General features: G+C 69.9%; 53 protein-coding genes and 1 tRNA gene (2 of these 54 only partly in view). 30 read left to right on the top strand and 24 right to left on the bottom strand.

The genetic code is table 11. The features are described 5' to 3' along the window. Together EXW95_RS13325 and pdxY are read left to right on the top strand one after the other, a co-directional pair. Positions 1 to 1,481, top strand: partial view of a Ppx/GppA phosphatase family protein gene (locus EXW95_RS13325; protein WP_174367850.1) — the 3' portion only. It extends 37 nt beyond the left edge of the window; 1,481 of the gene's 1,518 nt are visible here — the last part of the coding sequence; its start codon lies beyond the left edge, outside the window; the stop codon is at positions 1,479 to 1,481. 38 nt (positions 1,482 to 1,519) lie between these two features. Next, positions 1,520 to 2,440, top strand: a complete 921-nt coding sequence (gene pdxY / locus EXW95_RS13320) for a pyridoxal kinase PdxY (RefSeq protein WP_174367849.1) — start codon at positions 1,520 to 1,522, stop codon at positions 2,438 to 2,440. A gap of 12 nt (positions 2,441 to 2,452) precedes the next feature. Here pdxY and EXW95_RS13315 read toward each other — a convergent pair whose 3' ends face one another. Both EXW95_RS13315 and EXW95_RS13310 read right to left on the bottom strand, forming a co-directional pair. Then, the gene (locus tag EXW95_RS13315; protein ID WP_174367848.1) at positions 2,453 to 2,860 is read right to left on the bottom strand and encodes a DUF3995 domain-containing protein; all 408 of its coding nucleotides are present in this window, start codon (positions 2,858 to 2,860) and stop codon (positions 2,453 to 2,455) included. Beyond that, complete coding sequence (locus EXW95_RS13310; RefSeq protein WP_174367847.1) at positions 2,857 to 3,399, bottom strand: TetR/AcrR family transcriptional regulator; 543 nt, start codon at positions 3,397 to 3,399, stop codon at positions 2,857 to 2,859. The genes EXW95_RS13315 and EXW95_RS13310 overlap by 4 nt, the downstream gene beginning before the upstream one ends. 325 nt (positions 3,400 to 3,724) lie before the next feature. Here EXW95_RS13310 and EXW95_RS13305 point away from each other — a divergent pair, with 325 nt between their 5' ends. Continuing rightward, entirely contained in the window at positions 3,725 to 4,297 is a 573-nt protein-coding gene (locus tag EXW95_RS13305) for a hypothetical protein (RefSeq protein ID WP_174367846.1), read from the top strand. 136 nt (positions 4,298 to 4,433) lie between these two features. On the opposite strand, the gene EXW95_RS13300 is transcribed toward EXW95_RS13305, so the two are convergent. Next, entirely contained in the window at positions 4,434 to 4,874 is a 441-nt protein-coding gene (locus EXW95_RS13300) for a response regulator (RefSeq protein WP_174367845.1), read from the bottom strand. Beyond that, on the bottom strand, positions 4,871 to 6,448 hold the full coding sequence (locus EXW95_RS13295; RefSeq protein ID WP_174367844.1) for an ATP-binding protein: 1,578 nt from the start codon (positions 6,446 to 6,448) through the stop codon (positions 4,871 to 4,873). The genes EXW95_RS13300 and EXW95_RS13295 overlap by 4 nt, the downstream gene beginning before the upstream one ends. 112 nt (positions 6,449 to 6,560) lie before the next feature. Here EXW95_RS13295 and EXW95_RS13290 point away from each other — a divergent pair, with 112 nt between their 5' ends. The 4 genes from EXW95_RS13290 (at position 6,561) to EXW95_RS13275 (ending at position 9,427) form a co-directional block, all read left to right on the top strand. Continuing rightward, positions 6,561 to 7,298, top strand: a complete 738-nt coding sequence (locus EXW95_RS13290; RefSeq protein WP_174367843.1) for an enoyl-CoA hydratase-related protein — start codon at positions 6,561 to 6,563, stop codon at positions 7,296 to 7,298. A gap of 97 nt (positions 7,299 to 7,395) precedes the next feature. Then, entirely contained in the window at positions 7,396 to 8,256 is an 861-nt protein-coding gene (locus EXW95_RS13285; protein WP_174367842.1) for an SDR family oxidoreductase, read from the top strand. Between the two features lie 102 nt (positions 8,257 to 8,358). After that, a complete protein-coding gene (locus EXW95_RS13280) occupies positions 8,359 to 8,784 on the top strand; it encodes a leucine-rich repeat domain-containing protein (RefSeq protein WP_174367841.1) in 426 nt (141 codons plus the stop codon). A gap of 82 nt (positions 8,785 to 8,866) precedes the next feature. Then, complete coding sequence (locus tag EXW95_RS13275; RefSeq protein WP_174367840.1) at positions 8,867 to 9,427, top strand: leucine-rich repeat domain-containing protein; 561 nt, start codon at positions 8,867 to 8,869, stop codon at positions 9,425 to 9,427. A 186-nt stretch (positions 9,428 to 9,613) separates the two neighbouring features. Here the strand turns inward: EXW95_RS13275 and hisA are convergent, their stop codons facing one another. Further along, on the bottom strand, positions 9,614 to 10,327 hold the full coding sequence (gene hisA, locus EXW95_RS13270; protein ID WP_174367839.1) for a 1-(5-phosphoribosyl)-5-[(5-phosphoribosylamino)methylideneamino]imidazole-4-carboxamide isomerase: 714 nt from the start codon (positions 10,325 to 10,327) through the stop codon (positions 9,614 to 9,616). A 59-nt stretch (positions 10,328 to 10,386) separates the two neighbouring features. Here hisA and EXW95_RS13265 point away from each other — a divergent pair, with 59 nt between their 5' ends. Then, positions 10,387 to 11,532, top strand: coding sequence for a glycosyltransferase family 4 protein (locus EXW95_RS13265; protein WP_174367838.1), 1,146 nt, complete (start codon positions 10,387 to 10,389; stop codon positions 11,530 to 11,532). 105 nt (positions 11,533 to 11,637) lie between these two features. Here EXW95_RS13265 and EXW95_RS13260 read toward each other — a convergent pair. Both EXW95_RS13260 and EXW95_RS13255 read right to left on the bottom strand, forming a co-directional pair. Further along, a tRNA-Leu gene (locus tag EXW95_RS13260) sits at positions 11,638 to 11,722 on the bottom strand. 148 nt (positions 11,723 to 11,870) lie between these two features. Beyond that, on the bottom strand, positions 11,871 to 12,665 hold the full coding sequence (locus tag EXW95_RS13255; RefSeq protein ID WP_371810062.1) for a VC0807 family protein: 795 nt from the start codon (positions 12,663 to 12,665) through the stop codon (positions 11,871 to 11,873). A gap of 77 nt (positions 12,666 to 12,742) precedes the next feature. On the opposite strand from EXW95_RS13255, the gene chrA reads away from it, so the two are divergent. From chrA to EXW95_RS13240, 3 genes are all read left to right on the top strand, one after another. Next, entirely contained in the window at positions 12,743 to 13,924 is a 1,182-nt protein-coding gene (gene chrA, locus EXW95_RS13250; protein WP_174367836.1) for a chromate efflux transporter, read from the top strand. A gap of 94 nt (positions 13,925 to 14,018) precedes the next feature. Beyond that, a complete protein-coding gene (locus EXW95_RS13245) occupies positions 14,019 to 14,477 on the top strand; it encodes a (2Fe-2S)-binding protein (protein WP_174367835.1) in 459 nt (152 codons plus the stop codon). A 154-nt stretch (positions 14,478 to 14,631) separates the two neighbouring features. Beyond that, on the top strand, positions 14,632 to 16,788 hold the full coding sequence (locus EXW95_RS13240; protein ID WP_174367834.1) for a molybdopterin cofactor-binding domain-containing protein: 2,157 nt from the start codon (positions 14,632 to 14,634) through the stop codon (positions 16,786 to 16,788). Positions 16,789 to 16,945: 157 nt separating this feature from the next. Here EXW95_RS13240 and EXW95_RS13235 read toward each other — a convergent pair whose 3' ends face one another. The 5 genes from EXW95_RS13235 to gatC form a co-directional block, all read right to left on the bottom strand. Beyond that, the gene (locus EXW95_RS13235; protein WP_174367833.1) at positions 16,946 to 17,377 is read right to left on the bottom strand and encodes a hypothetical protein; all 432 of its coding nucleotides are present in this window, start codon (positions 17,375 to 17,377) and stop codon (positions 16,946 to 16,948) included. Next, on the bottom strand, positions 17,374 to 17,901 hold the full coding sequence (locus EXW95_RS13230) for a DinB family protein (protein WP_174367832.1): 528 nt from the start codon (positions 17,899 to 17,901) through the stop codon (positions 17,374 to 17,376). The genes EXW95_RS13235 and EXW95_RS13230 overlap by 4 nt, the downstream gene beginning before the upstream one ends. 167 nt (positions 17,902 to 18,068) lie before the next feature. Continuing rightward, on the bottom strand, positions 18,069 to 18,632 hold the full coding sequence (locus tag EXW95_RS13225) for a hypothetical protein (protein WP_174367831.1): 564 nt from the start codon (positions 18,630 to 18,632) through the stop codon (positions 18,069 to 18,071). 72 nt (positions 18,633 to 18,704) lie between these two features. Further along, the gene (gene serS, locus EXW95_RS13220) at positions 18,705 to 19,982 is read right to left on the bottom strand and encodes a serine--tRNA ligase (protein ID WP_174367830.1); all 1,278 of its coding nucleotides are present in this window, start codon (positions 19,980 to 19,982) and stop codon (positions 18,705 to 18,707) included. Further along, complete coding sequence (gene gatC, locus EXW95_RS13215) at positions 19,982 to 20,275, bottom strand: Asp-tRNA(Asn)/Glu-tRNA(Gln) amidotransferase subunit GatC (RefSeq protein ID WP_174367829.1); 294 nt, start codon at positions 20,273 to 20,275, stop codon at positions 19,982 to 19,984. Before gatC ends, serS begins: the two co-directional genes overlap by 1 nt. Positions 20,276 to 20,337: 62 nt before the next feature. Here gatC and EXW95_RS13210 point away from each other — a divergent pair, with 62 nt between their 5' ends. Then, entirely contained in the window at positions 20,338 to 21,807 is a 1,470-nt protein-coding gene (locus EXW95_RS13210) for a serine hydrolase (RefSeq protein WP_174367828.1), read from the top strand. Between the two features lie 80 nt (positions 21,808 to 21,887). Here EXW95_RS13210 and mscL read toward each other — a convergent pair whose 3' ends face one another. The 3 genes from mscL to EXW95_RS13195 form a co-directional block, all read right to left on the bottom strand. Next, a complete protein-coding gene (gene mscL / locus EXW95_RS13205) occupies positions 21,888 to 22,265 on the bottom strand; it encodes a large conductance mechanosensitive channel protein MscL (protein WP_174367827.1) in 378 nt (125 codons plus the stop codon). A 274-nt stretch (positions 22,266 to 22,539) separates the two neighbouring features. Then, positions 22,540 to 24,054: a DUF512 domain-containing protein gene (locus tag EXW95_RS13200; protein WP_174367826.1), complete on the bottom strand. Its 1,515-nt coding sequence runs from the start codon at positions 24,052 to 24,054 to the stop codon at positions 22,540 to 22,542. A 176-nt stretch (positions 24,055 to 24,230) separates the two neighbouring features. Beyond that, positions 24,231 to 25,325, bottom strand: a complete 1,095-nt coding sequence (locus EXW95_RS13195; RefSeq protein WP_217449197.1) for a glycosyltransferase family 4 protein — start codon at positions 25,323 to 25,325, stop codon at positions 24,231 to 24,233. A gap of 26 nt (positions 25,326 to 25,351) precedes the next feature. Between EXW95_RS13195 and EXW95_RS13190 the strand changes: the two genes are divergently transcribed. Further along, positions 25,352 to 26,341, top strand: coding sequence for an NUDIX domain-containing protein (locus tag EXW95_RS13190; RefSeq protein ID WP_174367825.1), 990 nt, complete (start codon positions 25,352 to 25,354; stop codon positions 26,339 to 26,341). A 104-nt stretch (positions 26,342 to 26,445) separates the two neighbouring features. Here the strand turns inward: EXW95_RS13190 and EXW95_RS13185 are convergent, their stop codons facing one another. Beyond that, positions 26,446 to 28,902 carry a phenylalanine--tRNA ligase subunit beta gene (locus tag EXW95_RS13185; RefSeq protein ID WP_174367824.1) on the bottom strand — a complete coding sequence of 819 codons (2,457 nt, stop codon included), beginning with the start codon at positions 28,900 to 28,902 and terminating at the stop codon, positions 26,446 to 26,448. An 81-nt stretch (positions 28,903 to 28,983) separates the two neighbouring features. Between EXW95_RS13185 and EXW95_RS13180 the strand changes: the two genes are divergently transcribed. Then, positions 28,984 to 29,340: an endonuclease domain-containing protein gene (locus tag EXW95_RS13180; RefSeq protein WP_371810061.1), complete on the top strand. Its 357-nt coding sequence runs from the start codon at positions 28,984 to 28,986 to the stop codon at positions 29,338 to 29,340. 161 nt (positions 29,341 to 29,501) lie between these two features. Here EXW95_RS13180 and EXW95_RS13175 read toward each other — a convergent pair whose 3' ends face one another. Then, on the bottom strand, positions 29,502 to 29,903 hold the full coding sequence (locus EXW95_RS13175; RefSeq protein ID WP_174367823.1) for an NUDIX domain-containing protein: 402 nt from the start codon (positions 29,901 to 29,903) through the stop codon (positions 29,502 to 29,504). Next, positions 29,900 to 30,919 (bottom strand): phenylalanine--tRNA ligase subunit alpha, encoded by a 1,020-nt coding sequence (gene pheS, locus EXW95_RS13170; RefSeq protein WP_174367822.1) that lies wholly within the window; start codon positions 30,917 to 30,919, stop codon positions 29,900 to 29,902. Before pheS ends, EXW95_RS13175 begins: the two co-directional genes overlap by 4 nt. Before the next feature lie 338 nt (positions 30,920 to 31,257). Between pheS and EXW95_RS13165 the strand changes: the two genes are divergently transcribed. From EXW95_RS13165 to EXW95_RS13130, 8 genes are all read left to right on the top strand, one after another. After that, the gene (locus EXW95_RS13165) at positions 31,258 to 32,517 is read left to right on the top strand and encodes a lamin tail domain-containing protein (RefSeq protein ID WP_254605616.1); all 1,260 of its coding nucleotides are present in this window, start codon (positions 31,258 to 31,260) and stop codon (positions 32,515 to 32,517) included. A gap of 108 nt (positions 32,518 to 32,625) precedes the next feature. Further along, the gene (locus tag EXW95_RS13160) at positions 32,626 to 34,095 is read left to right on the top strand and encodes a potassium/proton antiporter (protein WP_174367820.1); all 1,470 of its coding nucleotides are present in this window, start codon (positions 32,626 to 32,628) and stop codon (positions 34,093 to 34,095) included. 294 nt (positions 34,096 to 34,389) lie between these two features. After that, on the top strand, positions 34,390 to 35,166 hold the full coding sequence (locus EXW95_RS21180; protein ID WP_174367819.1) for an ABC transporter ATP-binding protein: 777 nt from the start codon (positions 34,390 to 34,392) through the stop codon (positions 35,164 to 35,166). 133 nt (positions 35,167 to 35,299) lie between these two features. After that, positions 35,300 to 35,998 carry an ABC transporter ATP-binding protein gene (locus EXW95_RS13150; protein WP_174367818.1) on the top strand — a complete coding sequence of 233 codons (699 nt, stop codon included), beginning with the start codon at positions 35,300 to 35,302 and terminating at the stop codon, positions 35,996 to 35,998. A gap of 55 nt (positions 35,999 to 36,053) precedes the next feature. Further along, the gene (locus tag EXW95_RS13145) at positions 36,054 to 37,268 is read left to right on the top strand and encodes an ABC transporter substrate-binding protein (RefSeq protein WP_174367817.1); all 1,215 of its coding nucleotides are present in this window, start codon (positions 36,054 to 36,056) and stop codon (positions 37,266 to 37,268) included. A gap of 266 nt (positions 37,269 to 37,534) precedes the next feature. Then, positions 37,535 to 38,425 (top strand): branched-chain amino acid ABC transporter permease, encoded by an 891-nt coding sequence (locus EXW95_RS13140; RefSeq protein WP_174367816.1) that lies wholly within the window; start codon positions 37,535 to 37,537, stop codon positions 38,423 to 38,425. Continuing rightward, positions 38,422 to 39,378 carry a branched-chain amino acid ABC transporter permease gene (locus EXW95_RS13135; RefSeq protein WP_174367815.1) on the top strand — a complete coding sequence of 319 codons (957 nt, stop codon included), beginning with the start codon at positions 38,422 to 38,424 and terminating at the stop codon, positions 39,376 to 39,378. Before EXW95_RS13140 ends, EXW95_RS13135 begins: the two co-directional genes overlap by 4 nt. A 296-nt stretch (positions 39,379 to 39,674) precedes the next feature. Next, the gene (locus tag EXW95_RS13130; protein WP_174366046.1) at positions 39,675 to 40,721 is read left to right on the top strand and encodes a transposase; all 1,047 of its coding nucleotides are present in this window, start codon (positions 39,675 to 39,677) and stop codon (positions 40,719 to 40,721) included. 86 nt (positions 40,722 to 40,807) lie between these two features. Here the strand turns inward: EXW95_RS13130 and nrdR are convergent, their stop codons facing one another. The 5 genes from nrdR to dnaB form a co-directional block, all read right to left on the bottom strand. After that, positions 40,808 to 41,254, bottom strand: a complete 447-nt coding sequence (nrdR, locus tag EXW95_RS13125) for a transcriptional regulator NrdR (protein WP_110828074.1) — start codon at positions 41,252 to 41,254, stop codon at positions 40,808 to 40,810. Continuing rightward, entirely contained in the window at positions 41,251 to 41,979 is a 729-nt protein-coding gene (locus EXW95_RS13120) for an SDR family NAD(P)-dependent oxidoreductase (protein ID WP_174367814.1), read from the bottom strand. Before EXW95_RS13120 ends, nrdR begins: the two co-directional genes overlap by 4 nt. Positions 41,980 to 42,010: 31 nt before the next feature. Next, on the bottom strand, positions 42,011 to 42,217 hold the full coding sequence (locus tag EXW95_RS13115; protein ID WP_174367813.1) for a hypothetical protein: 207 nt from the start codon (positions 42,215 to 42,217) through the stop codon (positions 42,011 to 42,013). Positions 42,218 to 42,302: 85 nt separating this feature from the next. Further along, a complete protein-coding gene (locus tag EXW95_RS13110) occupies positions 42,303 to 42,977 on the bottom strand; it encodes an NUDIX hydrolase (RefSeq protein ID WP_174367812.1) in 675 nt (224 codons plus the stop codon). Beyond that, positions 42,977 to 45,568, bottom strand: a complete 2,592-nt coding sequence (gene dnaB / locus EXW95_RS13105) for a replicative DNA helicase (RefSeq protein WP_174367811.1) — start codon at positions 45,566 to 45,568, stop codon at positions 42,977 to 42,979. Before dnaB ends, EXW95_RS13110 begins: the two co-directional genes overlap by 1 nt. A gap of 432 nt (positions 45,569 to 46,000) precedes the next feature. Between dnaB and EXW95_RS20690 the strand changes: the two genes are divergently transcribed. The 6 genes from EXW95_RS20690 (at position 46,001) to EXW95_RS13075 (ending at position 53,010) form a co-directional block, all read left to right on the top strand. After that, positions 46,001 to 46,384: a type IV pilin protein gene (locus EXW95_RS20690; protein WP_174367810.1), complete on the top strand. Its 384-nt coding sequence runs from the start codon at positions 46,001 to 46,003 to the stop codon at positions 46,382 to 46,384. Positions 46,385 to 46,447: 63 nt separating this feature from the next. Beyond that, positions 46,448 to 46,837: a type II secretion system protein gene (locus EXW95_RS13095; RefSeq protein ID WP_174367809.1), complete on the top strand. Its 390-nt coding sequence runs from the start codon at positions 46,448 to 46,450 to the stop codon at positions 46,835 to 46,837. A 147-nt stretch (positions 46,838 to 46,984) separates the two neighbouring features. Next, on the top strand, positions 46,985 to 47,734 hold the full coding sequence (locus EXW95_RS13090; protein WP_174367808.1) for a class I SAM-dependent methyltransferase: 750 nt from the start codon (positions 46,985 to 46,987) through the stop codon (positions 47,732 to 47,734). Continuing rightward, positions 47,731 to 48,693: an NAD(P)H-dependent glycerol-3-phosphate dehydrogenase gene (locus EXW95_RS13085; RefSeq protein ID WP_174367807.1), complete on the top strand. Its 963-nt coding sequence runs from the start codon at positions 47,731 to 47,733 to the stop codon at positions 48,691 to 48,693. Before EXW95_RS13090 ends, EXW95_RS13085 begins: the two co-directional genes overlap by 4 nt. A 289-nt stretch (positions 48,694 to 48,982) precedes the next feature. After that, on the top strand, positions 48,983 to 51,976 hold the full coding sequence (locus tag EXW95_RS13080) for an adenosylcobalamin-dependent ribonucleoside-diphosphate reductase (RefSeq protein ID WP_371810059.1): 2,994 nt from the start codon (positions 48,983 to 48,985) through the stop codon (positions 51,974 to 51,976). 755 nt (positions 51,977 to 52,731) lie between these two features. Continuing rightward, on the top strand, positions 52,732 to 53,010 hold the full coding sequence (locus EXW95_RS13075) for a hypothetical protein (protein ID WP_174367805.1): 279 nt from the start codon (positions 52,732 to 52,734) through the stop codon (positions 53,008 to 53,010). A 15-nt stretch (positions 53,011 to 53,025) separates the two neighbouring features. Here the strand turns inward: EXW95_RS13075 and EXW95_RS13070 are convergent, their stop codons facing one another. Next, a complete protein-coding gene (locus EXW95_RS13070) occupies positions 53,026 to 53,922 on the bottom strand; it encodes a diacylglycerol kinase family protein (protein ID WP_174367804.1) in 897 nt (298 codons plus the stop codon). A gap of 105 nt (positions 53,923 to 54,027) precedes the next feature. On the opposite strand from EXW95_RS13070, the gene EXW95_RS13065 reads away from it, so the two are divergent. Further along, the gene (locus EXW95_RS13065) at positions 54,028 to 55,008 is read left to right on the top strand and encodes a diacylglycerol kinase family protein (protein WP_174367803.1); all 981 of its coding nucleotides are present in this window, start codon (positions 54,028 to 54,030) and stop codon (positions 55,006 to 55,008) included. Between the two features lie 148 nt (positions 55,009 to 55,156). After that, positions 55,157 to 55,653: the 5' portion of a PHP domain-containing protein gene (locus EXW95_RS13060; RefSeq protein ID WP_254605961.1), read on the top strand. It continues 220 nt past the right edge of the window; the window shows 497 of its 717 coding nt (coding positions 1–497); the start codon lies at positions 55,157 to 55,159; its stop codon lies beyond the right edge, outside the window.

Below are 55,653 nucleotides of genomic sequence, written 5' to 3'. Positions count from 1 at the left end.
GTCACCTGCTGATCGCGGAGGCGGCACGTGGGGATGCGGGCGGGTTCCGGGTGCTGGACGCCCTGAAGGACCGCACACGACTGGGCGAGTGCCTGGACGGGGCGGGGAACCTGACGCCGGAGGGGGAGGACCGGCTGGCGTCGGCCCTGACGCGGTTCCGGGCGCTGGCGTCGGGGGCGGGCGTGGCGGAGATTCACGTGTGCGCGACGAGTGCGTTGCGGGAGGCGCCGAACGGGCCGGAGGTCGCGTCGCGGATGCTGGCGCGGACCGGGGTGTATCCGGTGATCATCAGTGGGGTGCGTGAGGGGGAACTCACGTACCTGGGTGCGGCGCACGCGGTGGAGCTGGGGGCGGACAGCGTGCTGCTGGATCTGGGTGGGGGGAGTCTGGAGTTCGCGCGGGGGGACGCGGCGCGGGCGCTGGACGTGCTGAGCCTGCCGCTGGGCGCGATCCGCATGCGGGACGCGTTCCTGCGGTCGGATCCGCCGGGGCGGCGGGAACTGGCGGCGCTGGACGCGGCGGTGCGGGAGGCGCTGGAGCCGCATGTGGGGCGTTTCCGGGTGCGGCCGGGGACGCGGGTGGTGCTGTCGAGCGGCACGGCGGAGGCGGCGGCCGAGGCGATCCTGGCGCGGCGGGGCGAGGAGGCGCGTGGCGTGAACGGCACGCGCCTGAGTGTCGCGGAGCTGGGTGAGCTGCTGGAGCAAGTGCGGGGCCTGAAGGGCGCGGCGCGGGCGCGGGTGCCGGGCCTGGAGCGGCGGGCGGACACGGTGGTGGCGGGGCTGGCGACGCTGCACGCGGCGCTGGTGGTGCTGGGCGCGCAGGAGTTCACGGTCAGTGAGGGTGCGCTGCGTGAGGGCATGCTGATCGAGGAACTGACGCGGCTGGAGGCGTACAGTTCGTCGATCAGTGCGCGGCAGCGCAGCGTGCTGGGCATGGCGGAGCGCTTCGGAGCGAATCTGTCGCACTCGCGGCAGGTGGCGGCCCTGGCCCGTGAGTTGCTGGCGCGCCTGCGGGCGCTGGGCGTGGACCTGGGCGCGGAAGGTGAGGCGCGCAGCGTGCTGACGGCGGCGGGCGCGCTGCACGAGGTGGGACAGATCGTGGCGCAGAGCGCGCATCACAAGCATTCGGCGTACCTGATCCGGCACGCGGAGTTGCGGGGGTTCACGCCGCGGGAGATCGAGCTGGTGGCGCTGCTGTCGCGCTACCACCGCAAGAGTGCGCCGAAAGGCTCGCATCCGGAGTTCGCGGTGCTGAGTGCGGCGGATCAGGCGCTCGTGACGCGCTGGGTGGGCATCCTGCGGGTCGCGGACGGCCTGGACCGTTCGCATGCGGGCGCGGCGCGCGTGACCGGCCTGACCCGCACCCGCGACGGCTGGCAGCTGAGCGTGCAGGGCGCCACGCCGCTGGACCTGGAGGGCGCGCGTGAGAAGGCGGACGTGTGGGCCCGGGCGTTCGGCCCGCTGACCCTGAAGGCCGAGTAGTCCGGGCGCACGCGGGGGCGGCGGGTATGCTGGGCGGCATGAAGGACGCCTCGCCCGCCGCTCCGGCTGTCACCCCGCCGACCCTGCCGCAGAACATCCTGAGTATCCAGTCGTGGGTGGCGTACGGGCACGTGGGGAACGCAGCGGCCGTGTTCCCGCTGCAGCGCCTGGGGTTCGAGGTCTGGGCGATTCACACGGTGCAGTTCAGCAACCACACCGGGTACGGCGCGTGGACGGGGGCGCTTTTCCCGCCCGAGCAGGTCGCGGACCTGATCGACGGGATCGAGGCGCGCGGCGCGCTGGGTGGCTGCCACGCGGTCCTCAGCGGGTACATGGGCAGCGAGGGCACGGTCGCGGCCGTCGTGGACGCCGTGCGGCGCGTGCGCGTGGCGAACCCGGACGCACTGTACGCCTGCGACCCGGTCATGGGGGACGTGGGGCGCGGCGTGTTCGTCCGCCCGGAACTGCCGGACCTGATCGCCGCGCAGGCGATTCCGGAGGCGGATCTCGTCACGCCGAACCAGTTCGAGCTGGAACTCCTGACCGGGCACACGGTGGACACGCTGGAGCACGCGCTGGAGGCCGCCCGCGCCCTGCGAGAACGGCTGCGTGCGGGCGGGCCGAGGATCGTGGTGGTGACCAGTCTGGTGCGCAGCGGCGCGCCGCAGGAGAGCATCGAGACGCTGGTCGTCACGGATGATGGCGCGTGGCTGTGCCGCACGCCGCTGCTGCCGCTGGACCCGCCGCGCAACGGCACGGGGGACGCCATCGCGGCGCTGTTCCTGGGGCACTACCTGCGCGGTGGGGACGCCGCGCAGGCCCTGAGCCTGTCCATGAGCGCCCTGTACGCGCTGCTGCAGCGCACTCATCTGGCGGGCACCCGCGAGATTCAGCTCGTCGCCGCGCAGGACGAGTTCCTGAAACCCGCGCGGGTGTTCGAGACGCAGCAGGTCGGCTGACCCGGGCCACCATTAAGCGAGCCGCGCGGCGAGCAGCAGCAGTCCACTCAGGGTCACGCACAGCGGGATGTACAGCCGGTCGTCCCAACGGGCGAAGGTGGTGCCGCGCACGCGTTTGAACAGCCCCAGGTACCGGAAGTCCCCGACCACGCGCAGGCCGAAGGCGACCCCAGCCGCCAGGGTCGCCCAGCGCGCCCAGTTGAAGGTCGCGGCGAGCGGGACCAGCGCGGCGCCGCTCAGCAGGGCCACGGCGACCAGGGCGGTGGCGCCCGGTCCCGGCGTGAACAGCGGTCCGCCGGACGTGCCGGGTCGGCTGGGCAGCGCGGCGGTCAGTCCGGCGCGCCCGCCGAACAGCCAGTAGACGTGCACGGCGGCCAGGGCGAGCAGGATCAGGGTAGCCAGGGTGGAATACGGTGTCATGCGTCCTCCGGGATCAGGGTCAGCAGGTGCGTGCGCAGCGGCGTGGGGTCAGCGATGGCGTCCCGCCCTGTGCGGTCCAGCAGGCCGATCAGGGCGGCGTACAGCAGTTCGGCGCGCTGAGCGGCGTCGGGGTCGTTCAGGCCGCTGCGGCGCAGCTGGCGGGTCAGGAACGCCACGCGGCGGTCCTCCACGCGGGCGGTGACGACGGCGGCCTGCGGGTCGGTGCGGCTCCAGGCGAGGAACTGCGTCTCGCTGCGCAGCGAGGTGGGCGCGCCGTCGAACAGGTGGTCCAGCACGCGCTGCACGCAGGCCCGTGGGGGGCCGCCCTGCTCGGCGTGCGCGATCAGGGTGGTGTTGAGGGTCTCCCAGCGGTCCAGCAGCGTGGTCAGCAGCGCCTGACGGTCGCGGTGGTGCCAGTAGAAGCTGCCCTTGCTGACGCCCAGCGTGCGGGCCAGTCGCTCGACCCGCACGCCGTCCGGGCCGTCCTGCGCGAAGAGGTGGTACGCGGCGTGCAGCCAGTCGTCGGGGGTGAGGGTCATGGGCGTCCTCACGGTACGGCGCGTGGATGGAGGAGCACCAGACGCCACCGTATGGCGCCCGAGTCTGAGCAGCGGCTGCACAGGGCCCCATGCGGCTGAGTGCGAGCCAGTCACGCAGGCATCAACCCACCGACTCCGTCCTGAACGCGACTCGCCGTTCCCTCCACTGATGGGGCGACTGGGTATCGCTCGGGGTCTGGCCTGCGCGCATGCTGTCTGGCAGCGCGTTCGATGAGGAAGTGATCAGGGTCCAGTCAGGGGCACCCCAACGGGCGTTGGGGGACCTCTCATGGGGGCGGCGGGGCGGCGGGGAAGACTGAATCTCATGAAACATATTCTGTTCCCGACGGTGGCTGCGGCCGACGCCTTCACTGCTGATCTTCAGGGCCAGGGCGTCATCGCGCCCACCATGGGCACCAGCACCTACACCCGCCGCGCCGACGGCACCCCCGCCACGGACGGCGCCGGTCACATGACCATGGAAGGCGACGGCGTGGGCGGCACCGCCGAGGACGCCGGTGCGGGCGCCGTGAAGGGCACGGGCGTGGGCGCCGTCGTGGGCGCCGCTGCGGGCATCCTGGCGACCGGCGCGACCATCGCCACGGGCGGCCTGGCCCTTCCCGTGATCCTGGGCATGGCCGCGCTGGGTTCCGGCGTGGGCGCGGCAGTCGGCGCGACCGGCGGCGCGATGGGCGTCGACGAGACCGGCGTCACGGACCGTTACGACGTGGACGACACGTACTACGACCGCATGGACAGCACCATCAACAGTGGTGGCCGCGTCGTGGCCGTGCATGACAGCGTGCCGCAGGACGTCCTGATGGACGCCGTCGCCCGTCACGGCGGCGAGATCGTGGACAGCGGCGCGCGCCGCATGGACCACAACCCCACGATGTAAACCCGTCACGGACGGAGGCCCCCGGCGCACTGCTCGGGGGCCTCCTCTTTCTTCGTGTCCTTCGTGCCAACTTCCCCGTGTCATCTGCCGTGGGTCGTCAGCCCTGGATAGTCAGTGCTGGATCGTGGGCGCTGGGTCAGGGGCGGGGCGGCTGGGGCAGCGCGACCTTGTGGAACCAGAAGTTCCCGAGCGTCTCGATGACCTCCACGAATTCCGCAATGGACACGGGCTTGGGAATGTACGCGTTGGCGTGCAGGTTGTAGCTGCGCCAGATGTCGCTCTCGGCGCGGCTGGTGGTCAGGACGATCACAGGGATGCTGCGCAGTTCGGCGTCCTCTTTCAGGATGTCGAGCAGTTCCAGGCCGGTCATGCGGGGCATGTTCAGGTCCATCAGGATCACGTCGGGTCGCGGGGCGCCCGCGTGGTCCTCGCTGCGGCGCAGGAAGTTCAGGGCGTCCACGCCGTCGCGGGCGTGGCTGAGGTGGTGCGGGAAGTGCGCCTCCTCGAAGGCTTCCTGGGTGAGCATCACGTCGGCGGGGTTGTCCTCGACGAGCAGGATCTGGACGGGTCTGGTCATGTGGGGTCTCCGGTGGGGGCGTGCGGCAGCGCCAGGTGGAATGTACTGCCCTGACCGGGGGTGCTGTCCAGCCACAGCTCGCCGCCCAGCTGCTCGGCAGCGCTGCGCGTCACGGCCAGCCCGATGCCGCTCCCGGCGTACTCGTCGAGGCCGTGCAGGCGCTGGAACACCCCGAAGATCCGCTCGTGGTACTCGGGCGCGATGCCGATGCCGTTGTCCTGCACGTGAATCACCCAGCGGCGCGCCTCGCGTTCGGCGGTCACGCGGACGCGGGGGGGCACGCCGGGCTGCTGGAATTTCAGGGCGTTCCCGATGAGGTTCTGCAGGGCGTGCCGGAGCAGTTCGGGACTACCGCTCACGGTGGGCAGCGGGCCGACGTCCACCTGAGCGTCACTGCCAGTGATCTGCACCTCGAGGTCCGCGAGGATCTCGCCGACGAGGTCGCCGAGGTTCACGTCCTGCGCGGCGCGGGGGGCCTTGCGCACGCGGGAGTACGCCAGCAGGTCCTGGATCAGGGTCTTCATGCGCAGCGTGGCGGAGGTCGTGAAGGCGATGTACTGGTCGGCGCGGTCGTCGAGTTTCCCCTGGTAGCGGCGGGCGAGCAGTTCGGTGTAGCTGCCGATGGTCCGCAGGGGTTCCTGCAGGTCGTGACTGGCGACGTACGCGAACTGTTCGAGTTCGCGGTTGCTGCGCTCCAGGTGCGTGTTGCTGGCCTTGAGTTCCTCGGCGGCGGCGCGCAGTTGCGTCTCGCGGTCCTGCACGGCGCCCGCCATGGCGTCGAACTGCGCGCCCAGCTGCGCGAATTCCCGCACGGGCAGGCGGGGCGTGCGCCGGGCGTAGTCGCCCTGCGCGATGGCCTGCGCGGCGCCGTTCAGGTCCATGACGGTGCGGCGGACGGTGCGGGTCACGCGGTACGCGGTGAGGGCCAGCAGCGTGATGCCCAGCAGCAGCCCGCCCACCGTGACCCACTGCACGCGGACCAGCAGGTCCTGACTGGACTGCGTGGCGTCGTGCAGGCGGCCAGACTCGTTGCGGTACATGACGTTCAGGATGTCGCGGGCGTCGTTCAGCAGCGTGCGGCCCACGCCGTTACCGACGCGGTCGGCGGCCTGCTGCAGGGACAGACGCCGGGCCGCGATCTCCTTCTGCGCGGCGTCCTCGTCCCAGCGGGTCACGAGTGCCTGCACGCGCGCGAGGTTCGTGCGCTGGACGTCCGTGACGCTCAGGTCGTGCAGGGCGAACACGTCGGCCTGGAAGATCAGCTTGCCGTTCTCGTAGGGTTCCAGGAACGCGGGCTGCCCGGTGATCACGAAACCCCGCTGTCCGTTTTCCATGACGGACACCTGCGTCGTCAGGTCCGAGATCAGCTGCAGGCGCGCCTGGGCGTCCACCACGCGCTGCAGGGCCTCGTCGTTGCGGTTCACGCCGTACGTGACGACGCCGCCGACGCCCAGCAGCAGCGCGAACGGCAGGATGAAGGGCCGCAGCAGCACCTGCCGCAGGCTGGGCACGCGCGCCGGGACGCCCGCCGGGGGGACCGGGGCGGACTCGGCGGGGGCAGTGACGGCCGACATTGCCGGGCATTCTAGACCAGCCGTGGCGCGCCCTTGCGCGCACCCGGTCACCTCCAGCCTCCTCCGCCCCGAATTTTGAACCCGGTTCACTTCGGCGGGGTACAGTGAACGCATGACATTCCAGAACGTGAATCTCACCCACGCGGGTGAGGTCGCCACGCTGACCCTGACCAGCAAGAAAGGCAGCATGGGCCCGACCTTCTGGCCCGAAATCCCCCGCGTCCTGAACGAACTGGGCGGCGCCCGCGCGCTGATCCTGCGCGGCCAGGACCTCTTCAGCGCCGGACTGGACGTCCGCGCCAGCGCCCCCGTCATCGCCCCCACCCTGGGCGACCCCGACGCCTTCGCGGCGGTCGTCGCCGAGATGCACGCCGCCATCGACGCGTTCGCCGCGCTGCCCATCCCAGTGATCGCCGCCGTGCACGGCTGGTGCATCGGCGCGGGCCTGGAACTCATCAGCGCCTGCGACATCCGCATCGCCAGCGCAGACGCCCGCTTCAGCCTCCCCGAGGTCAAACTGGGCATCACCGCCGACCTGGGCGGCCTGCAACGCCTCCCGCACCTGATCGGCACCGGCCGCACGGCGCACCTCGCCCTGACCGGCGACCCCATCGACGCCCAGACCGCCGAACGCTGGGGTCTGATCACCGAACTCCTGCCCACCCCCGACGCCCTGTTTGAGAGGGCGAACGCCCTCGCCACGGGGCTGGCCGCCCTGCCGCCCCGCGCGGTCGAGGGCACCAAACGCACCCTCCACGCGCACCTGCCCCACGCGCAGAGCCTCGACCAGGCCGTCCGCTGGAACGCCCAGCACATGACCGCAGGCGGCCTCGCGCAGGCACTGAAATAGGGTCGAGGGACGAGGGTCGAAGCGTCAAAGACCCTCGACCTGGACCGCTTAGACCTTTAGACCCTCCGCCCCTCAGACCCCTTCAAGGAGCCCCACCATGAGCCAGAACCCCGGCACCCTCCAGCCCGGCACCGCCGACAGCACCTTCCGCCCCGACCTGCTGCAGGGCAAGCACGCCCTGATCACCGGCGGCGGCAGCGGCATCAACCTCGGCATCGCGCAGAGCTTCGCCGCGCACGGCTGCAAGGTCACCATCCTGGGCCGCAACCTCGAGAAAGCCCAGACGGCCGCGCAGGGCATCACGGACGCCGGCGGGCAGGCCATCGGCGTGAGCGCCGACGTGCGCGACATCGCCGCCATGCAGGCCGCCGCCGAACAGGCCGTGGCGACCTTCGGCCCCATCGACATCGTCCTGGCGGGCGCCGCCGGGAACTTCCCCGCCCCGGTGGACGGCATCAGCCCCAACGGCTTCAAGACCGTCGTGGAGATCGACCTGCTCGGCACGTACCACACCATCAAGGCCTGCGCGCCCCACCTGACCACCCCCGGCGGGAACATCCTCTCCATCAGCGCGTACGGCGTGCCCGTGCCCATGCAGGCGCACGTCGTCGCCGCGAAGGCCGGCGTGGACGCCCTGACCCGCACCCTCGCCGTCGAATGGGGCCTGCGCGGCATCCGCGTGAACGCCATCATCCCCGGCCCCATCGACGGCACCGAAGGCATGGCCCGCCTCGCGCCCGACGAGAAGACCCGCCGCCAGTTCATGGGCACCGTCCCCCTGGGCCGCTTCGGCATCCCGCAGGACATCGCCAACGCCGCCCTGTTCCTCGTGTCTGACGCCGCCAGCTACGTCACGGGCGTCATCCTGCCCGTCGACGGCGGCCAGAACATGCTCGGCGGCGCCCCGCAGTACCAGATGTACCAGCAGATGGGCCTCGCCCTGCCCAAGAAGGACTGAGCCGGGCCACGAGCTGTGGGCGGTGAGGAATGAGCAGGTGTCCTCCGAGCCCGCAGCTCAAGTGCATGCCCGCGCCGTGCCCGCTGCCGCTACGCTGCGGGCATGTCTGCTGCCCCCATGCCCGTCCACCAGCACCTCTCGGAAGTTCGGGGGGCGGCGCTGCTGGACCTGCCGGACTGGTCGGGGGTGCGGCGCGTGAATCTGGACGGGCTGGGCCTGGGCGCGTTGCCGGAGCGGGAGGCCGCGCCGGACCTGACGGCGCTGAGCGTGTACGACAATGCGCTGACGGGCGTGCCGGACTGGGTGTGGACGCGCGGCGGGGTGCGGACGCTGAACCTGTCCGCGAACCGCTTCACGGCGCTGCCGGACGCGCTGGGTGACCTGCGCGAGTTGCGGATGCTGGACCTGGGGCACAACGCGCTGGCGGCCCTGCCGGACGTGTTCGGCGGGCTGGAGCGGCTGGCGTTCCTGTACCTGATACGGATTCCGTCTGTTTCGTTTACAACCCGGAACATCACCGGGTTGTAAACTCCACGCCCGGAACCCGTTTCGCTCCTACTCGCATCCGCTCGGGTTGAAAGTTTTTGCAAACCTTTCAACCGGAGTCCGTATGAGTCATAACCGCCTGACGGGACTGCCGGAGTCCATGCGGCATTTGGGCGCGCTGACGTACCTGAACGTGACGGACAACGCCCTGACGCGCCTGCCGGACTGGCTGGGTGACCTGCGCTCGCTGACGGAGCTGCGGCTGTACGGCAACCCGCTGGAGGCCCTGCCCGACAGCGTCGGGGCGCTGGGTGCGCTGCGGGAACTGCACGTCATGAACGCCCGCCTGACCGCTCTGCCCGCCAGCCTGGGCGGGTGCGGGGCGCTGGAGGTGCTGGACCTGCAGGGCAACGCATTGACGGCGCTGCCGGACTCGCTGGGGCACCTGTCGCGCCTGACCACGCTGAACCTGCGCTTCAACGCCCTGACGCACCTGCCGGATACGCTGGGCGGCCTGAGCGCACTGCACACCCTCGACCTGCGCGCCAACAGGCTGACCACCCTCCCGGAGGCACTGGCGCACCTGCCGGGGTTGCGGAAACTCGACCTGCGCTGGAACCGCATCGAGAAGTTACCGGACGCCTTCGACGCGCTGATCGCGCGGGGCGGACAGGTGTACCTGTAACGCAGCGGCTCGGATTGAACGGCTTGATACGCTATTCAACCGGAGTCCGGATCATATGGACTCCGGTTGAAAGGTTTGCAAAACCTTTCAACCCGAGCGGAGCGAGCGGGAGCGAAACGGGTTCCGGGCGTGGAGTTGGCAACCCGGTGCTGTCCCGGGTTGTCAACGAAACAGACGGAATCCGGATCAGTCCAGCGTGGCGGGGAACGGCAGGGTGCCCTCGTAGATGGCGCGGCCCACGATGGCGCCCTCGATGCGCTCCTCACGCAGCAGGCGCACGTCGTCCAGGTTCGCGACGCCGCCGCCCACGATCAGGGTGTTCGTCCAGAGACGGCGGACCTGCGCCATCAGGTCGCGGTTCAGGCCGCGCAGGGTGCCGTCGCGGGTGACGTCCGTGAAGATCAGGGTTTCCAGGCCCGCGTCGGCCAGGGTGGGGGTCAGGTCGGCGACCATGACGCCGCTGCCCTGCGCCCAGCCGTGCGTGGCGACCTCCAGTCCGCGTGCGTCCAGGCTGACGACCACGCGCTCGGGGCCGTGCGCGGCGATCAATTCCCGCACGAGTTCGGGTTGCTTGACGGCCGCCGTGCCGATCACGACGCGGTCCACGCCCAGGCGCAGCAGGTCCTCGGCGGCGTCGCGGCTGCGGATGCCGCCGCCGACCTCCACGGGCACGCCGAGTTCCTGCGTGATCTGGGCGATCACGGCGCGGTTCTCGCCGCGTCCGGTGGCGGCGTCCAGGTCCACGAGGTGCACCAGGCCCGCACCCAGGCTCACCCAGTGGCGGGCGGCGTCCAGGGGCGAATTGAAGTAGACGGTCTCGCGGTCGGGGTCGCCTTCGAACAGGCGCACGGCGCGGCCGGACTGGATGTCCACGCAGGGAATGATGAGCGGCTCTTGCATCCGCTTCAGGATACGGGGCCTGCTCGCGCGGGGGCGCCGGGGGGGGCTACACTGCGCGGGTGCGCGTCGGGATTGTCACTGCCACCTACCTGCCGTCCCGGAACGGGGTGGCGACCAGCACGGCGCTGTTCGCGCGGGGCCTGCGCGAGCGTGGGCACGAGGTGCGGATCTTCGCGCCGCGCCACCCGCTGATGCCGCCCCACGAGGACGGCGTGTACCGCCTGAATTCCTCGTTCGCGGGCGCGCGGGCGCTGGGCGCCCCGGCGGACTACCCCGTGATGCTCGCGCCGGGCCCCCTGCTCACCTCGCGGCTGCCGCTGCGCGGGCTGGACGTGCTGCACACCATGCACCCGTTCCTGGCGGGGCAGCTGGCCCTGAAGTGGGCGCGGCTGTCCGGGGCGCCTGTCGTGTACACGGCGCACACGCAGTACGACCAGTACCTGCACTACGCGCCGATGCCCAAGCGGGTGGGCCGCGCGGTGCTGCGCCCGCACGTGAGCGCCTTCGCGCGCCGGGTGGACGCGGTGCTCGCGCCGGGCCGCGCGATGGTGGACATGCTGCGCGAGTACGGCTTCCAGGGTCAGGTGGACCTGATGCCGAACCCGGTGGACCTCGCCGCGTTCCGCGCCGCGACGGGCGCCGCGTTCCGCGAGCAGTACCACGTGTCGCCAGACGCGCCGCTGGTCGTGTCGCTGGGGCGACTGGCCCCCGAGAAGAACCTGGACGTCATGCTGCGCGCCTTCGACCGCGCCCGCGCCAGCCGCCCGGACCTGCGCCTGCTGGTCGTCGGGGACGGCCCCAGCCGCGCCGCGCTGGAACAGTCGGCTCCCGAGGGCGTGACCTTCACCGGCCCGGTCCCCTACGAGCGGGTACCGCAGGCGCTGGCGGCCGCCGACGCGTTCATCACGGCCAGCACCAGCGAGGTGCTCCCGATGAGCATGATCGAGGCGCTCGCGGCGGGCGCGCCGCTGGTCGCCGCGCAGAGTCCCGCCGCGCTGGACCTGATCCAGGAGGGCGTGAACGGCACCGTCCGCGCCGCCACGCCCGAGGCGCTCGCAGAGGGGCTGCTGGACACCCTGCTGCCCGCCCGGCTGCCCGCGCTGCAGGCCGGTGCGCGGGCCAGCGCCGCGCAGTACGACCTGACCACCCGCGCCGCCGCGCTGGAAGCCGTGTACGAGGACGCCATCCGCCGCAAACGCCGGTAGGGAACGCCGCAGCGGAGGGGAGGCCGGACTGGTCTCCCCTCCGCTGCCCTGTGAACCGCCATGCAAGACAGGAAGACCCCGGCATTTCTGCTGGGGTCTTCTGTGTGGTGCCGAAGATGGGACTTGAACCCACACGCCTCGCGGCGCTAGTCCCTGAAACTAGTGCGTCTACCAATTCCGCCACCTCGGCACACCTTTGGTATTCTCGCCCGCGCTCGGGCGCGTTTCAGGGCTCGCTTACTTTATAGGCGACTGCCGAAACTGTCAACACCCCCCGGCCCCGGACGTGGAAGGGCCGCGCCGGGGCACCCTACCCTGACGCGGCCCATGGGGTTCATTCAGCTGACGGGTTCGCCGCGTTCGCGCAGGCGTTCGGCCAGCTTGCCGGGTTCGAAGAGGCTGGCGCCTGCGCCGTAGCGGGCGGTGACGGCGCGGTTCAGGAGCCACACGGCCCCGGCGACGCCCACGAGGCTGATGATCAGGCTCGGGACGCGCATGATGGCGTTCACGGCGGCGATCTGGGCGTTGAAGTCGTCCGTGCCGAACTTCGCGGTGACACGCTGGTAGTTCACGACGCTGTTCACCACGCCGCCGATCAGGTCGACCACAGCGAACACGACGGTGCCCTGCACCAGGCCGCGTTTCACGACGGGGTCGCGCATGGCGGTCTGGGTGGCGGCGCGGTGCTCGGGGCTCTCGCCGATGCTGGTCGCGTCCAGGAAGACGCGGAACAGCGGGACGCTGGTGGCGGCGCTGATCAGGAACAGCAGGCCCACGAGGTACGAGCGGGCGCTGTCCTTGATGGCGTACCAGAAGCCGTCCACGTACCAGAAGGCCAGTGCGCCGCTGAAGATCGCGCCGGCCCCGCCGATCAATGCGACGGGGCTGACGTTGCGGTTCACGAGGAGGTCCCACAGGACGTACGCGACGGGAATCAGCGCCGCGAGGAGGTACGCGCGGACGTTGCCGGTGGTGCCGCCGCCGAACACCTGCTCGGCGACGCTGATGCCGCTGCCGAGAATGTTCGGGCTGAGAATCATGATGGGGATCACCAGCGTGAAGATCAGGTCCCAGACGGTCTTGGGCACGCGGGGGCGTTTGGCGGGCTCGGGGGCTACGGTCATGCCGGGCATTCTCCTGCATTCCCGCGTGAGGAGCAGCCCGGAGAGCCGGAGGTGGCCCTGACAAGCGGTCCGGTACGCTGGGGGGAATGCGCGCCCTTGAGGTCTTCACGGTGTTCCTGCGGCTGGGCCTGTCGAGTTTCGGGGGGCCGGTCGCGCACCTGGGCTTCTTCCGCGCGGAGTTCGTGGAGCGGCGCGCGTGGCTGGGTGACGCGGAGTACGCGGAACTGGTGGCGGTGGCGAACTTCCTGCCGGGCCCGAGCAGTTCACAGGTGGGGCTGGCGGTGGGCCTGCACCGGGCCGGGTGGGTGGGGGCGGGCGCGGCGTGGCTGGGCTTCACGCTGCCGAGTGCGCTGCTCATGGCGCTGCTGGGCGGGACGCTGGCGGGCGGCGCGGCGGACGGGGCGGGGTGGGTGCAGGGCGTGAAGCTGGCGGCCGCAGCGGTCGTGGCGCAGGCGGTGGCGGGCATGTGGGGCGCGCTGGTGACGGACCGGATGCGGGCGGGGCTGGCGCTGGGCGCGGCGGCGGCGCTGCTGGTGCTGCCCGCGTGGTGGGCGGGCGCGGGCGGGTGGGGCACGCTGGGGGTGCTGGGGCTGTGCGCGCTGATCGGCTGGCGGGTCCTGACGGCGCCAGTCGCCGTGGGGCAGACGCTGCGCGTGCCGGTGTCGCGCCGGGCGGGGGGTGCGCTGCTGGCGCTGGGCGCGGCGCTGGCCGTCACCCTCGCGGGCCTGTCGGCACTGGGGGGCGGGTGGGCGCTGCTGTGGGCGACGTTCCGGGCGGGCGCACTGGTGTTCGGCGGGGGGCACGTGGTGCTGCCGCTGCTGGAACCCGCGTTCGTGCCGGGGCTGCTGCCGCACGGGGTGTTCGTGGCGGGGTACGGCGCGGCGAACGCCATGCCGGGGCCGCTGTTCACGTTCGCGTCGTACCTGGGGGCCGCCGCCGCGCCCGCCCTGGGCCTAGGGACTGGCCTGGGGGCGCTGCTGGGCACGCTGGGGATCTTCCTGCCGGGCGCGCTGCTCATGCTGGGGGCGCTGCCGTTCTGGTCCGCGCTCAGTGGCCGCAGCGGCGCGCGGGCCGCGCTGGCGGGCGTGAACGCGGGCGTGGTGGGCCTGCTGCTGGCGGCGCTGTACACGCCAGTGTTCACGGGCGCGGTGCGCGGCCCGGCCGATCTGGCGGGCGCGCTGCTGGCGTACGCGGCGCTGACGGCGGGCCGGGTGCCCGCGTGGGTGGTCGTGCCGCTCTGCGCGGCGCTGGGCTGGGCCCTGGGCTGACTGCCGGGCGGCAGATGATGGCGGTCCGGCGTGCAGTCGCGCGGCGGCCACCTGATTAAGCTGGCTTCATGAACAACGGTGAACAGGGGTCGGCGTGCAACTGACCGTGAACGGCCAGCGCCGCGAGGTCACGCACCCCGACGAGATGCTGGTGTGGGTGCTGCGCGACGAACTGGGCCTGACCGGCACGCACTACGGCTGCGGGATCGGCGCGTGCGGCAGCTGCACGGTCCTGATCGGCGGACAGGTCACCCGCGCGTGCCTGACCCCAGCGAGCGCAGCGGCGGGACGCGAGGTCACGACCGTCGAGGGCCTCGCGCGCGGCGAGCGGCTGCATCCGGTGCAGCAGGCGTTCCTGGAAAACCCGTTGCAGTGCGGGTGGTGCCTGCCCGGGCACCTGATGTCGGCGGCGGCCCTGCTGGAGCGCACCACGGACCCCACGCCCGCGCAGATCGAGGAGGCGGCAGGCATCAACCTCTGCCGCTGCGGCGGGTACAACTCGATCCGCCGGGCGGTCGCCCGCGCGGCGGAACTGAAACGAGGGGGCCTGTGATACGGGTTCCGTCTGTTCCGCCCGCAGATCGGAACACCACCGATCTGCCGGCTCCACGCCCGGAACCCGTATCTCTCCTTCTCTGCGGGGCAGCTCTGCGAGTCGCCTCCGCTCGGGTTGAACGGTGCACGACACCCGTTCAACCGGAGGGCCTGTGAAGCCCGTCACGCGCCGCCGGGTCCTGATCGGCCTGGGCAGCGGCGCGGGGGTGCTGATCGTGGGGGCGCCGCTGGCGCTGAACGCGGGCCGCCCGGCGCTGGTGGAGTTCATCGAGGAGAACGGCACCGGCCCGCAGGACGCGCCGCGCGACCCGGACCTGTGGTTCGAGGTGACGCCCGCCGGGGTGACGTTCTTCGTCCCGAAGGTCGAGATGGGGCAGGGCATTCACACGGCGCTGGCGCAGATCGCGGCGGAGGAGCTGGAGGTCACGCCGGAGCAGCTGACGGTGCGGCAGGCGGACACGGCGCGCGGCTACGCGGGCGGGACGATGTTCACGTTCGGGTCGACCAGTGTGAAGGCGCTGTACCGTCCGCTGCGTGAGGCGGCGGCGACCCTGCGCGAACTCCTGCGGGAGGAGGCGGCGCGGCAGCTGGGCGTTCCGGCGGCGCGGTTGACGGCGGCGGGTGGGTCGTTCTTCGTGGCGGGTTCGCGCGAGCGCATCGGGTACGCGCAGGTCGTGGCGGGCAAGCAGGGCGAGTGGGTGATTCCGGAGGCCGCGCCCGTGCTGAAGGCGCGGCGGGACTTCAAGCGGATCGGGCGGGCCATGCCGCGCACGGACTTCCGGGACAAGGTGCTCGGCACGGCGACGTACGGGTACGACGCGCGCCTGCCGGGCATGCTGTTCGGCGCGGTGGCGCGCCCGCCGAGGTTCGGGGCGCGGCTGGTGTCGGCGTCGGCGGGCGCGGCGGGGCGGCAGCCGGGCGTGGAGCGGGTCGTGATTGATGTCGGGGCGGGGTTCGCGGGCGTGGTCGCGCGGACGCGCACGCAGGCCCGCGCGGCGTTGCCTTCCCTGGACCTGCGCTGGGAGGGCGGCACGACCGCCAGCAGCGCCGACCTGGACGCGCAGATTCAGGCGGGGTCGGGGTCGGTGCTGCGGCGGCGCGGAAACGTCCGCGCGGCCCTGGATGGGGGCACGGTGGTGCGGGCCGAGTACCGCACGCCGCTGGCCGCGCACGCGCACCTGGAACCCCTGGCGGCCCTGGCGGACGTGCAGGCGGGCGGGCGGATCGAGGTGTGGGCGTCCACGCAGTACCCGCAGAAGATCGTCGACGACCTGCGCGGCGTGTTCGGCAAGGACCGCGAGGTGCTGGTGCACCCGACGCAGCTGGGCGGGGGCTTCGGGCGCAAGGCGGGGCAGCACGCGGCGCTGGAGGCCGCGCGGCTCTCGGCGGCGGTCGGGAAGCCCGTGCATGTCGGCTGGACGCGCGAGGAGGACCTCCAGCACGCCTTCTACCGGCCGCCCACCCATCACGTTCTGCGGGGCAGTGTGGGCGCGGACGGGCGGGTGCGGGGCGTCGAGCAGTTCACGGCGGGCGGCGACATCATCTGGGGGCAGACCGGCATGCCGGAGTTCGTGCGGGACGCGCTGGGCTTCGATCCGGGCGGCCTGCTGGGGCAGTTCCTGCCGTACGACCTCCCGGCGTACCGGGTCGTGAACCGCCGCGAGGCGCTGCCCGTCCCGACCGGGTACTGGCGCGGCCTGGGCGTCCTGCCGAACACGTTCGCGCTGGAGAGCTTCATGGACGAACTCGCGCACGCCGCGCAGGTGGACCCGCTGGCGTTCCGGCTGCGGCACCTGGGGTCAGGCGGGGACGGGGGTCGCCTGCGGACCGTGCTGGACCGCGCTGCGCGGGCGGCCGGGTGGGGCACGCCCGTCGCGGCGGGCCGGGCACGCGGCGTGGCGTGCTGCCTGGACCTGAACACCGCCTCGGCGCTGGTCGCGGAGGTCTCGGTAGAAGATGGGCGGGTGCGGGTGCACCGCGTGACGGTCGCCGTGGACCCCGGACTGGTCGTGAACCCGGACGGCGCGCGGCTGCAGATCCAGGGGTCGGTGATGATGGCCCTGAGTTCCGCGCTGCACGAGGAGCTGACCATTCAGGACGGGCGGGTAGTCGAGTCGAACTTCGACCGGTACCGCCTCCTGCCCCTGCGGGACGCGCCGGAGGTCGAGGTGCTCCTGATCGAGAGCGGCGAGGACCCGCAGGGCCTGGGCGAACCCGTGATGGGCCCGGCGGCGGCGGCCGTGGCGAACGCGGTGTTCACCCTGACCGGCCAGCGCCTGCGGACCCTGCCCCTGCGCCCCGGCAGCTGAGCTTCAGCCTCCGGGTCATGCATGAGAGGGAGCCCGTCCGTTTCGTGGAGGGATCGGAACAACACCGATCCCCCACTCCACTCCCGGACCCCCTTTCTCTCCTACTCGCTCCGCTCGGGTGGAATGGTTGGCAGGAACCATTCCACCGGAGTCGATGTCATTCCAGCACGAAGCGGATGCTCTCCTCGAAGGTCACGCGGGCGACGTCGGCGCGCGGCAGGACGACGTTGCGGCGCCAGGGCATCCATTCGGTCTGCCCCTGGGCGCTGCGCAGGAAGCCGCGCAGACCGACCTCGACGTAGCGGGCGTCCCCGCCCAGCAGCGCGGCGAGTCCGGCGCGAACAGCGTCCGGGTCGCTCAGGGGACCGGTCAGGCGCGCGGACGGCACGCCCGGCACCTCCTCCGGGGTCTGGGTGGGGGTCTGGCCGGTGGGGTTGGGGTGTGGGCGGTACAGGTCCACCGTGAAGCCCGGCAGGGCCAGCAGCGCGGCGCGGGCCTGCGCTTCGGGCAGCGGGCGGGTGAAGGTGACGTGCAGGTCGATATCGAACCCGCGCGTGCCCTTGTCCGTGCGGGAGGTGGGCGCGGTCACGGCTGCGCGCTCCGTTCCAGGGCCCTGCGGTGCTGGTACAGGTGCGCGGCGACCATGCGCGTCCAGTCCAGCGCGTCGAGTTCCCCGAAGAACGGGTGCCAGAGGGTCCGGCCGGGCGTGGCGCGCAGCGCGCCCGTGACGATGCTCAGGCCCGCGCGGCTGTGCGTCCAGGTGGCGTCCAGGTCGTCCCACGCGAGGCCCGCAGCGCCGGGCTGGGTGTGGGGCGGGGCGACGCGGCGGCCGTCGGGCGTGAGTTCACCGGGCGTCTGCGGCATGGGGCGCAGTTCCCGTTTGGACAGCAGCAGGCCGACGCCGCGCGCGATGGAGTCGTTGATCTTCAGGACGTGCTCGGCCTCCTGCGCGGGGCTCCAGTCGCGCCCCGGCTGAGTGTGGGTCCAGTCGCCCTGACGGGTGCGCAGGTGCGCGTGGAACAGATCGAGTTCGCGGTCCAGACGGGCGCGGACGTCCTCGGGCGTGGCGCCCATGGGGGCCAGGGCAGCCGGGTCCAGCAGCGGTTTGGTCATGCGGGCAGTGTACGCCGCGCGGCCCGGCGCGGTCATACGCACTCCGGTTGAACGGGTTGCAACAACGTTCAACCCGAACGAAGCGAGCGGGAGAGAAGCGGGTTCCGGACGTGGAGTTGACAACCCGGTGTCCTTCCGGGTTGTCAACGAAACAGACGGAATCCGGATCAGCCCTGCATCCACCCGGCCCACACGCCCAGCGGGCCTGCGCCCGCCACGCCGCAGCGCGCCCGGAACGGCCACCCGGCGGGCGTGCTCCAGCGGCTCAGGGGCTCGTTGGGGCCGTAGGCGTCGAAGTCCCGGTCCTGCGCGGCCAGCCCGGCGGTGAGGCAGTCCTGCACGGCCTGTGGTCGGAAGCCCCGTCCGGTCAGGGCGGTCAGGAACGCGGCGGCCTCGCGGGTCTGCGCGTCGGTCAGGCGCGTGCCGCGCGGGGCGCCGGGGCGTAGAAGGCGCGCGCCGCTGACCTGGCCGCCGGGGCGGACGTCCACCTCCAGCTGCCAGCCGCTCGCGGTGCGGTATGTGCGCTGCTGGCCGTCCTGTCCGCCCAGGGTGTCCGGCGTGTTCTCGCGGACGGTGTGGAGGGTGCAGCGCATCGCCCGGCACAGCGGCGTGGCGGGCACGTCCACCGCGCGGCCGATCCAGGCGGGTTCCGGCGCGCCCCCGGCCTGCGCGGCGGTCAGGAGGAGCGGCAGCAGGGCGGCGCGCAGGAGGTTCAGACCGGCAGCGTTCATACCGACAGGGTAGCGGCCCAACATGAAGAGGGGGGCCGCAGGTCAGCGCGGCCCCCCTCTCCCCTGCTTTGTTCAGCGGACGGGCTGGCCCAGCACGGCCTTGCCGCCCAGGTAGGGGCGCAGCGCTTCAGGGACGCGGATGGTCCCGTCGGCCTGCTGGTGGTTTTCCAGCAGGGGCACGAGGATGCGCGGCGCGGCGATGCCGGTGTTGTTCAGGGTGTGCGCGTACACGAGTTTGCCGTGCTCGTCGCGGTAGCGCAGGCCGGTGCGGCGGGCCTGCCAGTCGCCCAGGTACGAGCAGGAGTGCGTTTCGCGGTACTTCTCCTCGCTGGGCACCCAGGTTTCGATGTCGTACATCAGGACCTTCCCGGCGCCCATGTCGCCCGTGCAGTTCTGCACGACGCGGTACGGGAGTTCCAGCGCCGCGAGGAGCGCCTCGGCGTTCCCGAGGATCTTCCCGAACCAGTCCAGGGCTTCGGGCTCGTCGGCGCGGCACAGGACGTACTGCTCGACCTTGCGGAACTCGTGCACGCGGATCAATCCGCGCACGTCCCGCCCGGCGCTGCCGGCCTCGCTGCGGAACGCGGCGCTGATCGCGGCGTAAGCGATCGGCAACCCCTCCAGGCTGAGCTGTTCCCCGGCGTACAGGCTGTTCACGGGGACCTCGGCGGTCCCGGCGAGCATCAGTTCGTCACCCTCGATCTTGTACACCTGGTCTTCCCCGCCGGGGAAGTGCCCGCTGCCGACGAACGCCTCGGGGCGCGCCAGGGCGGTGGTGGACAGCGGCGTGAAGCCCCGGCCGGACAGGAAGTCCATGGCGAACATCAGGACCGCCATTTCCAGCATGACCGCCTCGCCCTTCAGGAGGTAGCTGCGGCTGCCGGACACGCGCGCCACCCGCTCGGGGTCGCTCCAGCCCTGCTTTTCCAGCAGGTCCACGTGGTCCAGCGGCGTGAAGTCGAAGGTGGGCAGTTGACCCTCGCGGCGCAGTTCGACGTTCTCACTGTCGTCCCGCCCGACCGGCACAGAGGCGTGCGGGATGTTCGGCACGCGCAGCAGCAGTTGCTTCAGGTTGTCCTCGTGCGCGCGCAGGGCCGGGTCGAGCGCCTTGATCTCCTCGGCGAGGTCCTTGCCGCGCTGAATCAGGGTGGGGCGCTCCTCGGGCGTCGCCTTCGGGACCAGTTTCGCGTTGGCGTTGCGTTCGGCCTGCATGGCCTCCACGCGCTGCTTGAGGTCCACCAGTTCGCGGTCGAGGCGCAGCAGTTCGTCGATGTCGAGGTTCACGCCCTTGACGTCCACGGCGTGCTTCACCGCCCCGGCGTTCTCACGGATGAACTTGAGGTCCAACATCAGTCGGTCTCCACGGTGCGGGGCACGCGGATGTGGCCGTCGGGCATGCTCTCGGGCGCCAGCGCGGTGACGGTCGCCACGGGGAACACCTCACCGGCGACGTCGTCGCGCAGGACGTTCACGAGGTTCACGGGGCGCTGCATCTCCTGCACGCCGTCGGTGTCCACCTCGCTGAGCTGCTCGAAGTAGCCGAGCACGCGGGTCAGGTCGGCCTGCATGGCCGCGCGTTCCTCCGCATTCAGGTGCAGCCGCGCGAGCTGCGCGAGGTGGTCGATCTGGGCCGCGTCAATCATGCCCAGAAGTATAGAGTCGCCACCCCCGGAACCCGCACCCGCCCACTGGCGTAGTGCCTGACATGCGCCCCCTCACCGCTGCCCTGATCGGCCTGACCGCCACCCTGCCCGCGCAGGCCCAGACACCCACCCAGATGCCGTCCAGCCTGCCGGACGCCGTGACGCGCCTGTTCAGCGGCCCCGTGCAGTCCGGGTGGCTGGCGCCGTCCTTCCTGGCGGCCCTGCCCGCCGACGGCCTCCAGGCGGCGCTGGACGGCCTGACCGCCCAGCTGGGTGCGTTCGTGCGGACCGAGACGCGCGGCGACCTGCTCGTGGCAGTGTTCGAACGCGGTGAACTGAACGTGCTGGCGGCGCTGGACGACCAGGGGCGCTTCATGGGTCTGCGCTTCGTGCCGCTCATGGCGACGGCGTCCGGGGAGGGCTCGCCGCGCGAGGTGCTGACCCGCATCTTCAGCGGCCCGCTGGACGTCTCGATGTTCGCGCCGGACTTCCTGGCGGCCGTGCCGGAAGCGCAACTGCGCGCCCTGCTGGACGACGTCACGGCGCAGTTCGGCGCCCTGAAGGACGTGCAGATCGGCGCGCAGATGGCGGCCCTGATCTTCGAGCGGGGGCAGCTGAACGTCACGCAGTTCTCGCTGGACGACCAGGGCCGCGTGACGGGACTGCTGCTCACGCCGCCCCCGCCGGTCTTCACGTCGCTGGACGAGGCCCGCGCGGCCTTCGCGGCCCTGCCCGGTCAGGTCAGCCTGCTCGTGCAGGAGGTCGGTGCGCCCACGCCCGCCGCCGCGCTGAACGTCACGCGGCCCCTGGCGGTCGGCTCCACGTTCAAGCTGGCGATCCTGGCCGAACTGCAAGCACAGGTCAACGCCGGTCAGCGGCAGTGGACGGACGAGGTGACCCTGACCGACGCTGACCGCAGCCTGCCCAGCGGGACCCTGCAGGACGCCCCCACGAGCAGCCGCTACACGCTGCGGGACCTGGCGGCGCGGATGATCGCGCAGAGTGACAACACCGCCACCGACCTGCTGCTGGGCGTGGTGGGCCGCGCGGGCGTGGAGGCCCGCTTCGGCCAGCGGCCCTTCCTGAACACCCGCGAGGCCTTCGCGCTGAAGAACCCCGCGAACGCCGCGCTGCTCGCCGAGTACCGCGCCGCAACCCTGAACGTGCCCGCGCGCCGCGCAGTGCTGGACCGTGCCCGCGTGGCGCCGCTGCCCGCCGCCGCCGACTTCGCGGGCGGCCCCCTGGCGCGGGACGTGGAGTGGTTCGCCACGCCCGCCACACTGTGCCGCCTGATGAACGACGTGGCGGCCCTGAAGGAGACGCAACTGAACCCCGGCGTGGCCGACCCCGCCCGCTTCCGCAGCGTCAGTTACAAGGGCGGCAGCGAGCCCGGCGTGCTGAACCTGACCACGCAGGTCACCACCCTGACCGGACGCACGTACTGCGTGAGTGCCACCTGGAACGCCCCGGTCCCCCTGCAGGAGGACGCGTTCGTCGGGCTGTACGGCGCGACCCTGGATCTCCTGAAATAACCCGGCGACGCCCACGGCAGACAGGAGGTCCCCCGAGCCGTTGGGCACCGGGGGACCTCCTGCCTGCCGCAGTGTGGGTTTCAGCGGCGGCGCAGTTCGTCGCGGATCTCGGCCAGCAGTTTTTCCTGGGCGGTGGGTTCCACGACGACCGGTGCGGCGGGTTTGGCCAGGCGCTCGCGGAAGCGGTTGTAGGGCGTGACGACCACGACGTACAGGACGAGCATGGTGATCAGGAAGGTGATGAGCGCCGTGATGAACAGGCCGTAGTCGAATTCCACGCCGTTGATCACGAACTTGCCGCCGATGGCGCCGCCGCCGGTCGCCAGCTTGATCAGCGGGTTGATGAAGGCTGTCGAGAAGGCGCCCACCAGTGCGGTGAAGGCTGCACCCGTCGCGACGGCGATAGCGAGGTCCACGATGTTGCCGCGCATGATGAAGTCTCTGAATCCACTCAGCATGGCCGGAGTGTGTCAGGTCGTTCAGCGTTCAGCAATCCTCCCCTCATGAATACATCTAGACAGATTTTCCATTTGTGGAATTTTTACGGGACTGGATATCAAGAACTTGCTAGCAGCACGTCAAATTCCGTATCCGCCCACACCATCCGGGGCGGTGGGGGCATACCCCCCTCCCCCGCCGGGTGGAGGGGCAGACCACGCGCCGCCCCGGACGCAGGACCGGCCCGTCACCCTCTTCAGGGGCGCGGGCCGGTCGGCGCAGCGGGTGGTGGCCTTACGCCTGCCCGCGCATGTTCTGCTCGGCGACCTGCACCGAGATGGGTTCGGCGGTGTCCTTGACGGCGTGGGCGCTCATGCCGAACTGCGGCCCGCTGCTCTGCGCGCCCTGGAGGATCACGCGGGTCAGTTCACCCAGCGTGGACCCGCCCGAGCGGATGTCCATGCGCAGTTCGGCGCGCAGTTCGTCCAGGCTCACGTCGTCCAGCATCAGTTCCGTGCCGTACCGCAAGGTGGTGGGCGGCACGATCAGCAGGTCGGCCTCGCCGGGCTTCACGGCGTGCCGGAAGCAGCGGCCCGTGAGGAGCCCCGCGACGGTCGTGACCTTGCCGAAGGTCTTGTTCTCGACGGCGCGCACCTCGATGCTGAGGTTCCTGATGGCGCGCAGTGGTTCCACGGCGCGGTCCAGGGACTCGGCGAACAGCGTGCCGGTGCCCAGGATCACGCGCCGGGGTTCGGGCAGCGCGGCGGGCAGCTCCGGGACGCCCTCGGTGAGGAAGTCGCGGATCATGCCCACGCCGTTTTCCAGCATGGGGAACCCCTCGTACTCCTCCTCGCTGGGCAGCGGCTCCCCGGCCAGCAGGTACAGCTCGTCCGACGGGAACACGAAGCGGGTGCCGCGCTCGGCGAGGAACTGCTTACGCCACACGTTCAGGCGCCGCAGGGTGTCCTGCGCTTCCTCGCGGGAGAACACCCGCACGTCCGGGAGGTTCGTGCGGTGGCTGGTCAGGCCGATCGGCACGACCGCCGCGCTGATCACGTTCGGACGGCTCGACAGGTACTCGACGGTCTCGTCGAGGTTCTCGCGGTCGTTGCGTTCGGGCACGAGCACGATCTGCGTGTACAGGTCGATCTGTTCCAGGCGCTCGATCATGCTGCGGATCTGCACGGCCTGGGGGTCCTTCACCTTCAGGCGCCACCACTTCATCATGTCCTGGCGCAGGTCCTGGTTCGCGGTGTGGACCGACACGTACAGCGGCGAGAGGTTCTCGTCCTCGATCCGTCGGATGTCGTTCTCGGAGAGGTTCGTCAGCGTCACGAACGAGCCGTACAGGAACGACAGGCGGTAGTCGTCGTCCATGATGTACAGGCTCTTGCGGAAGCCGCGGGGCATCTGGTGCACGTAGCAGAAATCGCACTTGTTCGCGCACTTCTTGATGCCGTCGAACAGCACCTCCTCGAACTCCAGGCCCGGGTCCTCCCACTCGACGCTGAACGTGAACGTGTCGTCCAGGCTGGGCGCCGCCGTCAGGAAGAGGCGGTGGTGGTCCTGCGCGGTGCCGGGCACGCCGGTCATGACGCGCGGGGCCTCCTGCGGGCGGGCGATCTCCAGCGTCGCCCGGCCCTGCGAGAGCAGGTGGCGGTACGCGAGGACGTCCGTGACCGCCTGCCCGTTCACGCGCAGCAGCACGTCGCCGGGGCGCACGCCCGCACGTTCGGCGGCGCTGCCCGCCTCCACGGTCTTGATGGGCGCGGGAAACACCTGATCCTGAATCTGTTCGGCTGCCGTCACGTCACTTCACCCCTTTTCGGGACGCTGTGGCGGCCCCTCACCTGCATCACTGCACCTGCACGCGCGGGCCACCCGTGGGGGCCTCGCCTCAAGCACAGCAGCATAACAGCCGCGCCCAGGGTCAGGTGTGAGCGGGCACAGGTTCACCCGCCGGGGGCCAGCGCCCGCCCGGCCGGTCAGCGCCCGGCCAACTGGGTCAGCAGCGTGGCGAGGTGCCGGGCGTTCCCGTCCAGCGTGTGCCCGTCCAGCACGCTCTGGCGCGCCGCAATCCCCATGCGGCGCAGGGCGTCCGGGTGGGCCGCCAGCGCCCGCAGGGCCGCCGCGTAGCCGGGCGCGCCGCCACGCACGAGCAGCCCCTCCTGGCCCATGCGGATCAGTTCGCGCTGCGCGGGAATGTCGTTCGTGACGACCGGCGTGCCGCTCGCCAGGGCCTCCAGGGTCGCCAGGGACTGGTTCTCCGCGATGGTGGGTTGCAGCACCACGTCCGCCGCGCGGTACAGGTCCGGCATGTCGTGCCGTTTACCCAGGAACGTCACGTTGCGCGGCGCCGTGCGTTTCAGGGCGGGTTCCAGGTACCCGGTGCCCACCAGCACGAAGTGCAGTTCCGGCGCCTGCCACGCCGTGGCGATGACTGCCGGGTGGTTCTTCTCGATGCTCATGCGGGCCGGGTTCAGCACGGTGAACCCTGTGAATCCCAGGCGCTCCCGCAGCGCGGCGCGTTCCTGCGGGTCGCCGGGGCGGAACTTCACGGTATCCACGCCGTTCGGCACCGCGTGCACCTGCGTCATGCGGTGGTGGCGGCGCAGGTACTCGGCGCCCCACTCGGACACCGTGACGACATGCTGCGCGCCGCGGATGTCCCCCGCCTGCAACCACTCGTAGCACGCGCGGTACACGCCCTGCGGCAGGCCCGGAATGTGCAGCATCAGCTGATCGTGCACCAGCGACACGAACGGCCCGCGCAGCGCGCGGTAGTACTTGCGGTACCCGCGCGGATTCCAGCTGCTCAGGATCGTCAGGTCGAAGCCCCGACCCGCACGCTCCACACGGGCGACCTCGTCCAGGGTGCGGTAGGCATGCACGGGAATGCCGCGTTCCTGCAGCTGCGCGCGGAAGTCGGCGGTGCCCGGCACGTCCGGCATGGCGACCTCGGCGTGCACCCCGTGGGCGCGCATGGGGGGAATGATCTCGCGCATGTAGACCTCGCTGCCGCCCACGGCGGGCGCGTCGGTCACGAACAGCACGCGCAGCGGCGCAGCATCGGTCCTCATCACGGGCCAGGGTACCGTAAGGCCCGATGACCCTGATGCAACTGCGTGAGGTATGGGGCAACCGCCCCCTGATGGCCGCGTCCGCCGGAGTCCTGCTCCAGGACGAGCACGGCCGGGTGCTGATGCAACGCCGCGGCGACGACGGCCTGTGGGGCGAACCGGGCGGCGCGCTGGAACCCGGCGAGGACTTCCTGACCGGCGCCCGCCGCGAACTGCTGGAGGAGACCGGCCTGGACTGCCCGAACCTGACGCTGCTGCCACTGCCCGAGGGGCTTCAGGACGGCCCGGAGCTGTTCCACCGCTACCCGAACGGGCACGAGATCTACATCATCGGGATGCGCGCCCACGGCACGCTCCCCGCCGCCGCGCTGGCAGGGGCCGCGCCGGACGACAGCGGCGAGACGCTGGAGCTGCGCTGGTTCCCGCTGGACGCCCTGCCCGCCCTGAGCAACAACGCCAACCGCGCCAGCCTGAACGTCCTGCGCGCCCGCGCGGGCCTCCCACCCCTGCCGCTGGCCCCCACGCCTCCCGCGCCACCGGTCGGCAATTTCCTGATGGACTTGCGGCGCGTGATCGGCCCGCGCCCCTGGTTCGCGCCCGGCTCGAACGTCCTCGTCACCGACGACCAGGGCCGCCTCCTGCTGCTGCGGCACGGGCACACCCGCCTGTGGACGCTCCCCGGCGGCAGCCTGGAACCCGGCGAGACCTTCGCCCAGACTGCCGCTCGGGAACTGTTCGAGGAAACCGGCCTGCACGCCGCCCACCTGGACCCGCTGCACCTGTTCGCCGGACCCGAGTACCGCTTCACGTACCCGAACGGACACGTCGTGGACTTCGTGTCGGTCCTGTACCGCGCCCACGGCATCACCGGCACCCTCACCCCCCAGCCCGGCGAGGTGCTGGAGGTCGGCTGGTTCAGCCCCGACGACCTCCCCCCCGAAAACGAACTGAGCGGCGAACTGATCCGCGCCAACCTCCGCTGGTGGCGCACGCACGGGGACGCCCCCGACCAGTGATCAGAGGAGGCCAGAGCGCATGGCCCTGGCCTCCCTGATCAGGTCGAGTGGATCACACGCCCCCTCACCCCGACCCTCTCCCACGAGGGGAGAGGGAGTGAACGTCACTTCTCGCGGATGTTCCAGCCCTGCGCGCGGACGGCGCTCATGAGGGCGTCCATGACGGGATCGACTTCAGCGTCGGTGAGGGTCTTGTCGCCGCGGAAGACGAGGCGCACGGCGACGGAGCGGTTGCCCGCGCCGATCTGCTCGCCGGTGAACACGTCGAAGGGTTCCACGCTTTCCAGCAGGGTGCCGCCGTGTTCGCGCAGCAGGGCGGCGATCTCGCCGTAGCTGACGCCAGTGGGGGTGATGACGGCGAGGTCGCGCCACGCGGCGGGCGCGCGGCTGGGGTCGCGGAACGCCCACTCGCGGCCCGGCAGGGGCAGCGCGGCCTCCATGAGGAAGGTGTCGCCCTTGAGGCCGAACGCCTGGGCGATCTCGGGGTGCAGCGCGCCGAGCCAGCCGACGCTGTGGCCGTTCCAGACGACCTCGCCCGCGATGCCGGGGTGCAGGGCGCTGGGGACGGCGTCGCCGCGCAGCTGACGCAGTTCGAAGCTGGCGCCCAGGGTGCCCGCCAGGGATTCCACGAGGCCCTTGAACGCGCGGAAGTCCCCGGCGACGCCCGCCTGATCGGTGCGGGGCGCGAGCGGGCCGCGCATCAGCAGGCCCACCCGTTCGGTCTCGCCGCTGGCGGGGAAGATGCGGCCCATCTCGAAGATCAGCACGCGGTCGCCCTTCGCGTGGGCCTGCGCGGCCTTCACGAGGCTGGGGTACAGCGCGGTGCGCAGCCCGGTGCGGTCGGCGGTCAGGGGGTTGCGCAGGCGCACGCCGGGCCGCTCGGTGCGGGCCTTCTGCGCTTCCTCGTCGCTGGTGAAGGTGTACGTGACGACCTCCTGCGCGCCCAGTCCGGCCAGGGTGTGGCGCAGCGTCGCGCGGGCCACGCCTTCCCGCTCGGCGCCGACGTTGCTCTCGTGGACGCGCAGGGTGGGGAGACTCTCGGGCAGGTGCACGAAGCCGTGCAGGCGCGCGACCTCCTCGGCGAGGTCCTGCCAGATCGCCATGTCCACCCGCCATGAGGGCGGCACGACACTCAGCGCGTCCCCCTCACCCTCCACGACGCACCCGAGGCGGCTGAGGATGCCGCGCATCTCGTCGGTGTCCACGGGCATGCCCAGCAGCGCGCGGATCTGCTCACCCGTCGCCTCGATCCGCCCAGGGATCTCCGGGTCGCCCACGATGGTCGCGCCGGGGTGCACCTGCCCACCCGCGTCGCCCAGCAGGCCCACCAGTCGGGCCGCCGCGCGTTCGGGCAGCAGGGGGTCCACGCCACGCTCGTAGCGGTACACGGCGTCCGTCTTCAGGCCCAGGCGGGTGCTCGTGCGGCGCAGCAGCACCGGGTCGAAGTGCGCCACCTCGATCACCACGTCCGTCGTGTCGGCCCGCACGTGCCCGTGATCGCCGCCCATGATGCCCGCGATGCCCAGCACCGTGTCACCCAGTTTGGGCTGCCCGGCCGTCTCGAACGCCTCCGCGACAGTGGACACCTCGGGCTGCGCGCCGTCGAGGATCAGCAGGTCCTCCGGGCCGACCTCGTGCTCGCCGCCCATCAGGTCACGCACCCGCTCGCCCTGCCGCAGCCCGAACGCCACGAGGATCTGATCGCCACGCACGTCCCGCCGGTCGTACAGCGCCGTCGGCTGGCCCAGTTCCAGCATCACGTAGTTGCTGGTATCCACGATCAGGTCGATGGAGCGCATGCCGGACAGGCTCACGCGGCGCTGCATCCACAGCGGCGCCGGGCCGTTCCGCAGGCCGCTGACGGTGCGGGCCACGAAGCGGTCGCAGCCGAAGCGCAGCTTCTGCGTCGGGTCACGCTCGATGCGGATGCCCTTCTCGGGCAGGGACACGCGGATCTCGCCCTCCCCCACCGCCTCCGGCCCCGCCGCCGGTTCCACCAGATCCAGCTTCAGGAACGCCGCCAGATCCCGCGCCACCCCCAGCGCACTCAGCACGTCCGCGCGGTTCGGGGTGACCTCCACGTCCAGCACGTGATCCGCCGCCCACAGCTCGCGCATGGGCGTGCCGGGCTTCGCGGTGTTCGCCGGGAACAGCATCAGGCCCGCGCTGCTCTCACCCAGGCCCAGCTCCTTCGCGCTGGCCGCCATGCCCCAAGACTCCACGCCCTGCAATGCCCGCACGCCGTACGTCATGCCACCCAGTTCGGTGCCCGGCGACACCAGCGCCAGCATCGTCCCGGCCGGAAGACCCACCGCGTTCCCCGCACCCGACGCGATCACCCGCTCGCCATGCTCACCGACATCCAGCGTCAGGCGCGTCAACTGCGTGCCCGGCATCGCCTCGGCCGCCTTCACCGCCACCAGCAGCACCCCCGCAGGCGGCGCGGCGACCTCCTCCACGCCCTCCAACGGCAGACCCAGCTGCGCGAAGATCGGCTCCAGCTCCGACACCACCGGCAGACCCGGCACCAGTTCCTTCAACCACGAATACGGAATTTTCATTGAGTACCTCTCCTCCCCCTCTGTCGCCTCCGGCGACATCTCCCCCCTGAAGGGGAGAGGGGTAAACATTTACGCTGAGACGTGCCGCCCAAACGACACAGTCCATCCACCGACGTAGCCCGCATGCTGCGCAGACGCATGACCCCCGAAGAAATCCTGTTGTGGCAGCACCTGCGCCGCAGACAACTCGGCGTGACGTTCCGCAGACAGGAACCCATGGGACGGTACGTCGCGGACTTCGTCTGCTACGAACGCACCCTCGTCATCGAACTCGACGGCAGCCAACACCTGAACAGCGATACGGACCGGGAACGAGACGCCGACATGCTCGACCACGGCTTCCAGACCCTGCGGTTCTGGAACAACGAAATACGCAGCAACCTCCCCGGTGTCCTCGAACGAATCCAACAAGTCCTGGAAGCCAGAAAGGACCTTTAGCCCCCTCCCCCTTGAGGGGGGAGGGCTGGGGAGGGGGTGAACCGAACCGGCATCACGACGAGACCGTGGACGATTTACCGCGCCTGGGTGACGGCTCGGCTCACCCCCTCTGTCCCTCCGGGACATCTCCCCCCTGAAGGGGGAGAGGAAAAGCGGGCAGTTCATTGCGCGGCCACCTCGCGCACCAGTTCCCGCGCCTGTTCGGGCACGAGGTTCACGCTTTCCAGGTCCGTGAGGGGCACCCACTGCGGCGAGTACCAGTTCTCGTCGCTGCTGCGGATCGCTTCGGGGCCGTCGCCGAGGCGCATCTCGCCGGACTGCACGTGCGCCTGGAAGTAGTGTTCAAGGTTGCCGATGTTCTCCAGCACGAGGAGGGGCGGGCCGACGGTGACGGTCAGGTTCACTTCCTCCAGCACCTCGCGCACGCAGGCCTGGGTGGGCGTCTCGCCGTCTTCGATGCCGCCGCCGGGCAGCGTGGCGTACGCGCGCCCCTGCTTGCGGCGGAGCATGAGGAGCACCTCGGCCCTGTCATTCAGGATGATGGCGACGGCGCGGGCCCTCACTCCAGTTCTCCCCGGAACTGTCCGATGACGCGGGGATCGTTGGCGTAGAAGTAGCGGATGTCGGGGATTTTGTACTTGAGCATGGCGATGCGTTCCGGGCCGAGGCCGAATGCGAACCCGGTCTTGCCTTCGTACACGCGCTCCTTGCCCTGCGCTTCGCGGAGGTCGTCGACGGCTTTGAAGACGTTGGGGTGGACCATGCCGCACCCGCCGAGTTCGAGCCATTTGCTTTCGCCGCGGGGGTTGTCCCAGTACACGGCGAAGTCCGCGCCGGGTTCGACGAAGGGGTAGTAGCTGGGTTGGAAGCGAACTTTGGCGCGGGGGCCGTAGAGGCCGCGGGCCATTTCGGCGATGGTGCCTTTCAGGTCGGCCATGTTGATGTGGTCGCCGACGACGAGGCCTTCGAGCTGGTGGAACATGCTTTCGTGGGTGGCGTCGGTGGCTTCGTAGCGGTAGACCTTGCCGCGCACGACGATCTTGAGGTCGGGTTCGTGGTCGACCATGTAGCGGATCTGCATGGGGCTGGTGTGGGTGCGCAGCAGGCGGCCGTCCTCGAGCCAGAAGGTGTCCTGGAGGTCGCGGGCGGGGTGGTACCAGGGGACGTTCAGGGCTTCGAAGTTGTGGTGTTCGTCCTCGACTTCGGGCCCCTCAACGACGGTGTACCCGAGGCGTTCGTAGATGCCGGTCAGGTCGTCGTACACGCGGTTGATGGGGTGCAGGCCGCCACTGGGGAGGGGGAGGCCGGGGAGGGTGACGTCGATGGCTTCGCTGGCCAGCTGGGCGTCGAGGGCTTCGCGTTTCAGGGTGGTTTCGCGGGTGTCGAGGGCGTCCTGGATGGCCTGCCGGACGGCGTTGATTTCGGCGCCGCGGGTCTTGCGTTCCTCGGGGGGGAGTTTTCCGAGGGTGCCGAGTTCGCGGGTGACGAGGCCGCTCTTGCCGACGTATTTGGTCTTGACGGCTTGCAGGGCTTCGAGGGTGGTGGCCGCCTGGATTTCGGGGATGGCTTCGTGCTGCATGGGTCCTCCGGTGGGGGAATGAACAGTCTGGCAATGAAAAGCCCCGCCTCGCGGGTGCGGGCGGGGTGACTCGCTGCGGCCTGAGGTTCAGGCGAGCGTGACCCCGGTGTGGGTAAACGGCGAAGGTGTACCGGTCCGGGGCGTCATGGGGTTCAGGGTAGCAGGTTCGTGGGGTGATGAGTTTGGACTGGGTTGGCTGTGGGGGGGAGGTGACCCGGTGGTGTTGACATCTGCTTGACATCTGAGCGAAGAATGGTATCTCGATGTCCAATTCAACTGTCCGGCGCGGCTTCGTGCTGCTGGCCTCCGTTTCCCTTGCGTTGTCCTCCTGTGGTCGCATGCCTGCTGCTGCTCCGTCCCTGTCTGCCCTGGCGGCGGCGGGTGAGCCGGTCATCAACGAGCTGTACTACGACTCGCCCAGCACGGACGTGGGGACGTTCATCGAACTGAAGGGCCCGGCGGGCAAGTCCCTGAGCGGGTACACGCTGGCGGCATTCGACACGGCGGGCACGCAGTACCGGACGATCACCCTGTCCGGGACGATCCCGGCGAGCGGGTACTTCGTGGTGGCGCAGGACACGACCGTGGCGAGCCGGAATCTGGTGAATGCGGGCGCGGACCTGAACAACGGCGCGGGCAGCCTGCGTCTGCTGAAGAGCACCACGATCATCGACGCGGTGGCGTACGGCACGCCGACCAGCAACAAGGGTGAGGGCACCGCGGCCGCCACGACCGGCGCGGGCAGCGCCCTGGCGCGCGTGCCGGACGGGTCGGACACGAACGCGAACAGCGTGGACTTCAAGGTGCAGGTCAGCACGCCCGGCGCGTCGAACGGGGGCGGGACCGGCGGCGGTGGCGGCACGACGAAGAAGGTGCTGTTCGACCTGACGAAGGCCGAGGACGCCGGGAATGCCGACTGGCGCATCGACGGGGCGTACAGCGATTACGCCAATGCCCTGCGCGGCCTGGGGTACACGGTGAGCAGCGTGACCGGCACGAGCATCACCTCGACCAGCCTGTCGGGCGCGTCGGTGCTGGTCATTCCCGAGCCGCAGAACCCCTTCAGTGACGCCGAGCGCGCCGCGATCCAGTCGTTCGTGCAGAACGGCGGTGGGGTGTTCATGATCACCGATCACCGCGTCAGTGACCGCAACAACAGCGGCTGGGACAGCCCGGAAGTGTTCGACGGCTGGGACGGCAGCACGCCCGCCAGCGTCAGCACGAGCCTGCAGGCGAGCCTGAACAGCGACGTGATCTTCGGGCTGAACGCGTCGTTCAACTCCAGCTTCAGCGACCCGGTCCTCACGGCCACGCCCCTGACCACCCACCCGATCCTGAACGGCGTGAGCAGCGCCGGGGTGTACGTGGGCACCAGCGTGGACGTCCTCTCGGGCACGGCGCTGATGGGCACGGGCGGCAAGACGTACCTCGCGGTCAACAGCGTCGGGTCGGGCCGCGTGGCGATGTGGGGCGACAGCAGCACCTTCGGGGACAACACGTACTCGGATGGCAGCACCGGCACGTACAACAACTGGCCGAACCTCAGCAACGCGGCGATGGGCAAGAACATCGTGCGCTGGCTGGCGAAGGACCTCTGATCTTCATTTAAGCTTCACATTCCTGACCGGCGGCCCGCTTCTGGGCGGCCGGTCCTGTTTTGCGTGTCCAGGCGCATGAAAAGATGACCCACATGATCTGGAGACCGCATGGGTGAAGTGCACGCCGAACTGTTCCTGCTGATTGCCGGGGTGCTGCTGCTGGGCAGCCTGCTCATGAGCCGCATCGGGGGGCGCCTGGGCATCCCGGGCCTGCTGCTGTTCCTGGGGGTGGGCATGCTGGCCGGGTCCGACGGGCTGGGCATCCAGTTTCAGGATTACCGGCTGGCGCAGGCGATCGGGACGGTGGCGCTATGCTTCATCCTGTTCCAGGGGGGCCTGGACACGAACTGGGCGCACACGCGGCCCGTGGTGCGCCGCGGCCTGAGTCTGGCGACGGTGGGGGTGCTGGGCACCGCCGGGATCATGGCGGCGTTCGTGCACTACGCGTTCGGCTTTCCGTGGCTGACGGCGTGGCTGCTGGGCGCGGTGGTCAGCAGCACGGACGCCAGCGCGGTGTTCAGCGTTCTCAAGGAGCGGCAGCTGGGCCTGAAGGGTGACGTGGCGCCGCTGCTGGAGTTCGAGTCCGGCGGGAACGACCCGATGGCGGTCTTCCTGACGGTGGGCCTGCTGGAACTGATCGCGAATCCGGGGCTGGGCGTGCTGAGCATCGTGCCGCTGTTCCTGAAGCAGATGCTGCTGGGCGCGGTGTTCGGGGTGGTGCTGGGCCGCGCGGCGCTGTGGGTCCTGAACCGCCTGCAGCTGCAGTTCGAGGGCCTGTACTCGGTGCTGTCCCTGGCGCTGGCCCTGACGATTTTCGCGGGCACGGCGGTCGCGGGCGGCAGCGGCTTCCTGGCGATCTACATCGCGGGCGTGATCCTGGGCAACGCGGACTTCATCCACAAGCGGTCCCTGATCGGCTTCCACGACGGGCTGTCTTGGCTGATGCAGGTGGCGATGTTCCTCACGCTGGGGCTTCTCGTGAACCCGCACGAACTGCTGCCCACGGCGGGCCTGGCGATCGCGTGCGCGCTCGTACTGGTGTTCCTGGCGCGGCCGGTCAGCGTGTACCTGGCGCTGGCCCGCGCGAAGATGCCACTGAACGAGAAGAGCATGGTGGCGTGGGTGGGCCTGCGCGGCGCGGTCCCGATCGTCCTGGCGACCTTCCCGCTGCTGGCGGGCGTACCGCAGGCGCAGACGCTGTTCAACATCGTGTTCTTCATCGTGCTCGTCAGCGTGCTGCTGCAGGGCACCACCCTGACGCTGGTAGCGCGGTTCCTGCACGTGCGCGAGGCCCTGCCGGTGAACGCGGCGTCCCCGATCACGTACACGCCCACCGGACACGACCGCAACAACATGGTCGAGGTGGAGGTCGTGCCGGGCAGCGCCGCCGACGGGCAGCGGATCGTGGACCTGCACCTGCCGCCCGAGGCGCTGGTGATCCTGATCAACCGCGCCGGGGAGTACCTCATTCCGCGCGGCGCGACCGACCTGCGCGGCGGGGATCAGGTGCTCGTGCTGGCCGGACCAGAGGAGCTGCGCGAGGTGCGCCGCACCCTGGGCCGCCCCGGCCCCGCCTGATACGGACTCCGGTTGAAAGGTTTGCAAAATCTTTCAACCCGAGCGGACTCGCAGAGCTGCGGTGCAGAGCGAGCAGGAGAGAAACGGGTTCCGGGCGTGGAGTTGGCAGATCGGTGGTGTTCCGATCTGTTAACGAAACAAACGGAATCCGTATGACCCGTCCGGTCCGTGCCGGTCAAACTGTAACGACAGCGTGACGCGCGCCCGCTAGGCTCCTCCCAGACCACACAACATGGGGGGAGGAGTGATGCGACACGAGGCATCCGGCGCGCCGTGACGGCGACGTCGGTTCACATGGACAGGGCGGCCCCCGCACCGGCCGTTGCGCTGGAGGCGCGCGGGCTGGTCAAGGATTTCCGGGGGTTCCGCGCCACGAACGACGTGAACCTGCAGATTCACGACGGGGAGATTCACGCGATCATCGGACCGAACGGGGCCGGGAAGACCACGCTGTTCAACCTGCTGTCGGGCTTCCTGAAACCCACGGCGGGCGAGGTGCGCCTCTTCGGCGAGCGGGTGGACACGCTGCGGCCCTACGAGATCGTGCGCCGGGGGCTGTCGCGGTCGTTTCAGATCAGTTCGGTGTTTCCCACCCTGAGTGTGCGGGAGAACGTGCTGGTGGCCCTGCAGTCGCCCACGCCGCTCCCGCACCGGTTCTGGGTGCCGCTGTCGCGCCTGGAGTCGCTGGGCGAACGGGCGGACGCGATCCTCGCGGACGTGGGCCTGGGCGGCATGCCGGACCGGCTGGCGGCGGACCTGAGCCACGGCGAGAAGCGGCAGCTGGAGATCGGGATCTCCATGACGCAGGACCCGCGCGTGCTGCTGCTGGACGAACCGACCTCCGGCATGGGTTCGGAGGGGATCGCGCGGGTGATCGCGCTGGTGCGGCAGGTGGCGCGCGGGCGGACGGTGGTGCTGGTGGAACACAACATGAGCGTCGTGGCGGAACTCGCCGACCGCATCACAGTGTTGCAGTACGGGTCGGTGCTCGCCAGTGGCCGTTACGAGGACGTGCGGCGCGACCCACGCGTCATCGAGGCGTACCTCGGCGACGACGGGGGACACGCGTGAAGCGGGTTCCGTCTGTTTCGTTGCCAGATCGGCACACCACCGATCTGTCCACTCCACGTCTGGAACCCGCTTCGCTCCTTCTCGCTCTGCTCGGATGGAATGGGTTTTACCAACCCATCCCATCGGAGTTCGTATGACGCCGCTGCTCTCGGTGCAGGACCTGAACGCGTACTACGGGCAGAGTCACGTGCTGCGCGGCGTGAACCTGCACGTGAACCCGGGCGAGGTCGTCAGCCTGATCGGCCGCAACGGCGCCGGGAAGACCACCACCCTGAAAAGCGTGATGGGCGTGCTGCGCAGCCGCACGGGGCAGATCACGTTCGGCGGGCAGGACATCAGCCGCCTGCCCAGCAACCGCGTGGCGGCGCAGGGCCTGGCGTGGGTGCCGGAGGAACGCGCGATCCTCAGCACCCTGACCGTCCGCGAGAACCTCGAACTGCCGCCCAGCCGCCCCGGAGGCTGGAGCACCGAACGCATCTACGACGCGTTCCCCGTGCTGCGCGAGCGGGGGCATCACCCGGGCAGCAAGCTCTCGGGCGGCGAGCAGCAGATGCTGGCGATGGTGCGCGTGCTGCGCGCCGGGCCGAAGCTGCTGCTGCTGGACGAGCCCAGCGAGGGCCTGGCGCCCGTGATCGTGCAGCGTATCGGCGAGATCATCGACACGCTGCGCCAGAGCGGCATGGCGGTGCTGCTGGTCGAGCAGAACCTGAAGTTCGCGTCGCGTCTCGCGGACCGGCACTACGTGTTCGTGGACGGTCAGATCGTGGACGAGGTGCCGCGCGATCAGGTGGACGCCCGCCGGGAGGACCTGCTGCGGTACCTCAGCGTGTAAACCCGCGTTCCTATCCCCCATTCCGTGCCCCATTCACTCCTCTGGAGGTTGTCCCATGAACAAGACCCGCACCGCCATCCTGGCCCTGACCGCCCTGCTTCTGGCGCCCGCCGCCTCGGCCCAGTCCCTGTCCGACGGGAGCATCAAGGTGGGCGTCCTGACCGACCTGTCCGGCGTGTACTCCGAGCTGTCCGGGCAGGGCAGCGTGAAGGCCGCGCAGATGGCCGCCGAGGACTTCATGAAAGCCAACCGCGCGTACGCTGGGAAGGTCAGCGTCATCGGCGTGGACCACCAGAACAAGGCCGACGTCGCCGGGAACAAGGCCGCCGAGATGATCGACCGGCAGAACGTGGACATGCTGGTCGACATGCCGACCAGCAGCGCCGCGCTGGCCGCCACCGAGGTCGCCCGGCAGAAGAAGACGGTCGCCATGGTCGTCACCGGCGCCACCACCGCCCTCACGAACGAGAAGTGCAACAAGTACACCTTCCACTACGCGTACGACAACTACATGCTCGCCAACGGCACCGGCACCGCCGTCACGAAACGCGGCGGGAGCAGCTGGTACATCATCTACCCCAACTACGCGTTCGGGCAGGACCTGAACCGCCAGATGGTGTCGGCCGTGCAGGAGAACGGCGGGAAACTGGCCGCGCCCAGCGACGCCACACCCTTTCCGAACACCGACTTCAGCTCGTACCTGCTGAAAGCGCAGAGCGTGCGCCCAAAGATCTTCGGGACCATGCAGGCCGGGAACGACCTCGTGAACGTCGTCAAGCAGTACAACGAGTTCGGCCTGAAGAAACAGGGCATCGGGCTGGGCATCGGCCTGCTGTTCGAAACGGACGTGGCCGCGCTGGGTCAGGACGCCTTCGCGGGTGCGATCGCCACCGTGCCGTGGTTCTGGAACTTCGACGCGCGTTCCCGCCAGTGGGCCGGGCGCTTCGAGAAGACCTTCGGGAAGAAACCCACCTGGGCGCAGGCCGGCGTGTACTCTGCGACCCTGCAGTACCTGAACGCCGTGGCGCGCGCCAGGAGCGACAACAGCGACGCGGTCGTCAGGGCGCTCGAAGGTCACTCCTTCGACGACTTCTTCGCGCGCAACGCCACGATCCGCCCGCAGGACCACCGCGTCCTGCTCGACGTGCAGGTCGTGCAGGTCAAGGGCAAGAGCGAATCCAAGGAAGCCGGGGACATCTACAAGCGCCTGAACACCATTCCCGCCGCGAAGGCCTTCATGCCCCTGAGCGAGAACAAGTGCCGCATGTGATACGGACTCCGGTTGAACGGTTTGCAGAGCCGTTCAACCCGAGCGGACTCGGAGAGCTGCGCAGCAGAGCGAGCAGGAGCAGGGCGGGTTCCGGGCGTGGAGTCGGCACCCCGGTGCCCTTCCGGGGTGTCGACGAAACAGACGGAATCCGTATGAGGAGGGTGGTCTAAGGGTCAGAGGGTCTCACCGTCCAGGGGCGCGTCCCACACCGTGTCGGCCCGCCTCTGGACTCTTCGACCCTCAGACTCTTCGACCCTCAGACGCTTATGAATACACAGTTACTCTTGATTCAGGTGTTCAACGGTCTGGTGAACGGCGCGTTCTACGCGCTGCTGTCGCTGGGTCTCGCGGTGATCTTCGGGATGCTGCGGATCGTGAATTTCATGCATGGCGCGCTGTACATGCTGGGCGCGTTCGCGGCGTTCGCGCTGGGGCAGCTGCTGGGCCTGGGGTTCTGGCCGTCGCTGATCCTGGCGCCGCTGCTCGTGGGCCTGCTGGGCGTGGTGCTGGAACGTGGGCTGCTGTCGCGGCTGTACGGGCTGGAACCCAGTTACAACCTGCTGCTGACGTTCGGCCTGACGTTGCTCACGCAGGATCTGGTGAAGCAGGTCATGCTGAGCCGCTTCGCGGTGTCCAGCGCGCCGTACTCGCCGCCCGAGGTGCTGTCGGGCGTGGTGAACCTGGGCTTCGTGGTGTTCCCGAAGTACCGCCTGTTCGTGATCGCCCTGTCGCTGGTCGTGTGCTTGGTCACGTGGTTCGTGATCGAGAAGACGCGCGTGGGCGCGATCATCCGCGCCAGCACGGAGAACCCGGTCGTGACGCGGGCATTCGGCATCAACGTGAGCGGCTGGGTGACCGGCGTGTTCGCGGTGGGCGCGGCCCTGGCGGGACTGGCAGGCGTGCTGGCCGCGCCGATCTACTCGGTCGAGCCGTACATGGGTGCCGAGCTGATCATCACGACGTTCGCGGTGGTCGTGATCGGCGGGATGGGCAGCATCCTGGGGTCGGTCGTGACCGGTTTCGCGGTGGGGGTGCTCGCGGCGGTGGGCGCGGCGGTGTACCCGCCGATCGCGAACACGCTGGTGTTCATCCTGATGGCGCTGGTGCTGCTGGTGCGGCCCAGTGGGCTGTTCGGCCTGCCTGAGGGGGCACGGTGAGCGCCGTCTCGAAACTGGGGGCCACGCGCGATCCGGCCCGCGTGACCCGCGCCGCGTGGCTGATCGGCCTGGGCATCATCCTGCTGGCGCTGCCGCACCTGATCTACCCGGTGCTGGCGCTGGACATCCTGGCGTGGGGCCTGTTCGCGGTGGCGTTCGACCTGCTGTTCGGGTTCAGCGGGCTGCTGTCGTTCGGGCACGCGGCCTTCTGGGGTACCAGCGCGTACCTGACCGCGTACCTGCTGGGGCACGGGCAGAGCGTCCCGGTGGCCATCGCGGGCGGCACGCTGAGTGCGCTGGCGCTGGCGGTGCCGGTCGCGTACCTCAGCGTGCGGTCCAGCGGCATCTACTTCAGCATGATCACACTGGCGTTCGCGCAGATGGTGTCGTTCCTGGCGCTGCAGTGGACGGACCTGACCGGCGGCGAGAATGGCCTGCAGGGCTTCGCGCGGCCCAGCTTCCTGGGCCTGGACTTCAGTGACGCGCAGGTGCGGTACTACGTGTGCCTCGCGCTGTTCACGCTGGGCTTCGGCGTGGCGTACCGCGCGGTCCGCAGTCCCTTCGGGCAGGCGCAGCAGGCCGTGCGTGACAGCGAGCAGCGCGCGCAGAGCGTCGGGTACAACCCCGCGCGCTTCAAGTTCACGGCGTTCCTGCTCAGTGCCGGGCTGGCCGGACTGGCAGGCGCGATGTACACCTTCGGGCACGGCGTGGTCAGCCTGGAGGTCGTGAACTGGCGCACGTCCGGCGAGGTCGTCATGATGACCCTGCTGGGCGGCACCACCACCCTGTTCGGCCCGGTGATCGGCGCGGGGATCGTGCTGCTGCTGCGCGACGTGCTGACCACCGCGAACCTCCCGGTGGGCATCGTGACGGGCGTGGTGTTCGTGCTGGTCGTGCTGTTCTTCCGCCGGGGCGTGGTCGGCACGCTGGAACACTGGCTGCGCCGCCGATAAGGCACACGGGATGACAATGCCCTGCTTGCCACATTGTCGCTTTCCGTTGTCCCCTCTCCCCCTGTGGGACTCGGAGAGCTGCGCAGCAGAGAGGGAGGGACTCGCAGAGCTGCGGAGCAGTGGAGCGAAGCGACGGAAGGGTGAGGGGGCCACCGGGCGGCTCCGAATGACGAAGAATCACTGATTTCCCTTATCGCCAAGAGTTTCCACGCGAGAGAGAACAGCGACCAGAACGAAGGCCCAAGAGGCAGGGGCTTGAAATTCCCCGGTCTCATGGGCCTTGATGCGAAGTGACTATGCCTCGCATCCCTAGCCTACCGCACAGCATCATCACCGCCCAGCTGAACCGGGTCACCAGCCTCAGTGGCCTCGTCCCCTACAGCACCCTGCGGAAAAGTGCCATCTCCAAAGAGATGGCACGGGACTCCTTCGCATCGACAGAAGACCTCCAGCGTCGAGCCAGGAACGCGCCTTCCGGCGCGTTCCTGGCCATCGATTTCGTCATGGTGCCCCACGCCGGACGGACGATGGAAGGCGTGAACTACCACTACAGCGGTCAGGCTCAGACCCGTCTGGGCCATCAGTTCACCTCCGCGGCCCTGGTCAGGTTCGGTGAAGATCCAGTTCCGTTGCTCGAGCGCTTCAAGGTTTCCCAGCCCCTTGAGACGACCTGTTACCCGTACCGCACCGCCACGCAGGAAATGATCCACGTCGTTCAGGATTGCCTCGCGGCGGGCGTCCCCATGGCGGGTCTGCTGCTGGATGGAGAGTTCGGGCGGGACGCGGCCGTGACCTTCAGTCGCGAGCATCAGATTCCGGTCTTGATCCGTGCCAAAGCCAATATGACCGTGCAGTTCGAGGGTGAGTCCCTCACCCTCGGTGCGCTGAGCCGGCAGTTCCCTCCGGAACGCTGTCACCTGTACGCGGAGTTCGGGTGGCGCGTCCGTCGATTGCCGGTTGCCCGTGAGGTCGGTGGGTTCGATGTCCTGATCGTGTGGCGCAAGGTGCACGGGGAGTGGACACGGTTTTTCCTGTTCAGCACGTTTGGTGGTGACGTCACGGTTCGCTCACTGCTGCGGGCCTGGAAGGCCCGCTGGGGAATCGAGGTGATCCACCGGTTCTTCAAGCAGAATCTGGGGCTGGGACGCTGTCATTGCCGGACGCTCCAGGCGCAGGAGAACTGGGTGTGGTGCGTGGTGGAAGCCTTTCACGCAGTGCTACGGGTGCGTCGGGAAGGACCGGGCATGACGTGGCGAGCCGCACAACGGCAGGCAGCTCAGAATGCCGAACAGTACGTCCTGACCGGCCTTGAGCAGGACGGACCCCTGCTTGACGCCGCGTGACACGACATCAGCAGGGAAGTGGAAACTCTTGTTATCGCAGCAGGAGGGCCGCCCGGCCAGATGCGCGGGCGGCCCTCCTTATGCGGTCACTGTTCGTCTTTCAGGCCGCGGATTTCTTCGATGAAGCGTTCCAGGCTGTCGAAGTCGCGGTACACGCTCGCGAAGCGGATGTACGCCACGTCGTCCAGGGGCCGCAGGAAGGTCATGGCGCGGCGGCCGATCTCCTCGCTGCGGATCTCGCCGGTCTGCACCTCGTCCTCGAAGCCGTACGCGAAGGCGCGCAGCAGGTCCTGATCCACGGGGCGTTTCTCGGTGGCGAGGACCAGTCCGCGCAGCAGCTTGTCGGGGTTGAACGCCTCGCGCGGGCCGCTGCGTTTGACGACCATCAGCGGCTCGAGCTGCGCGCGTTCGTAAGTGGTGAAGCGCCGGGCGCAGTTCAGGCATTCGCGGCGGCGGCGGATGCTGGCGCCGTCGTCGCTGGGCCGGGAGTTCACGACCTTGCTGTCCGGCGCGGAGCAGTACGGGCATTTCACAGGGGGTAGTCCTCCTGCACGCGCAGTTTCGGCACGGGGGGGAGGGGCACCTCGATGACGTTGCCGCGCAGGGAGGCCATGCCGGGCGCGGCGAGGGCCAGGACGGCGTTGGACAGTGGGCGGTCGAGGGTGTCGTCGCTGCTGCTGGCGCGTGAGGGCAGCAGCAGGTTCAGGCGGAGGTTCTCGCGGTGGGCGTTCTCCACGAGGCCCTGCACGGCGCCGCGCTGCGGGTGGACGTGCAGGCCGCGTTCGTCGGTGTGCGGCCCGATGAGGGTCAGCCAGGTGCCGGGGAGGCGGCGGCGGATGATCTGCGCGATGGCGACGCTGCTTTTCACGTTGCAGTTGAACAGGTCCATCCATTCGTTCTCGCTGAGCATGGTGAACTCGGCGTGGGCGCGTTTGTCGGCGAGGTGCACGATGCCGTGCAGGCTGCCGTAGATGTCGAGGATGCGGGTCTGGGCGCTCAGCCAGTCCAGGGGCACGCCGACGTCGGCCTTGATGGGGATGGCGGCGCCGCCCGCGTGTTCGAGCTGACTGGCGGCCGCGGCGAGGGTCTCGCTGTTGTTGCCGATCAACACGACGCTGGCCCCGGCGCGGGCCAGGGCGGCGCTGATGGTGCGTCCGTACCCCTGGTCCGCCCCGGTGACGGCGATCACCTGTCCGGCCAGCACTTCACCGACGGTGGTGTGCGCGGGCACGGCAGCGATGGGGGTCTGCTGGGTCATGTTCCTCAGCATACCGGAGCGGGCGTGGCGTTTATCCCGCCTGCGGGAGGGGCCGCAGGGCCTGTGGGGGTGGGTCCCCGGCGCGGTGGCCGCAGCCGCAGCCGTGGCACCAGTAGCCCTGGTCGCCGTCGCGCAGGTCGTGCAGGGTCAGGGGCTGGGCGCAGTGGGGGCAGACGTGCTGGTAGCCGCGCCCGCTGGTGGGCAGGGGTTCGGCCTGCGGGCGGAACACTCGTTTCATAGTTCGATTTTAGCAGAATAACGTGCCGCGATTCTTCCAATCAAGAAAAGAGGCGGGCCTCAGCCCACCCCCTCGATCCCTGCCGTTACAGGTCCGGTTCGTCCGTGAATTCCGGTTCCGGCGCGCGGACGGCCGGAGCACCGTCGCCCACCCGGCGCCGCTTGCGCAGCATCGCGGGTTCCTTGTCCAGGTTGAACACGAAGTGCCTCGGGCGCCGCTCGCGCAGCCACGTCTCCAGCGCCACCAGTCGCGGCCGGAAGCGGATGAACTCCCGCAGCTGCCGGATCGGCACGAAGCGCGCCTCCTGCACGTCCCGGTCCGGGTCGCGCGGCTCCAGCTTCCCGCCCACCTCACGCCCGGTGTAGAAGAACTGCAGGTGGTGCCCCCACGTGACGGCCTGGAACTCCACGATGAACGCCAGGTCGCGCAGTTCCACGATCAGCCCGGTCTCCTCGAAGGTCTCGCGCCGCGCGCCGTCCTGCACGAGTTCCCCGGCCTCCAGGCCGCCCTTGGGCAGCGACCAGCGGCCCCGCTCGCGCACGAGCAGGATCTCGTCGCCGCGCAGCACGATGCAGCCCACGCCGATCCGCGGGTCCGCCAGCGGCCGCTTCTGCCCGCGCTTGCTGGGCGCCGCCGGGACGGGCGTGGCGGTGGTGTTCGTGACCTGCCCGGGCCGCGCCTGCGCGCCCCCGGTGCCGCGGCGACGACGGCGGCGGCGCTGCGCGCCCTGCCCTCCGGACTTGACCTGTTCTTCCGCCATTACACGCCCTCCGGCGCGAGGTCGTTGAAGCGGACGTGCGCGCTGTGAAACTGCAACTTCACCGTACCGACCGGACCGTTGCGCTGCTTGCCGACGATGATCTCCGCGATGCCCTGCTGATCGGTCTCCTTGTTGTAGTACTCGTCGCGGTAGATGAACATCACGATGTCCGCGTCCTGCTCGATCGCGCCCGACTCACGCAGGTCCGACAGCATCGGACGGTGGTTGGGGCGCTGCTCGACGGCGCGCGACAGCTGCGACAGCACGATGATCGGCACCTCCATCTCACGCGCCAGGCCCTTCAGGCCGCGCGAGATGGTGCTGATCTCCTGCTGGCGGTTCTCGGTGCCGCCCCCGCCCTTGCTGCCCGACATGAGCTGCAGGTAGTCGATGACCACGAGCCCCAGCCGCCCGTGCTGCGCCGCGATCCGCCGCAGCTTGCTGCGCAGGTTGTTCAGCGTCAGGTCCGCCTCGTCATCGATGATCATCGGCGCGTCCGCCAGTCGCCCGGCCGCGTGCGCCAGCCGCTCGAAATCCCGCTCGTTCAGCTGACCCGAGCGGATGCGGTTCATGTCCACGCGCGCCTCGCTGCACAGCATGCGCAGCGCGAGCTGCACGGCAGGCATTTCCAGACTGAACACCGCGACCGCCTTCTCGCCGCGCAGCGCGACGTTCTGCGCGATGGACAGCGCGAACGCCGTGTTGTGCAGGCAGATGTCCGCCGCGATGAAGTTCGCGTCACCGGGCACCGTCAGGTCGTACACCTGCCGTTCACCCACGTCCTCGATGGTGACGATGTCGTCCCAGTACAGTGCGCCGCTGCCCAGCATGGACAGGTGCGGATCGTCCAGCACGGCGGCGTACCGCGCCGCGCGAGCCTGCGGCAGACCGCGCGACGTGTGCGCATTGAACCCGCCCCCGGTGTGCTCTCCCGCCGCGCGGGCCAGAGCGGACAGACTCAGGCCGCGGGCCTGCGCGGCCCGACGAACATGCACCCACGCGCCGACACCCGGATGACCGACATTGCTCCGCTGACCGGCACTCACGGGAATCTCCCGCTGCGCCTTGGCACCCAGCCAGCCGATCCGGTTCTGGTACCCGGCGATACTCCGCGGCTCGGTGATCTCGACCCGCCAGGACCGCCCGGTCTTCTGCCACAGCTTCGACACGATCCCGAAGCGGATCAGGGCGTGGTGCACGTCACGCGCCAGCCCCTCGCTGGCGACCGTGAACTCGATCCGTGCCTTTCCGGCCAGGGCGTACAGCGTTCCGTCACACGACAGCAGCACCCGCAGGAACGACGCCAGCCCCTCGCGGGTCAGGGTCCAGACCACGTCCGGAATGCGCTTGCTGTCCGCGTGTTCACCCCACACGCCCAGCTCACGGAGCCACTCGGTCAGGGGATTGACGCGGTTCTTCTGCTCGCCGGGCGACCAGCGGCGACTGATCCGGTAGTCCATTCCGGTCCGCTCGTCCTGGATCATGTCCAGCTCCGGGAACTCCGCCCGCAGGCACGCGCGGAAATCCTCGACCAGTTCGGGATCGGCGTTCGTGAACCTCGGGCTGCTCTGCGTGAGGCCTCCCTCGGCCAGCAGGTAGGCCAGGAGCCGCACACGCTCCGCACTCAGGGCATCCACGGAACCGAACACGGCCACCTCTCGCGGCACGGCAATCCGGTCGCCGACCTTCAGGTCATACAGCGGCGTCCAGCCGTCCACACCCAGGAACGGGTGGTGCGGGGTGGTCTCGACCACGCGCCCCGTGCGGGTCGTCACGCGCCGCACCGACTTCACCCCACTGTCAATCCACGCGCCCACCCGCGACTCCCGCACCTGGCCGTCCGGCGTGACACTCAACACGACCGGCAACTCGCGGCGCACGAACGCCTCCACCGTGATCCGCTCTCCGGTGCCCGGCACGTCAATCAGCGTGTCGGCCGACACGCATTTCCCCATCGACGGCCGGGCGGCCAGCACGTTCAGGCTGCCCTTCTGCAACCCCGAGATCTGCTCGTCCAGGTCGCGGAAGCCCGTGCTGACGCCGTCGGGGATGCCCTTGTTCTGGTGCAGCAGCGTGATGTACTCGAAGGTCTCGGTGACGACCTCGTTCATCGCCTGGAACGCCTCGCCCTTCTTCTTCTGCTCGGCGACCTCGAAGATCATCTTCTCGGCGCGGTCGAGCAGGTCCTCCAGCGGCAGCTGCGCCTCGTACGCGAGCTGCATGGCCTTGCCGGACGCGCTGATCAGCGAGCGCAGCGTGGCCTTCTCCTGCACGATCCGCGCGTAGTGCTCGGCGTACGCGGCGGTCGGCACCTGGTCCGACAGACCGATCAGGTACGTCAGGCCGCCCACCTCGTCGAGCATGCCCTTGACGCGCAGGTCCTCGCTGAGCGTGACGAGGTCCACCGGTTCGCCGCGCTCCTGCAGGGTGCGCATGGCGGTGAAGATCTTGCGGTGACCCTCGCGGTAGAACATCTCGGGCGTGACCGTGTCGCCCAGGGTGTTCAGGGTGTCGTTGTCCAGCAGAATGCTGCCCAGCACGCTGATTTCAGCGTCGTTGCTGTGCGGCGGAACGCGTGGCGTGAGTTCCAAATGCAGCCTCTCTCCCGGCAGGACACGCGGTCCGGGGCTGTCTCACCGCCCCGCGCCGCGCCCGCCGTCCAATCTGAATTCAAGGGTGGGGACACCCGCAGGTGATCCCATTCGCCTCCCCATGCCAGGCAGGCCGAACTGACACGCAGCATACCACCGCCGCCCCACAGCGACGACCGCAGGGCGGTCTCACAAACCAGGTAGCAGTTCAAAACAACCGGGAAGCAGCGTCCCGATCGAGCTTTTCCCGCCGAGACACACTGCTGACCGATCGTTTCCCAACCCACCATTCAGTAAGACTGTTGTGAGAAAAAGCCACGTACACTTCATCTCAAGGCAGGACAGGAGACACCTGACACCCGCCCAACGCCATACGCAGACCACCCGGACCCATCCATCCATCAACCGGGACGGTCGCACCAGGAGCACAGCATGAAGAACACCACCCAAGGCTTCACCCTGATCGAGCTGCTCATCGTCATCGCCATCATCGGCATCCTGGCCGCCGTCCTGATCCCCAACCTGCTGAACGCCCGCAGCAAGGCGAACGACACCAGCGCCGCGACCGTGGGCCGCAACGTGCTGACTGCCATGGCCGCCGTGGAAACCAGCAACCCCACCTCCACCGGCGCGGACGCCACCTGCTCCTACGCTGACGGCACCGTCACCGTCACCTCCGGCAGCGAAACCACCACGGTCAACGCGCCCAGCCCCATCACTGGCGTGACCTGCACGAGCACCACCGATGCGTTCAGCACCACCGTCGCCTACAACGGCGGCAGCGCAGCCACCCAGGACTACAGCAGCAACAAGTAATCGCGCGACTCCGCAGCGTGACCGCCCCGCGCGGTCACGCTGCTTCGCATTCCAGGACTACCCATGCCCCACCCCACCCACACCCAGGGCTTCACGATCATCGAACTGCTGATCACGATCGTCGTCATCGGCATCCTGGCCGCCGTCCTGATCCCCGGCCTGATGAACGCCCGCGCCAAAGCCACCGACGGCGCCGCCAACACAGTCGCCAATCGCGTCATCAACGCCCTGATGGCCACCGAAACCATGAACCCCGACTCCACCGGACTGGACGGCGCCTGCGTCTACGCTGCAGAAACCGTCACGGTCACCTCCGGCAGCGTCACCAACGCCGTCTCAGCTCCCGGACCCATCACTGACGTCACCTGCCTGAGCACCCCACGGAATACAGTGTCAGCGTCACCTACACCGGAGGCCGCAGCGGGCTGTCCCCCATCACACTGGTCGCCATGAAATGAAGACCCCGATCAGAACAGGGCGACTCCTGAGAGTCGCCTCTTTTTCTGCCACGCCTCCCCCAATGCACCGATCCGGGCGTCCGCCCACCCGGCAGACCTGACCGAAGGTCGCGTGCATCAGCTGCCCGCTATACTTCGCCCCATGCAGAGGCAGCCGTTTACCGCTCTGGCGGCCGTGTATGACGCGATCATGGCGGACGTGGAGTATGACCACTGGGCGGATTTCGTCCTGTCGTTCGCGCGGGATGGGGGTCTGGTCGGGCCGGGCCGGGCGCTGGACCTCGCGTGCGGCACCGGGGGGTTCACGCGGGAGTTGCGCGCGGCGGGCTGGGATGTGACGGGTCTGGATTTCAGTGAGGCGATGCTCGCCGAGGCGCGGACCCGGTTGCCGGGCGTGCCGTTCGTGCAGGGGGACCTGCGGACCTTCGAGCTGGGTGAGCGGTTCGGGCTGGTGACGTGCGTGTTCGACAGCCTGAACAACCTGCTGACGCCGGGGGATCTGGGCGCGGCGCTGGCGCGGGCGCGGGCGCACCTGAGTCCCGGGGGGCTGCTGGCGTTCGACGTGAACACCCGGCTGGGCGTGCGGGAGTTGTGGGAGGGGGACGCTATCGAGGGTCTGGCCCCGCTGCCGGACGGCGGTGAGGTTCACTATCACTGGTCGCATCACTACGACGCGGACGCGGACGTGGGGGTGGTGCAGGCGTTCTGCCGGGTGGACGATCAGGAGTTCGTGGAGACGCACCGCGAGCGTGGGTACGACCCGGCGGACCTGGAGCCGCTGCTGGGGGCGGCGGGGTTCGCGCGGTGGGAGATCGTGGAGTACCCGGATTACGCGCCGCCGGAACCGGACGCGCCGCGCGTGTGGGTGTTCGCCTGGGCAGGTGAGGCGTGAGCGGACTGCCAGTGCTGGGGGCGGGCGGCTGGGGCACGGCCCTGGCGGTGAACGCGGCGCGCAACGGCCCGGTGCGGCTGTGGGCGCGCCGCGCTGATTTCGCGCGGACGCTGGCGGAGGGGCGGGTGAACGCGGAGTACCTGCCGGGCGTGACCCTCCCGGCGGGGCTGGAGGTCACGGCGCACCTGGGCGAGGCGATCACGGACGCGCCGTTCGCGCTCGTCGTGGTGCCCAGCGTGGGCGTGCCGGAGCTGCTCGCGGCGCTACCGCGTGACCTGGGCGTGGTGCTGTGCGCCAAGGGCCTCGCGCCGGACGGGGGGCAGCTGAGCGTCCTGGCACGGCAGCTGGGCTTCGCGCGCGTGGCAGTCCTGAGCGGCCCGAATCACGCCGAGGAGATCGGGCGGGGCCTGCCCGCCGCGACCGTCGTCGCCAGCCGCGACGGTGGCTTTGCGCGGTCCGTGCAGGCGGCATTGATGACGCCGGGCCTGCGCGTGTACACCAGCGACGACGAGACGGGCGTGGAACTGGGCGGCGTGCTGAAGAACGTCATGGCGGTCGCCGCCGGGCTGGTGGACGGCCTGAACCTGGGCGACAACGCGAAGTCCGCGCTGATCACGCGCGGGCTGCGCGAGATGAACCGCTACCTGACGGCGCTGGGTGCGCGCGAGGAGACGGTGTACGGCCTGAGTGGCCTGGGGGACCTGGTCGCCACGGCCACCAGCCGCCACAGCCGCAACCGCGCGGCGGGCGAGTCCATCGCGCGCGGGGAGCATCCGGGGCAGGGCGGGAAGGTCGTGGAGGGCCTGCGCACGTCGGGCCTGCTGGACGCCTGGGCGACGGCGCACGGGCATGACCTGCCGATCGTGCGCGCAGTGGCGCACGTCACGCGGGGCGAGTGGACGCCGGGTGACGGCGTGGCGCGCCTGATGGAGCGCGAGGCGAAACCCGAGCAGCACTGAGCGGGTCAGGGACCGTCTCCTCTGCCCTGACCTGGGTGGGGGAAGGCTGAACCGGGGATCAAATTCAGCGGGTTTTCACCGTGCAGCGGGCCGATATTCACGCCCGCTGCATACCATATGTGGTCACCCTTCAGACAAGCTCCCACAAGATGTAGTACGCTCTGGGCACTGCGCGTGATACGCTTCACGCGTTAAGAAAAACCCAACGGCCCCCCTCTCATTCCGCTGCGACACCAGCGGCATGCGCGGCGGTCTGCTGTTTCATGCCCCCCAGCAAGGAGACCCTATCGTGACCACCCTGAGCGCCCAGCCCCTGACCAACTTCGACGAGAACGCCCACCACATCGCCAAGCGGCAGTACCTGCAGGGCGCGGACGGCGACCTGAGCGGCATGTTCCGCCGCATCGCCACCTGGGTGGCCGGCGCCGAGGAGGCGGGCGCGCGGGAGCACTGGGCGCAGGCGTACTACGACCTGATGGCCGAGAAGAAATTCTGCCCCGGCGGGCGCGTCCTGGCCGGCGCCGGCACGCAGCACGGGAACGTCCTGAACTGCTTCGTGCAGGGCGCGACCGAGCACGCGCCGCACACCTTCGAGGGCGTGATGGAAGTCGCGAAGAAACTCGCGCTGGTCACGAAGGTCGGCGGCGGGAACGGCGTGAACCTGGACGTGTACACCCCCCGCGCCGAGAGCAGCCGCCCCGACACCGGCGTGCGCGGCTGGGTGTACATGAGCGCCGCTCACGCGGACGTGCAGGACTTCATCGAGGGTCTCATGCGCCCCCCCACCCAGCCCGACGGGGAGAAGCAACCCATCGCGGTGCGGAACTGGACGCGCGTGGTGTACGGGCAGGTCATCAAGCCGGAACTGGTCGCGCTAGCCCGCGCCAACGGCGTCTCTGTCGTGAAGGCCATGCCCGAGGGTGTGCAGGCCGTGCCGGACGACATGGGCGGCATCGTGGACGCCGCGCGCAAGATCGCCGAGGACGCGAAGACCGGCCTGGAACCCCGCCTGGACCTGAGCAGCATGCGGCCCGAGGGTGCCCCGATCAAGGGTTCGGGCGGCACGAGCAGCGGCCCTGTCAGCTTCCTGCTGGAGATCTTCGACAACTTCCTGGAGTGGGCCAACCGCGGCGCGGAAAGCAGTGGCCCGATCAACACCCTGCGCTTCGTGTACGCCCCCGTCCTGCGCGTCGTGCGTCAGGGCGGAACGAGACGCGGCGCGGGCATGGCCACGATCAGCATCGAGCACCCGGACGTGCTGGACTTCCTGACCGCCAAGGACCTCGACCGCGAGGCCGCCGAGGGAGACATCAGCACCTTCAACATCAGCATCCTGGTCAGCAGCGCCTTCTGGGACACCCTCCAGGCAGGCGGCCTGTGGAACGTGAACGCGCAGGACGTGCCCGGGAAGTACTACCTCGCGCCGCAGAAGGGCACGTTCAAGGGCACCCTCCCCAGCCTGCCCACCCGCGCCGAGGACGACGCGCAGGGCGTCCCCGTGTACACCGATAAGACCGGCAGGACCAGCATTCCCGCCCAGTGGCTGTGGGACCAGATCGCCCAGCACGCCTGGAGCACCGGCGAACCCGGCCTGATCTTCGTGGACCGCATCAACGAGTATTCCGCCCTGAAGAACCTCGGCGAGCGCTACCAGATCCGCAGCACCAACCCCTGCGGCGAGATCCCCCTGACCGTCGGTGAACCCTGCGACCTCGGCGCGATCAACCTCGCGGCGTACGTCCAGAACAGCAGCTTCGACTACGACACGTTCCGCGCGGACGTCCGCACCTGCGTGCGCTTCCTGGACGACGTGCTCGACGTGAACGTGTTCGCGCTGGAAGACAACCGCGTCGCCAGCCAGGACCTGCGCCGCCTGGGCCTGGGCGTCATGGGCCTCGCCGACGCCCTCATCAAACTCGGCCTGCGCTACGACAGCGAAGCGGGCCGCGACACCATCTACGACATCATGAGCGCCCTGCGCGAAGAAGCCATCGCGGAAAGCGAACGCCTGGGCGAGGAACGCGGCATCTACCCCGTGTACACCCGCCACGCCGAACAGATCCCCCACGCGCCCCGCCGCAACGTCGCCGTGCTGACCGTCGCCCCCACCGGCACCACCAGCATGCTCATGGGCGTCAGTAGCGGCATCGAACCCATCTTCAGCCCGTTCATCTGGCGCAAGATCGGCAGCGAATACCGCGCCCTCCTCGCTCCCCTCTTCGTCGAACTGCTCGAAACGTACCCTGCCCCGCAGGGCATGACCAAGGATGGCGGCTGGGACTGGGACAAGGTCACCGAAGCCGTCAGCGAAAACCACGGCTCAGTCGTCGGCCTGCCCTTCATCCCCGACGCCCTCCAGCAGGTGTTCGTCTGCGCGCACGACATCAAACCCGTCGATCACGTCCGCATGCAGGGCACCGTGCAACGCGCCTTCGACGCCGAAGGGCACGCCGCCAACAGCCTGTCCAAGACCATCAACCTCCCCAACGACGCCACCGTCCAGGACGTGCAGGACGCCTACAGCGAAGCGTACAAGACCGGCTGCAAAGGCATCACCGTCTACCGCGACGGCTCTAGACAGTTCCAGGTCCTCAGCACCAGCAAGAAAAAAGCCAAGACCGAAGACCCCACCCCCGACACCAGCGCCAGCGCCGACGTCATGGGCGAACAGGTCAGCAGTGAACCCGCCAAAACCGACGTTCAACCCGCCACCCCCAAAGTCACCGCCGCGCCCGCCAAACCCACCTACGAACGCCCCACCCGACTGCGCGGCATCACCGACATGGTCAAACTCACCGACCCCACCAGCGGCCACCGCCGCAGCTTCCTCGTCACCGTCAACGAACTCGGCGGCAAACCCGTCGAAGTCATGGTCATTTCGGGCCGCGCCGGAGACGAAGCGAACGCCGACAGCGAAGCCCTCGGCCGCGTCGTCAGCATCGCCCTCCAACACGGCGTGCCCGCCCAGGCCATCGTCAAAACCCTGCGCGGCATCAACGGCGGCCTGTACGGCAGCTACAACGGCCGCCTCGTCGGTTCAAAGGCCGACCTGATCGCCGTCGCCCTGGAAACCTTCCAGAAAGACCTCGACGCCGCCAAACTCCCCCCCCTCGCCGGAGGCAGCACCGACACCGCCCAGCCCGTCACCACCAGCGCCGCGCCCAGTGGCGTCAGCGTGGACGGCATGGGGCGCGAGCGGTGCCCGGTGTGCGAGGAGAAAGCCGTGATCCGCGAGGAAGGCTGCCTGAAATGCCAAGCCTGCGGCTACAGCAAATGCGGGTAAGAAAGGAGGGGGCTACGGCCCCCTTTCTTGCCCTTGAATGGGAGGTGATTCCAATGAAATCGACGCTCTGAGCAATGCCCAGAACGTCGGAAACCAGATCACTGCGGCCTCGTTGGGGAGGCGATCTAGCTACTGTGGAAAGTGCTCAGAGCGTACCCCTTTGAGGCCCAAAAGGCAACTTGGCAACAGTTCGTCCGCATAACTCCAGCAAAGGAGCCAAAGCATGGCAAACAAGAAAACCAGTTCCAAAGCTGCTACTGCCGCCTCAAAAGTACTCTCAAATCCTCGCAGTACACCGACGCAGAAAAGCGCGGCTGCAAGCGCACTCAGCCAACGCGAGCGAGGTAAGAAGTAATGGCATTCGACCGCGACGCGTTTCTCCGAAGAGTTCAGGAAAAGGCAATCAACGCCTATTTCGCCAGAGCGCAGCACATAGCATCGGAGACTGTCTGTGCAACACACAACCAGAGCCCTACGGTGGAACTCGACGGTGAACGCCTAGCTATCACTGGATGCTGTGCCGAAGTCAGACAATCTGTCTTGTCGCAGCTGAAATCCAACAGTCAGTAATTGATTGTTGACCGGTGCACCCGCTTATTGGTGGGTGCACCTCCTTTTCCGAGGACACTCCACTCGGGGGCGGGGGAATGCGTACGCTCTGGCCGGGTTGGAGTGGGTACGCTGCCCGTATGCCTCTGTCTGATTACGCTCGCCCCTCCCCTGCTCGTCTGCGTCTGTACGCTTCTTTGCTAGTCATGCTGGTGTTGACGGCGGTGGTGGGGCGGCGGCGTCCGGGGGAGCTGGGTACGCGGGAGACGCTGCGGCGCAGTGCGTTCGCGCGGGTGATGTTCATGGATATCGGCGCGCTGAGCACGCTGGGCGCGCTGTACCTGGTGGTGAACGGGCGGACGCGGGTGCGCGTTCCGGCGGCGGTGGCGTCGCTGTTCGCGGGGAGTTTCGCGCTGCTGCCCGCGCTGATGCTGGAGGACGCGGCGGCCCTACGGGCCGAGCGGGAGGGTCGCGCGGAGGGGTGACCGCTGGGGGTTACCTCAGTCGGACCGGAGGACGTGCAGCGCGCCCGGCCACACCTGAACGTGGACGGGACCGCCGGGGTGCGTGCGGGTTTCGCCGTCCACGTGGAACACCTGCCCGACGTGCTGGCCGGTGGCGTGCAGGGTGAAGGTGGCGGCGACGTCCTCCTGCACGCTGGGCAGCGTGTCGAACTGGCCGCGGAGCATGGCGGTGGCGTACGCGGCGAGGCTGTCGGGGTGCTGGCCGTTCACGCGGATCAGGTTCAGCAGGCCGTCGCCGGGGTGCGCGTCGGGCGCGAGGTGCAGGCCGTTCCCGGTGGACTGGATGTTCATGATTTCCAGCAGGGTCAGTGGCGGGGCGGGGCTGGGGTGCCCGTCGATGCAGGTGGGGACGGGTTGCGCCTGGAAGCCGGGGAGGGTGGTCAGGAGGGCCTGCGCGGCCCGCAGGGGGCTCTTGGGTGCGGTGGGGTCGTAGGCGTGCAGCAGGTCGGCGAACAGGCCGCAGCCGAACGCTTCGAAGAACACGTCCTCTCCCCAGGGGGCCTGCACGCGGCCCGCGTCGAACGGGTGTCGGGTGGCGGTGCGGTACGCGCGGGCGATGTCCACGGGGTCGCCGGTCAGGTCCAGTGTGCGGGCGATGTTGTTCGAGGTGCCCAGTGGGATCACGCCGAGCGTGGCGTCCCGTCCCGTCAGGTGCAGCGCGGCGGCGCGGAAGGTGCCGTCTCCCCCGGCGATGAACACGGGGCCGGGCAGCGGGCCGCTCAGGGCCGGGCCGAGGTCGTGGGGGGTGCGGGTGGGGCGGTGTTCGGCGTCGAATCCGGCGTCCCGCAGCGCCGCCCGCAGCTGGGCAGGGTCGGCGCGGTGGCTGGTGCCGGCGCCGGGGTTGTGGATCAGCACGGCGGGCGCGGGGGGCATGTCCTGCACTCTAGCGGGGCGCGTGCGGGGGGTGGGGTGGGTTGGTGCGGGAGGGGTCATGGTTTCCTCAAGGCGCGCGCCGTGCGGGGTGGCTACAGTGGCGGCATGACCGCACCCCATTCCCTCGCCCCGGAGGGCTCCCCTGCCGCCCCGCAGCGTGGCACGGCAACGCTGATCTACAACACGAACGCGGGCGGCAGCAAGCACGCTTCGCCGGACGATCTGGTCAGCGCCATTCACGCCATCGGGTTCACGCCCGTGTACCGCGCGACCAGCTGCGAGGACGACCTGAAAGAAGCCCTGGATGGCGTGCAGGGCACGGTGTTCGTGGCGGGTGGGGACGGCACGCAGCGCGCGGTGGGCCTGACGCTGGCCGGGCGGCCCGAGGTGACCCTGGCGGTCATTCCGATGGGCACGGCGAACAACGTGGCGCGGACGCTGGGCGTGCAGGGCGAGCCGCTGGACGTGATCGCCGCGTACGGCCGCGCGGAGGTGCGTCCCTTCGACCTGGGCCGCGTGGAGGGCCCCTGGGGGGAGGACGTGTTCCTGGAGGCGTGTGGGTGCGGGGCGTTCGCGGACGTGATGGCGGAGTACGACCCGGAGGGCGGCAAGAGCCCCCTGCGAGCCGTGCAGGCCCTCACGACGACCCTGACGACGTTCGACCCGCCGCCCGTGACGCTGACCCTGGACGGCGAGGAGCAGCCCACGGCGGCGTTCGCGCTGCTTGAGGTCCTGAACACGAAGGCGACCGGGCCGAGGTTGCGACTGGCGACGAATGCCGATCCGGCGGACGGGCAGCTGGACGTGGTCCGCATCGACGCGGCGGGCCGCGAGGGCATGCTGACGTACCTCGCGGCGCTCGCGCGGGATGATTTCGAGGCCCTGAACAGCGTCGAGAGCACCCGCGCGGGCCGCGTGGAGATCCCATACACCGGGCAGGCGTTCCACGTGGACGCGGAGGTCCGGCCGCCCATGCAGGGCGTGACGGGCCGCGTGCTGATCGAGGCGTGGCCGGGCGCGCTGAGCGTGCTGGTGCCGGTCACCGAGCAGGATGCCGCGTCTGCCACCACGACCGGGGAGGGCTGAGGTGCCCCCCGGCCCGCCCCTACCGCCCCCGAACCCGCAGGAGGAGCGTGAGGTCCCGCTGCGCCGCGCGTGGCCGGTGGCGCTCGTGCATGCCGTGCAGGACCGCGTGGGAGGTGCGCTGGGCTGGGCACCCCGCCCGGCGGCGACCATGCAGAACAACATCGTGTGGCGCGGGGGCGTGCAGGTCATGCGCGTGGACCTGCACATGCACACGGAAGTCAGTCACGACTGCCGCACGCCCCTGCGGGACATTCCCGGCTGGATGCTCCGCACGAACACCCGCGTGATCGCCGTGACGGACCACGACCAGCACCGCGGCGGCCCGGAGTTGCAGGCCATCATCCGCGACCAGGGCCTCGACGACCGCCTCAGCGTGATCCCCGGCGAGGAGGTCACGACCAGCGAGGGCGAGTTGATCGGCCTGTTCCTCCAGGAGCGCATCCCCCCGAAACTCACGCCTGAGGAGACCGTCCGGGAGATCAGGGCTCAGGGGGGGCTTGTGCTGCTGCAGCATGGCTTCGATCCCCTCAAGCGCTACCGCCTGCGTCCCGAGGCGACCGAGCGCATCGCGGCGGACATCGATATCGTCGAGACGTTCAATTCCCGTCTGTCCCGTCACCGCTGGAACCGCGCGGCGGCCGAGTG

The sequence above is a fragment of the Deinococcus sp. JMULE3 genome (genome assembly GCF_013337115.1).
Lineage (GTDB): Bacteria > Deinococcota > Deinococci > Deinococcales > Deinococcaceae > Deinococcus.
The sequence above is the reverse complement of the archived record's forward strand: the minus strand, read 5'-3'. Positions and strand labels throughout refer to the sequence as shown.

What these genes read in the sequence shown, in the direction of transcription:
- pdxY (WP_174367849.1), top strand. Translation starts at nt 1,520, where the DNA reads ATGAAGGACGCCTCGCCCGCCGCTCCGGCTGTCACCCCGCCGACCCTG.
- EXW95_RS13315 (WP_174367848.1), bottom strand. Translation starts at nt 2,860, where the DNA reads ATGACACCGTATTCCACCCTGGCTACCCTGATCCTGCTCGCCCTGGCC.
- EXW95_RS13310 (WP_174367847.1), bottom strand. Translation starts at nt 3,399, where the DNA reads ATGACCCTCACCCCCGACGACTGGCTGCACGCCGCGTACCACCTCTTC.
- EXW95_RS13305 (WP_174367846.1), top strand. Translation starts at nt 3,725, where the DNA reads ATGAAACATATTCTGTTCCCGACGGTGGCTGCGGCCGACGCCTTCACT.
- EXW95_RS13300 (WP_174367845.1), bottom strand. Translation starts at nt 4,874, where the DNA reads ATGACCAGACCCGTCCAGATCCTGCTCGTCGAGGACAACCCCGCCGAC.
- EXW95_RS13295 (WP_174367844.1), bottom strand. Translation starts at nt 6,448, where the DNA reads ATGTCGGCCGTCACTGCCCCCGCCGAGTCCGCCCCGGTCCCCCCGGCG.
- EXW95_RS13290 (WP_174367843.1), top strand. Translation starts at nt 6,561, where the DNA reads ATGACATTCCAGAACGTGAATCTCACCCACGCGGGTGAGGTCGCCACG.
- EXW95_RS13285 (WP_174367842.1), top strand. Translation starts at nt 7,396, where the DNA reads ATGAGCCAGAACCCCGGCACCCTCCAGCCCGGCACCGCCGACAGCACC.
- EXW95_RS13280 (WP_174367841.1), top strand. Translation starts at nt 8,359, where the DNA reads ATGTCTGCTGCCCCCATGCCCGTCCACCAGCACCTCTCGGAAGTTCGG.
- EXW95_RS13275 (WP_174367840.1), top strand. Translation starts at nt 8,867, where the DNA reads ATGAGTCATAACCGCCTGACGGGACTGCCGGAGTCCATGCGGCATTTG.
- hisA (WP_174367839.1), bottom strand. Translation starts at nt 10,327, where the DNA reads ATGCAAGAGCCGCTCATCATTCCCTGCGTGGACATCCAGTCCGGCCGC.
- EXW95_RS13255 (WP_371810062.1), bottom strand. Translation starts at nt 12,665, where the DNA reads ATGCCCGGCATGACCGTAGCCCCCGAGCCCGCCAAACGCCCCCGCGTG.
- chrA (WP_174367836.1), top strand. Translation starts at nt 12,743, where the DNA reads ATGCGCGCCCTTGAGGTCTTCACGGTGTTCCTGCGGCTGGGCCTGTCG.
- EXW95_RS13230 (WP_174367832.1), bottom strand. Translation starts at nt 17,901, where the DNA reads ATGACCAAACCGCTGCTGGACCCGGCTGCCCTGGCCCCCATGGGCGCC.
- EXW95_RS13225 (WP_174367831.1), bottom strand. Translation starts at nt 18,632, where the DNA reads ATGAACGCTGCCGGTCTGAACCTCCTGCGCGCCGCCCTGCTGCCGCTC.
- serS (WP_174367830.1), bottom strand. Translation starts at nt 19,982, where the DNA reads ATGTTGGACCTCAAGTTCATCCGTGAGAACGCCGGGGCGGTGAAGCAC.
- gatC (WP_174367829.1), bottom strand. Translation starts at nt 20,275, where the DNA reads ATGATTGACGCGGCCCAGATCGACCACCTCGCGCAGCTCGCGCGGCTG.
- EXW95_RS13210 (WP_174367828.1), top strand. Translation starts at nt 20,338, where the DNA reads ATGCGCCCCCTCACCGCTGCCCTGATCGGCCTGACCGCCACCCTGCCC.
- mscL (WP_174367827.1), bottom strand. Translation starts at nt 22,265, where the DNA reads ATGCTGAGTGGATTCAGAGACTTCATCATGCGCGGCAACATCGTGGAC.
- EXW95_RS13195 (WP_217449197.1), bottom strand. Translation starts at nt 25,325, where the DNA reads ATGAGGACCGATGCTGCGCCGCTGCGCGTGCTGTTCGTGACCGACGCG.
- EXW95_RS13190 (WP_174367825.1), top strand. Translation starts at nt 25,352, where the DNA reads ATGACCCTGATGCAACTGCGTGAGGTATGGGGCAACCGCCCCCTGATG.
- EXW95_RS13185 (WP_174367824.1), bottom strand. Translation starts at nt 28,902, where the DNA reads ATGAAAATTCCGTATTCGTGGTTGAAGGAACTGGTGCCGGGTCTGCCG.
- pheS (WP_174367822.1), bottom strand. Translation starts at nt 30,919, where the DNA reads ATGCAGCACGAAGCCATCCCCGAAATCCAGGCGGCCACCACCCTCGAA.
- EXW95_RS13165 (WP_254605616.1), top strand. Translation starts at nt 31,258, where the DNA reads ATGCCTGCTGCTGCTCCGTCCCTGTCTGCCCTGGCGGCGGCGGGTGAG.
- EXW95_RS13160 (WP_174367820.1), top strand. Translation starts at nt 32,626, where the DNA reads ATGGGTGAAGTGCACGCCGAACTGTTCCTGCTGATTGCCGGGGTGCTG.
- EXW95_RS21180 (WP_174367819.1), top strand. Translation starts at nt 34,390, where the DNA reads ATGGACAGGGCGGCCCCCGCACCGGCCGTTGCGCTGGAGGCGCGCGGG.
- EXW95_RS13150 (WP_174367818.1), top strand. Translation starts at nt 35,300, where the DNA reads ATGACGCCGCTGCTCTCGGTGCAGGACCTGAACGCGTACTACGGGCAG.
- EXW95_RS13145 (WP_174367817.1), top strand. Translation starts at nt 36,054, where the DNA reads ATGAACAAGACCCGCACCGCCATCCTGGCCCTGACCGCCCTGCTTCTG.
- EXW95_RS13140 (WP_174367816.1), top strand. Translation starts at nt 37,535, where the DNA reads ATGAATACACAGTTACTCTTGATTCAGGTGTTCAACGGTCTGGTGAAC.
- EXW95_RS13130 (WP_174366046.1), top strand. Translation starts at nt 39,675, where the DNA reads ATGCCTCGCATCCCTAGCCTACCGCACAGCATCATCACCGCCCAGCTG.
- EXW95_RS13120 (WP_174367814.1), bottom strand. Translation starts at nt 41,979, where the DNA reads ATGACCCAGCAGACCCCCATCGCTGCCGTGCCCGCGCACACCACCGTC.
- EXW95_RS13115 (WP_174367813.1), bottom strand. Translation starts at nt 42,217, where the DNA reads ATGAAACGAGTGTTCCGCCCGCAGGCCGAACCCCTGCCCACCAGCGGG.
- EXW95_RS13110 (WP_174367812.1), bottom strand. Translation starts at nt 42,977, where the DNA reads ATGGCGGAAGAACAGGTCAAGTCCGGAGGGCAGGGCGCGCAGCGCCGC.
- EXW95_RS20690 (WP_174367810.1), top strand. Translation starts at nt 46,001, where the DNA reads ATGAAGAACACCACCCAAGGCTTCACCCTGATCGAGCTGCTCATCGTC.
- EXW95_RS13095 (WP_174367809.1), top strand. Translation starts at nt 46,448, where the DNA reads ATGCCCCACCCCACCCACACCCAGGGCTTCACGATCATCGAACTGCTG.
- EXW95_RS13090 (WP_174367808.1), top strand. Translation starts at nt 46,985, where the DNA reads ATGCAGAGGCAGCCGTTTACCGCTCTGGCGGCCGTGTATGACGCGATC.
- EXW95_RS13075 (WP_174367805.1), top strand. Translation starts at nt 52,732, where the DNA reads ATGCTGGTGTTGACGGCGGTGGTGGGGCGGCGGCGTCCGGGGGAGCTG.
- EXW95_RS13070 (WP_174367804.1), bottom strand. Translation starts at nt 53,922, where the DNA reads ATGCCCCCCGCGCCCGCCGTGCTGATCCACAACCCCGGCGCCGGCACC.
- EXW95_RS13065 (WP_174367803.1), top strand. Translation starts at nt 54,028, where the DNA reads ATGACCGCACCCCATTCCCTCGCCCCGGAGGGCTCCCCTGCCGCCCCG.